At 74.9% G+C, this 55,264-nt stretch carries 59 protein-coding genes, 1 tRNA gene and 1 pseudogene (2 of these 61 cut by a window edge); 15 read left to right on the top strand and 46 right to left on the bottom strand.

All coding sequences use genetic code 11. The features are described 5' to 3' along the window. The 7 genes from ccsB to HL663_RS06965 form a co-directional block, all read right to left on the bottom strand. Window positions 1-552 carry the 5' portion of a c-type cytochrome biogenesis protein CcsB gene (gene ccsB, locus HL663_RS06995; RefSeq protein ID WP_173027680.1) on the bottom strand. Its footprint begins 432 nt before the window's first position, so only the first 552 of its 984 coding nucleotides appear in the window; the start codon lies at window positions 550-552; its stop codon lies off the left edge, out of view. Beyond that, on the bottom strand, window positions 549-2,153 hold the full coding sequence (gene resB, locus HL663_RS06990; protein WP_286175992.1) for a cytochrome c biogenesis protein ResB: 1,605 nt from the start codon (window positions 2,151-2,153) through the stop codon (window positions 549-551). Before resB ends, ccsB begins: the two co-directional genes overlap by 4 nt. Then, entirely contained in the window at window positions 2,150-2,911 is a 762-nt protein-coding gene (locus HL663_RS06985) for a cytochrome c biogenesis CcdA family protein (protein ID WP_173027679.1), read from the bottom strand. The genes resB and HL663_RS06985 overlap by 4 nt, the downstream gene beginning before the upstream one ends. Beyond that, window positions 2,908-3,507, bottom strand: coding sequence for a TlpA family protein disulfide reductase (locus HL663_RS06980; protein WP_173027678.1), 600 nt, complete (start codon window positions 3,505-3,507; stop codon window positions 2,908-2,910). Before HL663_RS06980 ends, HL663_RS06985 begins: the two co-directional genes overlap by 4 nt. After that, a complete protein-coding gene (locus HL663_RS06975; RefSeq protein ID WP_173027677.1) occupies window positions 3,504-4,178 on the bottom strand; it encodes a histidine phosphatase family protein in 675 nt (224 codons plus the stop codon). The genes HL663_RS06980 and HL663_RS06975 overlap by 4 nt, the downstream gene beginning before the upstream one ends. Window positions 4,179-4,251: 73 nt before the next feature. After that, a complete protein-coding gene (gene hemL / locus HL663_RS06970; RefSeq protein ID WP_173027676.1) occupies window positions 4,252-5,580 on the bottom strand; it encodes a glutamate-1-semialdehyde 2,1-aminomutase in 1,329 nt (442 codons plus the stop codon). A 15-nt stretch (window positions 5,581-5,595) separates the two neighbouring features. Next, window positions 5,596-6,084 carry a MarR family winged helix-turn-helix transcriptional regulator gene (locus HL663_RS06965; RefSeq protein WP_173027675.1) on the bottom strand — a complete coding sequence of 163 codons (489 nt, stop codon included), beginning with the start codon at window positions 6,082-6,084 and terminating at the stop codon, window positions 5,596-5,598. Window positions 6,085-6,185: 101 nt separating this feature from the next. Between HL663_RS06965 and HL663_RS06960 the strand changes: the two genes are divergently transcribed. Both HL663_RS06960 and HL663_RS06955 read left to right on the top strand, forming a co-directional pair. Continuing rightward, a complete protein-coding gene (locus HL663_RS06960) occupies window positions 6,186-6,722 on the top strand; it encodes a YceI family protein (RefSeq protein ID WP_173027674.1) in 537 nt (178 codons plus the stop codon). 513 nt (window positions 6,723-7,235) lie between these two features. After that, window positions 7,236-8,516, top strand: a complete 1,281-nt coding sequence (locus tag HL663_RS06955) for a hypothetical protein (RefSeq protein WP_286175991.1) — start codon at window positions 7,236-7,238, stop codon at window positions 8,514-8,516. Window positions 8,517-8,601: 85 nt separating this feature from the next. Here the strand turns inward: HL663_RS06955 and hemB are convergent, their stop codons facing one another. The 11 genes from hemB to HL663_RS06900 all read right to left on the bottom strand — a co-directional run bounded on the left by hemB (window position 8,602) and on the right by HL663_RS06900 (window position 19,301). Further along, on the bottom strand, window positions 8,602-9,600 hold the full coding sequence (gene hemB, locus HL663_RS06950) for a porphobilinogen synthase (protein ID WP_173027673.1): 999 nt from the start codon (window positions 9,598-9,600) through the stop codon (window positions 8,602-8,604). Then, window positions 9,597-11,216, bottom strand: coding sequence for a bifunctional uroporphyrinogen-III C-methyltransferase/uroporphyrinogen-III synthase (locus HL663_RS06945; RefSeq protein ID WP_173027672.1), 1,620 nt, complete (start codon window positions 11,214-11,216; stop codon window positions 9,597-9,599). Before HL663_RS06945 ends, hemB begins: the two co-directional genes overlap by 4 nt. Next, window positions 11,213-12,163 (bottom strand): hydroxymethylbilane synthase, encoded by a 951-nt coding sequence (hemC, locus tag HL663_RS06940; RefSeq protein ID WP_173027671.1) that lies wholly within the window; start codon window positions 12,161-12,163, stop codon window positions 11,213-11,215. The genes HL663_RS06945 and hemC overlap by 4 nt, the downstream gene beginning before the upstream one ends. Beyond that, window positions 12,160-13,470, bottom strand: a complete 1,311-nt coding sequence (locus HL663_RS06935; protein WP_173027670.1) for a glutamyl-tRNA reductase — start codon at window positions 13,468-13,470, stop codon at window positions 12,160-12,162. Before HL663_RS06935 ends, hemC begins: the two co-directional genes overlap by 4 nt. Then, the gene (locus HL663_RS06930; RefSeq protein WP_173027669.1) at window positions 13,467-14,132 is read right to left on the bottom strand and encodes a redox-sensing transcriptional repressor Rex; all 666 of its coding nucleotides are present in this window, start codon (window positions 14,130-14,132) and stop codon (window positions 13,467-13,469) included. The genes HL663_RS06935 and HL663_RS06930 overlap by 4 nt, the downstream gene beginning before the upstream one ends. A gap of 166 nt (window positions 14,133-14,298) precedes the next feature. Next, window positions 14,299-14,583 carry a glutaredoxin family protein gene (locus tag HL663_RS06925; protein ID WP_173027668.1) on the bottom strand — a complete coding sequence of 95 codons (285 nt, stop codon included), beginning with the start codon at window positions 14,581-14,583 and terminating at the stop codon, window positions 14,299-14,301. A 5-nt stretch (window positions 14,584-14,588) separates the two neighbouring features. Then, window positions 14,589-16,187 (bottom strand): lysophospholipid acyltransferase family protein, encoded by a 1,599-nt coding sequence (locus tag HL663_RS06920; RefSeq protein ID WP_173027667.1) that lies wholly within the window; start codon window positions 16,185-16,187, stop codon window positions 14,589-14,591. Then, a complete protein-coding gene (locus tag HL663_RS06915; RefSeq protein ID WP_286175990.1) occupies window positions 16,187-17,218 on the bottom strand; it encodes an NAD-dependent epimerase/dehydratase family protein in 1,032 nt (343 codons plus the stop codon). The genes HL663_RS06920 and HL663_RS06915 overlap by 1 nt, the downstream gene beginning before the upstream one ends. Before the next feature lie 186 nt (window positions 17,219-17,404). Then, the gene (locus HL663_RS06910) at window positions 17,405-17,503 is read right to left on the bottom strand and encodes a 30S ribosomal protein bS22 (RefSeq protein WP_003792170.1); all 99 of its coding nucleotides are present in this window, start codon (window positions 17,501-17,503) and stop codon (window positions 17,405-17,407) included. Window positions 17,504-17,658: 155 nt separating this feature from the next. Next, window positions 17,659-17,859 carry a helix-turn-helix domain-containing protein gene (locus tag HL663_RS06905; protein ID WP_030526670.1) on the bottom strand — a complete coding sequence of 67 codons (201 nt, stop codon included), beginning with the start codon at window positions 17,857-17,859 and terminating at the stop codon, window positions 17,659-17,661. A 251-nt stretch (window positions 17,860-18,110) separates the two neighbouring features. After that, window positions 18,111-19,301 (bottom strand): acetoin utilization protein AcuC, encoded by a 1,191-nt coding sequence (locus tag HL663_RS06900; RefSeq protein ID WP_173027665.1) that lies wholly within the window; start codon window positions 19,299-19,301, stop codon window positions 18,111-18,113. Between the two features lie 74 nt (window positions 19,302-19,375). Between HL663_RS06900 and HL663_RS06895 the strand changes: the two genes are divergently transcribed. Further along, entirely contained in the window at window positions 19,376-20,041 is a 666-nt protein-coding gene (locus HL663_RS06895) for a potassium channel family protein (protein WP_173027664.1), read from the top strand. Window positions 20,042-20,054: 13 nt separating this feature from the next. On the opposite strand, the gene HL663_RS06890 is transcribed toward HL663_RS06895, so the two are convergent. From HL663_RS06890 to HL663_RS06865, 6 genes are all read right to left on the bottom strand, one after another. Continuing rightward, window positions 20,055-20,585 carry a GNAT family N-acetyltransferase gene (locus tag HL663_RS06890; RefSeq protein ID WP_173027663.1) on the bottom strand — a complete coding sequence of 177 codons (531 nt, stop codon included), beginning with the start codon at window positions 20,583-20,585 and terminating at the stop codon, window positions 20,055-20,057. 85 nt (window positions 20,586-20,670) lie between these two features. Further along, window positions 20,671-21,195 carry a GNAT family N-acetyltransferase gene (locus HL663_RS06885; protein ID WP_173027662.1) on the bottom strand — a complete coding sequence of 175 codons (525 nt, stop codon included), beginning with the start codon at window positions 21,193-21,195 and terminating at the stop codon, window positions 20,671-20,673. After that, window positions 21,188-21,988: a pyrroline-5-carboxylate reductase gene (proC, locus tag HL663_RS06880; protein ID WP_173027661.1), complete on the bottom strand. Its 801-nt coding sequence runs from the start codon at window positions 21,986-21,988 to the stop codon at window positions 21,188-21,190. Before proC ends, HL663_RS06885 begins: the two co-directional genes overlap by 8 nt. A gap of 43 nt (window positions 21,989-22,031) precedes the next feature. After that, window positions 22,032-22,982, bottom strand: a complete 951-nt coding sequence (locus tag HL663_RS06875; protein WP_286175989.1) for a proline dehydrogenase family protein — start codon at window positions 22,980-22,982, stop codon at window positions 22,032-22,034. Between the two features lie 253 nt (window positions 22,983-23,235). After that, the gene (locus tag HL663_RS06870; RefSeq protein WP_173027659.1) at window positions 23,236-23,976 is read right to left on the bottom strand and encodes an ABC transporter permease; all 741 of its coding nucleotides are present in this window, start codon (window positions 23,974-23,976) and stop codon (window positions 23,236-23,238) included. Continuing rightward, complete coding sequence (locus HL663_RS06865) at window positions 23,973-24,755, bottom strand: ABC transporter ATP-binding protein (protein ID WP_173027658.1); 783 nt, start codon at window positions 24,753-24,755, stop codon at window positions 23,973-23,975. Before HL663_RS06865 ends, HL663_RS06870 begins: the two co-directional genes overlap by 4 nt. Window positions 24,756-24,836: 81 nt before the next feature. Between HL663_RS06865 and HL663_RS06860 the strand changes: the two genes are divergently transcribed. The 3 genes from HL663_RS06860 to HL663_RS06850 are packed head-to-tail and all read left to right on the top strand — an operon-like array spanning window position 24,837 to window position 27,641. Next, window positions 24,837-25,571: a response regulator gene (locus tag HL663_RS06860; protein WP_173027657.1), complete on the top strand. Its 735-nt coding sequence runs from the start codon at window positions 24,837-24,839 to the stop codon at window positions 25,569-25,571. Continuing rightward, window positions 25,568-26,869, top strand: a complete 1,302-nt coding sequence (locus tag HL663_RS06855; RefSeq protein WP_173027656.1) for a sensor histidine kinase — start codon at window positions 25,568-25,570, stop codon at window positions 26,867-26,869. The genes HL663_RS06860 and HL663_RS06855 overlap by 4 nt, the downstream gene beginning before the upstream one ends. Before the next feature lie 52 nt (window positions 26,870-26,921). Beyond that, window positions 26,922-27,641 (top strand): DUF4232 domain-containing protein, encoded by a 720-nt coding sequence (locus tag HL663_RS06850; protein WP_173027655.1) that lies wholly within the window; start codon window positions 26,922-26,924, stop codon window positions 27,639-27,641. Between the two features lie 40 nt (window positions 27,642-27,681). Here the strand turns inward: HL663_RS06850 and HL663_RS06845 are convergent, their stop codons facing one another. Further along, a complete protein-coding gene (locus tag HL663_RS06845; RefSeq protein ID WP_173030042.1) occupies window positions 27,682-28,509 on the bottom strand; it encodes a sugar phosphate isomerase/epimerase family protein in 828 nt (275 codons plus the stop codon). A gap of 2 nt (window positions 28,510-28,511) precedes the next feature. Continuing rightward, window positions 28,512-29,438, bottom strand: coding sequence for a Ppx/GppA family phosphatase (locus HL663_RS06840; RefSeq protein ID WP_173027654.1), 927 nt, complete (start codon window positions 29,436-29,438; stop codon window positions 28,512-28,514). Window positions 29,439-29,515: 77 nt separating this feature from the next. Here HL663_RS06840 and HL663_RS06835 point away from each other — a divergent pair. Further along, window positions 29,516-30,319 (top strand): annotated as a pseudogene (locus tag HL663_RS06835) (DUF3109 family protein); the annotation flags it as partial. Between the two features lie 155 nt (window positions 30,320-30,474). Beyond that, window positions 30,475-31,173 carry a class I SAM-dependent methyltransferase gene (locus tag HL663_RS06830; protein WP_173027653.1) on the top strand — a complete coding sequence of 233 codons (699 nt, stop codon included), beginning with the start codon at window positions 30,475-30,477 and terminating at the stop codon, window positions 31,171-31,173. Window positions 31,174-31,254: 81 nt separating this feature from the next. On the opposite strand, the gene HL663_RS06825 is transcribed toward HL663_RS06830, so the two are convergent. Together HL663_RS06825 and HL663_RS06820 are read right to left on the bottom strand one after the other, a co-directional pair. Then, a complete protein-coding gene (locus HL663_RS06825) occupies window positions 31,255-31,719 on the bottom strand; it encodes an NUDIX hydrolase (RefSeq protein ID WP_173027652.1) in 465 nt (154 codons plus the stop codon). Continuing rightward, window positions 31,719-32,348, bottom strand: coding sequence for a flavin reductase family protein (locus HL663_RS06820; protein WP_173027651.1), 630 nt, complete (start codon window positions 32,346-32,348; stop codon window positions 31,719-31,721). Before HL663_RS06820 ends, HL663_RS06825 begins: the two co-directional genes overlap by 1 nt. Before the next feature lie 50 nt (window positions 32,349-32,398). Here HL663_RS06820 and HL663_RS06815 point away from each other — a divergent pair, with 50 nt between their 5' ends. Next, complete coding sequence (locus HL663_RS06815; RefSeq protein WP_173027650.1) at window positions 32,399-32,761, top strand: VOC family protein; 363 nt, start codon at window positions 32,399-32,401, stop codon at window positions 32,759-32,761. A gap of 22 nt (window positions 32,762-32,783) precedes the next feature. Here the strand turns inward: HL663_RS06815 and nadC are convergent, their stop codons facing one another. From nadC to HL663_RS06790, 5 genes are all read right to left on the bottom strand, one after another. Further along, a complete protein-coding gene (gene nadC / locus HL663_RS06810) occupies window positions 32,784-33,671 on the bottom strand; it encodes a carboxylating nicotinate-nucleotide diphosphorylase (protein WP_173027649.1) in 888 nt (295 codons plus the stop codon). Then, a complete protein-coding gene (locus tag HL663_RS06805) occupies window positions 33,668-35,398 on the bottom strand; it encodes an L-aspartate oxidase (RefSeq protein ID WP_173027648.1) in 1,731 nt (576 codons plus the stop codon). The genes nadC and HL663_RS06805 overlap by 4 nt, the downstream gene beginning before the upstream one ends. Further along, window positions 35,391-36,320, bottom strand: a complete 930-nt coding sequence (gene panC, locus HL663_RS06800) for a pantoate--beta-alanine ligase (protein ID WP_173027647.1) — start codon at window positions 36,318-36,320, stop codon at window positions 35,391-35,393. Before panC ends, HL663_RS06805 begins: the two co-directional genes overlap by 8 nt. Window positions 36,321-36,387: 67 nt before the next feature. Then, window positions 36,388-37,080, bottom strand: coding sequence for a hypothetical protein (locus tag HL663_RS06795; RefSeq protein ID WP_173027646.1), 693 nt, complete (start codon window positions 37,078-37,080; stop codon window positions 36,388-36,390). A gap of 148 nt (window positions 37,081-37,228) precedes the next feature. Continuing rightward, window positions 37,229-38,113: a Rossmann-like and DUF2520 domain-containing protein gene (locus tag HL663_RS06790; protein WP_173027645.1), complete on the bottom strand. Its 885-nt coding sequence runs from the start codon at window positions 38,111-38,113 to the stop codon at window positions 37,229-37,231. Between the two features lie 65 nt (window positions 38,114-38,178). Between HL663_RS06790 and HL663_RS06785 the strand changes: the two genes are divergently transcribed. After that, window positions 38,179-39,138 (top strand): SAM-dependent methyltransferase, encoded by a 960-nt coding sequence (locus HL663_RS06785; protein WP_173027644.1) that lies wholly within the window; start codon window positions 38,179-38,181, stop codon window positions 39,136-39,138. A gap of 113 nt (window positions 39,139-39,251) precedes the next feature. Continuing rightward, window positions 39,252-40,355 carry an NADH-quinone oxidoreductase subunit D gene (locus tag HL663_RS06780; RefSeq protein WP_173030041.1) on the top strand — a complete coding sequence of 368 codons (1,104 nt, stop codon included), beginning with the start codon at window positions 39,252-39,254 and terminating at the stop codon, window positions 40,353-40,355. 270 nt (window positions 40,356-40,625) lie between these two features. On the opposite strand, the gene HL663_RS06775 is transcribed toward HL663_RS06780, so the two are convergent. The 9 genes from HL663_RS06775 to HL663_RS06735 all read right to left on the bottom strand — a co-directional run bounded on the left by HL663_RS06775 (window position 40,626) and on the right by HL663_RS06735 (window position 49,883). Beyond that, window positions 40,626-41,120 (bottom strand): DUF3180 domain-containing protein, encoded by a 495-nt coding sequence (locus HL663_RS06775; RefSeq protein WP_173027643.1) that lies wholly within the window; start codon window positions 41,118-41,120, stop codon window positions 40,626-40,628. Then, window positions 41,117-42,025: a 2-amino-4-hydroxy-6-hydroxymethyldihydropteridine diphosphokinase gene (gene folK / locus HL663_RS06770; RefSeq protein ID WP_173027642.1), complete on the bottom strand. Its 909-nt coding sequence runs from the start codon at window positions 42,023-42,025 to the stop codon at window positions 41,117-41,119. Before folK ends, HL663_RS06775 begins: the two co-directional genes overlap by 4 nt. Continuing rightward, window positions 42,022-42,873 carry a dihydropteroate synthase gene (folP, locus tag HL663_RS06765; protein WP_173027641.1) on the bottom strand — a complete coding sequence of 284 codons (852 nt, stop codon included), beginning with the start codon at window positions 42,871-42,873 and terminating at the stop codon, window positions 42,022-42,024. The genes folK and folP overlap by 4 nt, the downstream gene beginning before the upstream one ends. Continuing rightward, on the bottom strand, window positions 42,870-43,469 hold the full coding sequence (folE, locus tag HL663_RS06760; protein WP_173027640.1) for a GTP cyclohydrolase I FolE: 600 nt from the start codon (window positions 43,467-43,469) through the stop codon (window positions 42,870-42,872). Before folE ends, folP begins: the two co-directional genes overlap by 4 nt. A gap of 13 nt (window positions 43,470-43,482) precedes the next feature. Beyond that, entirely contained in the window at window positions 43,483-45,582 is a 2,100-nt protein-coding gene (gene ftsH, locus HL663_RS06755) for an ATP-dependent zinc metalloprotease FtsH (protein WP_173027639.1), read from the bottom strand. A 158-nt stretch (window positions 45,583-45,740) separates the two neighbouring features. Continuing rightward, the gene (gene hpt, locus HL663_RS06750; RefSeq protein WP_030526640.1) at window positions 45,741-46,292 is read right to left on the bottom strand and encodes a hypoxanthine phosphoribosyltransferase; all 552 of its coding nucleotides are present in this window, start codon (window positions 46,290-46,292) and stop codon (window positions 45,741-45,743) included. A gap of 36 nt (window positions 46,293-46,328) precedes the next feature. Continuing rightward, window positions 46,329-47,327, bottom strand: a complete 999-nt coding sequence (gene tilS, locus HL663_RS06745; protein WP_173027638.1) for a tRNA lysidine(34) synthetase TilS — start codon at window positions 47,325-47,327, stop codon at window positions 46,329-46,331. Between the two features lie 42 nt (window positions 47,328-47,369). Then, window positions 47,370-48,410 (bottom strand): Rv3626c family coenzyme F420 biosynthesis-associated protein, encoded by a 1,041-nt coding sequence (locus tag HL663_RS06740; RefSeq protein WP_173027637.1) that lies wholly within the window; start codon window positions 48,408-48,410, stop codon window positions 47,370-47,372. A gap of 21 nt (window positions 48,411-48,431) precedes the next feature. Next, window positions 48,432-49,883: a D-alanyl-D-alanine carboxypeptidase/D-alanyl-D-alanine-endopeptidase gene (locus tag HL663_RS06735; RefSeq protein ID WP_173027636.1), complete on the bottom strand. Its 1,452-nt coding sequence runs from the start codon at window positions 49,881-49,883 to the stop codon at window positions 48,432-48,434. A gap of 84 nt (window positions 49,884-49,967) precedes the next feature. Here HL663_RS06735 and HL663_RS06730 point away from each other — a divergent pair, with 84 nt between their 5' ends. After that, window positions 49,968-50,600, top strand: coding sequence for an inorganic diphosphatase (locus HL663_RS06730; RefSeq protein WP_173027635.1), 633 nt, complete (start codon window positions 49,968-49,970; stop codon window positions 50,598-50,600). Between the two features lie 105 nt (window positions 50,601-50,705). Here HL663_RS06730 and HL663_RS06725 read toward each other — a convergent pair whose 3' ends face one another. From HL663_RS06725 to HL663_RS06715, 3 genes are all read right to left on the bottom strand, one after another. Then, window positions 50,706-51,203, bottom strand: coding sequence for a DUF427 domain-containing protein (locus tag HL663_RS06725; RefSeq protein WP_173027634.1), 498 nt, complete (start codon window positions 51,201-51,203; stop codon window positions 50,706-50,708). Window positions 51,204-51,401: 198 nt separating this feature from the next. Further along, window positions 51,402-51,478: transfer RNA gene (locus HL663_RS06720), tRNA-Thr, on the bottom strand. A gap of 77 nt (window positions 51,479-51,555) precedes the next feature. Beyond that, on the bottom strand, window positions 51,556-53,103 hold the full coding sequence (locus tag HL663_RS06715) for an alpha/beta hydrolase (RefSeq protein WP_173027633.1): 1,548 nt from the start codon (window positions 53,101-53,103) through the stop codon (window positions 51,556-51,558). Between the two features lie 135 nt (window positions 53,104-53,238). On the opposite strand from HL663_RS06715, the gene HL663_RS06710 reads away from it, so the two are divergent. The 3 genes from HL663_RS06710 to HL663_RS06700 are packed head-to-tail and all read left to right on the top strand — an operon-like array spanning window position 53,239 to window position 54,751. Beyond that, window positions 53,239-53,589 carry a type VII secretion target gene (locus HL663_RS06710; RefSeq protein WP_173027632.1) on the top strand — a complete coding sequence of 117 codons (351 nt, stop codon included), beginning with the start codon at window positions 53,239-53,241 and terminating at the stop codon, window positions 53,587-53,589. Then, on the top strand, window positions 53,589-54,350 hold the full coding sequence (locus HL663_RS06705; protein ID WP_173027631.1) for a hypothetical protein: 762 nt from the start codon (window positions 53,589-53,591) through the stop codon (window positions 54,348-54,350). Before HL663_RS06710 ends, HL663_RS06705 begins: the two co-directional genes overlap by 1 nt. Beyond that, window positions 54,347-54,751 (top strand): hypothetical protein, encoded by a 405-nt coding sequence (locus tag HL663_RS06700; RefSeq protein WP_173027630.1) that lies wholly within the window; start codon window positions 54,347-54,349, stop codon window positions 54,749-54,751. Before HL663_RS06705 ends, HL663_RS06700 begins: the two co-directional genes overlap by 4 nt. A gap of 16 nt (window positions 54,752-54,767) precedes the next feature. Here HL663_RS06700 and HL663_RS06695 read toward each other — a convergent pair whose 3' ends face one another. Next, window positions 54,768-55,264, bottom strand: partial view of a DNA polymerase III subunit delta' gene (locus tag HL663_RS06695; protein ID WP_173027629.1) — the final stretch only. Its footprint extends 652 nt past the window's final position; the window shows 497 of its 1,149 coding nt (coding positions 653-1,149); its start codon lies off the right edge, out of view; its stop codon occupies window positions 54,768-54,770.

The raw sequence follows: 55,264 nt of genomic DNA, 5'->3' as shown, positions 1-55,264 counted from the left end.
CGTCGCGACGGTGACGTGGATGGCCAGCCACACCGAGCGCAGCGACGGCATGAGCTCGGAGGCGTCGGTGTACCAGACGGTGATGGCGGCGCCGAGGACGAGCAGCACCGGGCCGGTGACGAAGACCCCGAGCCAGCGCAGGTCGCGGCGGGTCGACCACGCGACATAGGCGAGCAGCGTGAACATCGCCCCGACGATGGCGAACTCGTACATGTTGCCGAGCGGCCAGCGGTGCACCTCGAGGGCGCGCAGCACGACGCCGGCGACGACGAGCAGCGTGCCGAGGACGGTCAGCGAGTGCCCGATGCCGGCGGCCTTGCGCGCGCCGGCCGGCTCGTCGGCCTTCTCGCTGGGGACGGCGGGCGCGCCACCGGCCGGTGCGGACCCGCCGCCGGCCGCGACGAGCTCGCGCTCGGGCGCCTCGACCGCGGCCTCGCGGGCCGGCACGACGCGGGCCAGGTACAGACCGTGCGCGAGCATCGCGAGGGTCAGGACGGCCATCGCCGAGTAGACGGACAGGTTCGACAGCTGCGCGAGCGTCAGGTCGGTCATCGGGTTCCTCCGGGTGCGGTGAGGACGGCGGCGACCTCGTCGGCCATCCCCTCGTCGTCGTCCTTGGCCAGGCCGCCGACGGAGACCACGGTACGACCCGTGCCCTCCTCGGGGCGAACCCGGACGAAGACCCGGCGGCGCCGGACGACGAGGCTGAGGACGAGCCCGGCGAGCGCGAGCAGCGCCGAGACGAGGGTGAGGGTCTTGCCGGGGTCGGTGCGGATCGAGAGGCCGGCGAAGCGCTCGACCCCGTCGAAGGTGATGGAGCCGCGCCCCTCGGGCAGCTCGTAGGTCTGGCCGGGCCGCAGGAGGATGCGCAGCTGGTCGGCGCCGTCCTTGCCGGGCAGCGGCTTCATCTTGGACACGTCGAGCGTGTAGACCGACTGCGGGCCACCGCCGGGGAACAGCGTCCCGGAGAACCCGCTGAGTGCCAGCTGCGGGTCGAGGGTGTCGGGGAAGGTGGAGTGCGGCCCGCGCTCGGAGTCGATGACACCGGTCGGCAGGAACAGCCCCGTGAAGCCGAGCTCGTCGGGCTGCGCCCCGGGCACCTTGATGGCGCCGACCGACGTGTAGTTGTTGTCCTGCGGGAGGAACGGCGTCGCCGAGGTGTAGATGGCCTTGCCGGCGGCGTTGCGCACGGTCACCTTCGGGGCGTAGCCGTTGCCGAGGAGGAAGACGCTGCCGCCGCCGGTCTCGAGCGGGTGGTTGACCGCGATCTCGCGCGCCTCGGTGCGACCCTCCGGCGTCGTGAAGGTCGTGTACGCCCGGAAGTCGCGCGGCATCCCGAACTGCCCGCGCCCGGTGTCCTCGGTCTCGAACTTCACGTCGAGCCGGTCCAGGCGGATCGAGTACGGCGAGAGGTCGTTGACGTCGACCCACGGGCCGGGGCTGAAGGTGTCGTACGACGAGAGGCTGTTGGCGAAGGTGTCGCCGACCGGGACGATGACGTCGCCCTTCCACCCGAGCAGGTGGCCCCACGCGACGCCGACGAGGACGCCGATGAGCGCGAGGTGGAAGACGAGGTTGCCGGTCTCCTTGAGGTAGCCCTTCTCGGCCGACAGCGAGGTGTCGTCGTGGGCGTGCACCCGGTAGCGCTTCGAGCGCAGGACGCCGCGCAGCCGCTCGCGCACCTCGTCGGGCGTCCCGTCGACGACCTCCTCGGTGTGCGCGGCGAGGCGCTCGAGCCGGCGCGGTGCCCGCGGCGGCCGCGAGCGCAGCTGGTGCCAGTGGATGCGGCTGCGGGGCGCGACGCACCCGATGAGCGAGACGAACAGGAGCAGGTAGATGGCCGCGAACCACGGCGACGCGTAGACCGCGAAGAACCCCAGCTTGTCGAGGATCGGACCGGCGGTCGGGTGGTCGGTGATGAACTGCGTCGTGCGCGCGGCGTCGATGGAGCGCTGCGGGAAGGTCGAGCCGGGGATGGCCGCGACCGAGAGCAGGAGCAGCAGGAACAGCGCGGTGCGCATGCTCGTCAGCTGCCGCCAGAGGAAGCGCAGCCAGCCGACGGCGCCGAGGCGCGGCTGCGCGACCGGCGTCCTCGGGGGCGTGCCGGACCCGGCGGCGGCCTCGGTCGTCGGGCGGTCGTCGGTCGTGCTCACAGGGACACCTCGAAGCCGGAGACGAGCTCGGTCTGCACCCAGGTGTTCATCGTCTCCCAGACGCCGGTGAGCATGAGCAGCCCGACGACGACGAGCAGGACGCCGCCGAGGAGCTGGATGGTGCGCATGTGCCGGCGCAGCCAGGCGGACGCGCGGCCGGCGCGGTCGAGCCCGGCCGCGACGAGCAGGAACGGCAGGCCCAGCCCGAGCCCGTAGGCGAGCGCGAGCGTGACCCCGCGGGTGACCTGGGCGTCGCCGGACGCGGTGGCCATCACGAGGACGGCGGCGAGGGTCGGGCCGGTGCACGGCGCCCAGCCGAGCGCGAACACGGCGCCGAGCACGGGCGCCCCGAGCAGACCGGCCCGCGGCCGCCAGTGGATGCGCACCTCGCGCTGGCTGCCGAGGCCGACGAACACCAGCCCCATGAGCACGACGACCGCCCCACCCACCCGCAGCAGCACCTCGCGGTGCTCGACGAGGACGCTGCCGACACCGGTGACGAAGATCGACCCGAGGACGAAGACGACGGTGAAGCCGACGACGAACAGCAGCGCCCCGGCGAGGGTGCGCCCGCGCGAGCGGTCGGCGGCCGACTCACCGGTCAGCCCGGTGACGTAGCCGAGGAAGCCGGGGACGAGCGGCAGCACGCAGGGGCTCGCGAACGAGACGAGCCCGGCGAGCGCGGCGACACCGACCGCGAGCGGGAGCGCCCCGCTCGTCACGGTGTCGCCGGTGGCGGCGACGAGGCCGGCGGTCACTTCTCCGCGACCACGTCGTCGACGAGGCCGGTGAGGGTCGTGGCGTCGACGGGGCCGTTGACCCGGGCGGCGATGCGTCCCTCGCGGTCGAGGACGAGGGTGCTCGGCGTCGTCGGGGCCTTGCCCTGGAGGCGCAGGATGAGCAGGCCCGGCTTGTCGCTGAGGCTCGGGTAGGTGATGCCCGCCTTGTCGACGAACGCCGCGCCGCGCTCGGCCTCCTCGCGGAAGTCGATGCCCATGAACTGCACGGGCGCCTTCTTGGCCTGCTGCTGCTCCCAGGCCTTCTGGAGGTCGGGCGCCTCGGCGACGCACGGGGCGCACCACGAGCCCCAGACGTTGAGGACGAGCACCTGCCCGCGGGTCGAGGTGATGTCCCACGGGGTGCCGTCGAGCAGGGTGCCCTGCATCGTCACCGGCTCTTGGCGGTCGGCGGCCGGGATGGTCTCGACGGCGCCGTCGCCGCTGATGTACCCCTTCTGGTCGCCGGCCTTCGCCTGCGCCGCAACCGAGTTGGGGTCGCTGCCGCAGCCGGCGAGGGCGAGCGCGACGAGGGCCGCGGCGCCGAGCGCGGCCCGGCGGGAGGGCGTCCGGCTCATGCGCCGGCCCCCTTCTGCGCGCGCGGCAGCAGCTGGGCCGCGGGCTCGGCGTACGAGAGCGAGAGCAGCTCGTCGCCGAGGAAGGTCAGCGAGGTGAGGCTCGCGAGGGAACACTCGCGGCGGGCGGGGTTGTGCACGAGGGGGCGTCCTTCGGTGGCGAGCCGGATCATCCAGATCGGCGCCTGGTGGCTGACGATGACCGCCTCGTGGCCGCGGGCGGCGGCCCGGGCGTCGACGATGGCGGCACGCATCCGGTCGACGATCTCGCCGTAGGGCTCGCCCCACGACGGACGCAGCGGGTTGAGCATCTTCGTCCACAGGCGCGGGTGGCGCAGCAGCCCCTGGCCGCCGGCGACCGGCAGGCCCTCGAACGCGTTGCCGGCCTCGAGCACCCGCTCGTCGAGCGTGACCGTGAGGTCGTGGCCGGCCGCGATCGGGGCCGCCGTCTCCTGCGCCCGCTCGAGCGGGCTGGAGACGACGTGGACGACGTCGTGGTCGGCGAGGTGCTCGGCCGCGAGCTCGGCCATGTGGCGCCCGAGCTCGGAGAGGTGGAAGCCGGGCAGCCGCCCGTAGAGGACCTGCCCGGGGTTGTGCACCTCGCCGTGCCGCAGCAGGTGCACGGTCGTGCGCTGCGGCTCGGCGGGGACGGCGCCACCGGAGGTCGGGGTCATGCTCGCGATTGTCGCAAACCCACCTGAGTGCCGCGGACGGGGTTCGACACCGCCGCGGCGACCCGGGTGGCGGTCAGCCGGCGGCCGCCGCGGCGGCGGCACCGGGCAGTGCGTCGAGGACGCGCTGGACGGCCGCGTCGTCGTGCGAGGCCGAGACGAACCAGCACTCGTAGGCGCTCGGCGGGAGGTAGACGCCGGCCGAGAGCATCGCGTGGAAGAAGCGGCCGAACGCGGCGGTGTCCTGGTCGCGGGCGTCGTCGTAGTCGCGCACCTCGCCGTCGCGGAAGAAGACGGAGAACATCGACGACGCGTACTGGACGTGGTGCGCGACACCGGCGGCCGAGAGGGCCTCCGACGCCGCCGTGCTGATGGCGCGCGACACCTCGTCGAGGCGGGCGTAGACGGCGTCGTCGCAGTGCTGGAGGGTCGCGAGGCCGGCGGCGGTCGCGACGGGGTTCCCGCTCAGGGTGCCGGCCTGGTAGACCGGCCCGTCGGGTGCGAGGAGGGCCATGACGTCGGCGCGGCCGCCGAACGCCGCGGCGGGGAAGCCTCCGCCCATCACCTTGCCGAAGGTCAGCAGGTCCGGGGCGAGGTCGAGGCCCTCGTGGCCCCACCAGCCGGCGCGGCTGCACCGGAAGCCGGTCATCACCTCGTCCGAGACGAGCAGCGCGCCGTGCGCGGCGGTGACCCGGCGCAGGGCCTCGGTGAACCCGGGCTGCGGCGCGACGACGCCCATGTTGCCGGCCGCGGCCTCGGTGATGACGCACGCGACCTCGTCGCCGCGGGCCGCGAAGAGCGCCTCGAGCGCGGCGACGTCGTTGTAGGGCAGGACGACCGTCTCGGCGGCCACCGACGCGGGGACGCCGGCGGAGTCGGGCAGCGCGAGGGTGGCGACGCCCGAGCCCGCCGCGACGAGGAGGGAGTCGACGTGGCCGTGGTAGTGCCCGGCGAACTTGACGACGAGCGCGCGGCCGGTGAAGCCGCGGGCCAGGCGGATGGCGCTCATCGTCGCCTCGGTGCCGCTGCTCACGAGGCGGACCCGCTCGACGGGGTCGACGCGGGCGACGATCTCCTCGGCGAGCGCGACCTCGTTCTCGCTCGGTGTGCCGAAGGACGTGCCGCGCGAGGCGGCGGTGTGGACGGCGTCGAGCACGGCCGGGTGCGCGTGGCCGAGGATCATCGGGCCCCAGCTGCCGACGAGGTCGACGTACTCGTGGCCGTCGGCATCGGTGAGGAGCGGTCCCTCGCCGCGGACCATGAAGCGGGGCGTGCCACCGACGGAGCGGAAGGCGCGGACCGGGCTGTTGACGCCGCCGGGGGTGACGGCGCGCGCCCGGGCGAGGAGGGCGGCGGAGGCGGGGGCCTCGTCAGCGGCGGAGGGGGCGGGGGTGGAGTCGGTCACCGTCCCATTGTCGGGTCAGCAGGGCTCGCAGGGGGATGCCGGGGTCGTCGGGTCGCTGGCGTACGCCTCGCGCACGGCCTCCATCGCCTCGCCGAGCGCCCGGAACTGGTACGGGGTGAGGACGTCGACGAGGTGGCGGCGCACGCTCGCGACGTGCGCGGCGGCCAGGTCCTCGACGGCGGCGAGCCCCTCGTCGGTCAGCTCGAGGACGACCCCGCGGCCGTCGTCCGGGGCGGGGCTGCGGCGCACCCAGCCTCGCCGTTCGAGGCGGCCGGCGGTGTGCGTGACCCGGCTGCGCGACTGCACGACGATCTCGGCGAGCGCGGACATCCGCAGGCGGCGGCCGTCGGCCTCGGAGAGCATCGAGAGCAGCTCGTAGTCGGAGATGCTCACGCCGTGCCGGGAGAGGTCGCGGTCGAGGGCGGTGTCGAGCTCACGGTTGCCGCGCAGGTACGCGCGCCACCACCGCTGCTCGTCGGCCGCCAGCCACCGCGTCGTCTCCACCTGTTCATCGTCGCACGGATGGGGAGGCGGAATAGCCGGAGATGGTGCATAGTTGAAGCGTCAACTACCGCACGACCCCCTCTCTTGAAGGAGCACCACCCATGAGCGACACCCTCACCGGCCTCTCCGCCGGCACCTGGACCATCGACCCCACCCACACCGAGGTCGGCTTCGTCGCCCGTCACCTCATGGTGAGCAAGGTCCGCGGCTCGTTCACCGACGTCTCCGGCACCGTCGTCGTCGGCGAGTCCCTCGCGGACTCCACCGCCGAGGTCGTCATCAAGACCGCCTCCGTCGCCACCGGCACCGCCGACCGTGACGGCCACCTGCGCAGCGGCGACTTCTTCGACTCCGAGACCCACCCGGACATGACGTTCCGCTCGACCTCGTTCGACGGCTCCACCCTCACCGGCGACCTGACCATCAAGGGCATCACCAAGCCGGTCTCCCTCGACGTCGACTTCGGCGGCGTCGCCACCGACCCGTGGGGCAACGAGAAGGCGGCCTTCGAGGCCTCCGGCGAGCTCGACCGCACCCAGTGGGGCCTCACCTGGAACGCCAACCTCGAGAAGGGCGGCGTCCTCGTCTCCGAGAAGATCAAGCTCGTCATCGACCTCCAGCTCGCCAAGCAGGCCTGAGCGAGGTCCCTCCGCGCGCGGCACCGCTCCCTCCGGCGAGCCGCCCCGGGCCGCCCGTCGTGCAGGGACGACGGGCAGCGCCCACCGACCGCCCGTCACGCACCGCGTGGCGGGCGGTCCGTCGTCCCGAGGCCGGCGGCCCGCGAGGGGAGGCAACACGCAGACGAGCGAGGCCATCCCTCGGCGTGTCACCTCCCCTCGACCGACCCGACCGTCGGATGACCTCGCACGTGCCGGGTTATCGCTGCCCACCCAGGCGCCCGACCACGAAAAGCCCGCACGTGCCGGGTTATCGCTGTCCGCTCGAGAACCCGACCGCGATAAGCCCGCACGTGCCGGGATGTCGCCGCGCCCACCCCGCGACCCCAGGCCGACCGCGATAAGCCCGCACGTGCGGGGTTGTCGCTGCCCGCGCCGCGCCCGGACCGCGATAACCCCGCACGTGCGGGATGGCCCCATCCCTTCGTATCGCCTGTTTGAGAATGATTGTCATTCTGGTCTAGGGTCGCGGCCATGCGACCACGCCTGAGTGCCCTGCGCACCGCCGCCCTCCTCCTCGCCCCTGCCGTCGTCCTCGCGGGCTGCGCGTCCGACCCCACCTCCCCCGCCGCTGCGCCGACCTCGATCCCGTCCGCCAGCGTCGGAGGCGACGAGCGCGAGGTCCGCGGCGTCGAGCCGCGCGTCCTGCTCGCGCACGAGGCTGGGCTCACCCTCGTCGACGCGACGACCGGCGAGACCGTGCGCGAGGACGCCCGCGAGGGCTTCCTCCGCCTGAGCGACGCCGGCGACGGGCGCCGCGTCGTCGTCGCGGACGGCGACGCGTTCCGGGTGTACGACACCGGGATCGAGCGCCAGCCGCACGGTGACCACGACCACGCCTTCGAGTACACCCCGGGCCTGACCGACGTCGCGTACACCGCCGCGCACGCCGGCCACGTCGTGCCGCACGAGGGGATGACCGCGCTCTTCGGCGACGGCGACGGCTCGGTGCAGCTCGTGCCGACCGAGCAGATCGGCTCGGACGTCGCCCCGGTGCAGCGCTCGACGACGCCCGCGCCGCACCACGGGGTCGCCGTCCCCGTCGAGGACGGGCTGCTCGTGACCGACGGCACCGAGGAGGCGCGCTCGAGCATCCGGCTGGTCCGCGACGGGACGGAGGTCACCCGGACCGACGACTGTGCCGGTGTGCACGGCGAGGCCGCGGCCGCCCCCGACGCGGACGGCGACGTCGTGCTCTTCGGCTGCGAGGACGGCCCGGTCGTGTACCGCGGCGGCGAGTTCCACAAGGTCCCCGTCCGCGACGACTACGCGCGCACCGGCAACGCCGCGGGCAGCCCTGCCTCCCCCGTCGTCCTCACCGACTACAAGGTCGACCCGGACGCCGACCCGGTCGAGCGCACGACGCGCGTCGCGCTCGTCGACACCCGCACCGACCGCCTGCGCCTGGTCGACCTCGGCTCGTCGTACTGGTTCCGCTCGCTCGCCCGCGGCGCCGACGGCGAGGGCGTCGTCCTGACCTACGACGGCTCCCTGGCCGTCCTCGACGTCGACGACTCGACCGTCGAGCGCCGCATCCCCGTCATCGCGCCGTGGCAGGAGAAGGACGACTGGCAGCAGCCGGGTCCGGTGCTGCGGGTCGTCGGCGACACCGCGTTCGTCACCGACGCGGAGAAGAAGGAGCTCGTCGTGGCCGACCTCGGCACCGGCAAGATCCTCGCCCGGCATGCGCTCGAGCACACCCCGGTCGAGATGGTCGCGGTCACCGGCGAGGCGCCGCACGCCCACGCGCACTGACCCGGACGCGGGCTACACCGCAGTAAGCGTCGCCAGAGCAGCACGCACTGCGGTGTAGCCGGCACCCGTGGACTGGGGAAAGCGCTCAGAGGCGCCGGGCGGCCTCGATCGCGTGGTAGCTGAGGATGATGCTCGCGCCGGCCCGGCGGATGCCGAGCAGCGCCTCCATCATGACCCGCTCGCGGTCGATCCAGCCCCGCTCGGCGGCGGCCTCGATCTGGGCGTACTCGCCCGAGATCTGGTAGGCCGCGACGGGCACCGGCGAGACCGCGGCGGCCGCGGCGACGACGTCGAGGTGCGGCCCGGCGGGCTTGACCATGACGATGTCGGCGCCCTCGGCGATGTCGGCCTCGAGCTCGCGCAGCGCCTCGCGACCGTTCGCCGGGTCCTGCTGGTAGGTCGAGCGGTCCCCGACGAGCGAGGACTGCACGGCCTCGCGGAAGGGCCCGTAGAGCCCCGAGGTGTACTTCGCGGCGTAGGCGAGGATCGCGGTGTCGGTGTACCCGGCGGCGTCGAGGGCCGCGCGGACGAAGCCGACCTGGCCGTCCATCATCCCGGACAGGCCGAGGACGGGGGTGCCGGTCGCGGCCTGCGCGAGGGCCATCGCGGCGTACCGCTCGAGCGTCGCGTCGTTGTCGACCGAGCCGTCGGCCGCGAGCACGCCGCAGTGGCCGTGGTCGGTGAACTCGTCGAGGCAGAGGTCGCTCATGACGACGAGGTCGTCACCGACCGCCTCGACGACCCGCGAGAGGCCGACGTTGAGGATGCCGTCGGGGTCGTCGGCGCCCGAGCCGCGCGCGTCCTTGGCCGTGGGCACGCCGAAGAGCATGATCCCGCCGAGCCCGGCGTCGACGCAGCGCCGCGCCTCCTCGACGAGCGAGTCGAGCGTGTGCTGCACGACGCCCGGCATCGCCGAGATGGAGACCGGGGCGTCGATGCCCTCGCGGACGAAGACCGGAAGGACGAGCTCGGCCGGGTGCAGACGCGTCTCGGCGACGAGCCGGCGCAGCGCCGGGGTGCGGCGCAGCCGGCGGGGCCGCCCGACCGGGAACGGCGCCCCCGGCAGTGGGAGGCCCGCCGTCACGTCGCGCGCTTCCGGCCGCCGGCGCGACGCTGGCTCGGGCGCACGACCTCCTCGCCGGCCTCGGTGGCGTCGAGGGCGAGCGAGCGGCCGTGGTCGGCGAGCGCGTCGACGAGCGCCGCGGCGCTCGGCTCCGGCGCGAGGACGTCGACCCGCAGGCCGTGCTCCTCGGCGGTCTTCGCGGTGGCCGGCCCGATGCACGCGATGACGGTGCTCGGGTGCGGCTTGCCGGCGATGCCGACGAGGTTGCGCACGGTCGAGCTCGACGTGAAGAGCACGGCGTCGAAGGCACCGGACTTGATGGCGTCGCGGACCGGCGCGGGCGGCGGGGCGGCCCGGACGGTGCGGTAGGCCGTCACGTCGTCGACCTCCCAGCCGTTGTCCTGCAGGCCGGCGACGAGGGTGTCGGTGGCGATGTCGGCGCGCGGGAGGAAGACCCGGTCGATCGGGTCGAGGTCGGCGTCGAACGGCGGCCACACGTCGAGCAGGCCCTGGGCGGACTGCTCCTCGGCGGGGACGAGGTCGGGGTTGATGCCCCACTCGCGCAGCGCGTCGGCGGTGACGCCACCGACGGCGGCGACCTTCAGCCCGGCGAACGAGCGGGCGTCGAGGCCGAACTCGTCGAACTTCTCGCGGATGGCGCGCACTGCGTTGACCGAGGTGAACCCGACCCACTCGTAGCGGCCGGTGACCATGCCCTTGACGGCGCGCTCGAGCTGCTGCGGGGTGCGCGGCGGCTCGACCGAGATGGTCGGGACGATCTCGGCGTGGGCGCCGTGGTGCTCCAGGCGCGCGGTCATCGAGCCGGACTGCTCCTTGGTGCGCGGCACGAGGACCGACCAGCCGTAGAGCGGCTTGGTCTCGAACCACGAGAGGGCGTCGCGCATCCGCACGGTGTCGCCGACGACCGCGAGGACCGGGAAGCGGCCGGCGGCCATGACGGCCGGGGCCTCGCCGAGGGTGGTGACGACGGTGCGCTGCTCGGTCGTCGTGCCGCGCTCGGTCAGGGCGACCGGGGTGGCGGCGTCGCGGCCGGCGTCCAGGAGCGCCTGGAGCGCGACCGAGGCGCGGTCCGGGGCGCCGAGGACGACGACGGTGACGGAGGCGTCGACCCCGCCCGCGACGTGCGGCGTGCCGGGGCCGGCGACGACGACGTGGACGGCGGAGGTGGACTTCGCGGTGAGCGGCACGCCGGCGTAGGCGGGCACGGCGCTCAGGCTGCTGACGCCCGGCACGACCTCGAAGGAGATGCCGGCCTTGACGAGCGCCTGCGCCTCCTCGGCGAGACCGTTGAAGACGGCCGGGTCGCCGTCCATCAGCCGGACGACGAGGCCGCCGGCGTGCGCCTTGGCGGCCTTGACGACGAGCTTGGCGCGCGAGGCCTGGGTCAGGGCCTCGCCCTGGTCACCGTGGCCGGCGTCGACGACCTCGACGCCCTCGCGGGCGTGCCGCAGGGCGATCGCCTCACGGGCGACCTGGTCGATGACGACGGCGTCGGCCGCGGCGAGCAGCTCGACGGCACGCACCGTGAGCAGGCCGGGGTCGCCCGGGCCGCCGCCGACGAAGGCGACGCGCGCGGGGACGCGGGAGGGGCGGGTGGACGAGCGCGTGGGGCTCACTGGGCACGCTCCGTGACGGATCGGTCGGTGGACGTGGGCATGAGGTCGGCGGCGCCGTCCTCGAGGAGGAGGCGAGCCGTCCTCCGGCCGAGGTCTGCGGCCTCGGCGGGGTCACCGGTCAGGGACCGGCGCAGGTCGTGGGAGCCGTCGGGGGCGGCGACGACGGCCCGCAGCGACAGCTCGGGCCCGTCCACCCCCTCGACGACCTCGGCGAGCGCTCCGACCGGTGCGGAGCAGCCGGCCTCGAGCTCGGCGAGCAGGGTGCGCTCGGCGGTGACGCAGGCGCGGGCGTCGGCGTCCTCGAGCGGGGCGACGGCGGCGCGGGTGGCGTCGTCGTCTCTGCGGACCTCGACCGCGAGCGCGCCCTGGCCGGGGGCCGGGAGCACCTGGAGCGGGTCGAGGAGCTCGGTCACCTCGTCGGCGCGGCCGAGCCGGCGCAGGCCGGCGGCCGCGAGGACGACGGCGTCGAGCCGGCCCTCGTGGACCGCCCGCAGCCGGGTGTCGACGTTGCCGCGCAGCTCGGTGAGGACCAGGCCGAGGCCGAGGGCCTCGATCTGGGCCCGCCGGCGCGGGGAGCCGGTCCCGACGGTCGCACCGGCCGGCAGCTCGCCGAGGGTCAGGCCGTCACGGGCGACGAGGGCGTCGCGGACGTCCTCGCGGACCGGGACGGCCGCGATGTCGACGCGGGGGTCCGGCGCGGTCGGCAGGTCCTTGAGCGAGTGGACCGCGAGGTCGACCCGGCCGTCGGCGAGGGCCTCGCGCAGCGCGGAGACGAACACGCCGGTGCCGCCGAGCTGGGCCAGCGGGGTGGTGCGGTCGCGGTCGCCCTCGGTCGTGATCTCGACGAGCTCGACCTCGTGCCCGAGGGCGCGCAGGCGGTCGGCGACCCAGGTGGACTGGGTCGTCGCGAGGGCCGAGCGGCGGGTGCCGAGGCGCAGGGTGCTCATACGCCCTCCCCCGGGATGGCCGGCGGCGCCGAGACGAGCGAGACGTCGCGTGGGTCGAGGTCGAACAGCTCGGACAGGGCGCGGGCGTAGCTGCCGCCCTGGCCGTCGCGGGCGAGCTCCTTGACCCGGACGGTCGGGGTGTGGAGCAGCTTGTCGACGACGCGCTCGACGGCGCGGCGGACCTCGGCCCGCTCGTGCTCGTCGAGGCCGGGCGTGCGCCGCTCGAGGCGGGTGAGCTCGGCGTCGACGACCTCGCCGGCGCGGGCGCGCAGCGCGGTGACGGTCGGGGCGACGGCCTGCGCGGAGCGCTGGACGAGGTAGGTGGCGACCTCGGCGGTCACGAGCTCGCGGGCCACGGTGACCTGCGGGGCCGACCCCGCCTCGGCGAGGTCCTCGCCGAGCTCGGCGAGCCCGACGCGGGTGGCGCCGTCGAGGAGGTCGACGTCGAGCTCGACGTCGTGGGGCAGGGCGAGGTCGATGTACACCTGCGGGCGGCCGCCGCGCGCCGCGAGGGCGGCGGAGACGTGCTCGGCGGTGACGACCTGGCCGCGCGCGCCGGTCGAGGCGATGACGACGTCGGCCTGCGCGAGCGCCTCGGTCAGCTCGGCGAGCGGCCGGGCGGTGCCCCCGACGCGCTCGGCGACGCCCACGGCGCGGTCGGGGTTGCGGTTGAGCACGACGACCTCGCGGGCGCCGTGCCGCGCGACGGTGGTCGCGGCGAGCGCGCCCATCCCGCCGGCGCCGACGACGAGCACCGACAGCGCCCCGAGACCACCGAGGGCGGCCTCGGCGCGGGTGATGCCGGCCTGGACGAGCGAGCCGCTCACGAGGTCGATCTCGGTCTCGGAGTGGACCCGCTTGGCCACGCGCAGCGCCTGCTGGAGGAGTCCGTTGACGGCGGGTCCGACGTGACCGTGCTTCTGGGCGCGCGAGAGGCTGCGCCGCACCTGGCCGAGGATCTGCGCCTCGCCGACGGCCATCGAGTCCAGGCCCGCCGCGACGGTGAAGGCGTGGGCGATGCCGCGGTCCTCGTAGTGCACGTAGAGGTGCGGCTGCAGGTCGGCGCGGTCGACCGAACAGGCCTGTGCGAGAGCGTTGGTGATGTCGACGAGCGCCCCGTGGAAGGTGAGGCTCTCGGCGATGACCTCGGTGCGGTTGCACGTCGAGAGGACGACCGCCTCGGTGATGTGCTCCGAGCGCAGGACCGCGCTCTCGAGGTCGGTCGCGGCGGGACCGTCGAGCGCCACCGACTCGAGGAGCCCGAGCGGCGCCCCGTGGTGGGAGAGGCCGAGGACGACGAGGCTCACGGCGCCACCGCCTCGGCGACGGCGAGCCGCTGGCCGTGGAACGCGAGGATCTGCAGCTCGGTCGAGAGGTCGACGGTGCGCACGGCGACGTCGTCGGGCACCGACAGCAGCACCGGCGCGAAGTTGAGCAGGGAGCGGATGCCGGCGGCGACGAGCGCGTCGCAGGCGTCCTGCGCGCCGTCGGAGGCCGTGGCGATGACGCCGACCGACAGCCCCTCGTCCCGGACGAGCACCGGCAGGTCGGTCATCGGGCGCACGACGCGGCCGGAGACCTCCTCGCCGACGAGGCGCTCGTCGCGGTCGAGCAGCGCGATGACGCGGAAGCCGCGCTCGGCGAACCCGCGGTAGGCGGCGAGCGCCCGGCCGAGGTTGCCCATCCCGACGATGGCGACCGGCCAGTCCTGGGTCAGCCCGAGGGCCGCGGCGATCTCGGAGGCGAGGCGCTCGACGTCGTAGCCGACCCCGCGCACGCCGTAGCTGCCGAGGTGCGAGAGGTCCTTGCGGAGCATCGCCGAGCTGACGCCGGCCGCGCTCGCGAGCTCTTCCGAGCTGACCGAGGCGATGCCGGCGTCGGCGAGGGCGGTGAGGGCTCGCAGGTACCCCGGCAGACGGGCCACCGACGCGTCCGGGATGCCCCGGCGGGTGGCTGCTGCGGTGGACACAGGCGGTCACCGACTCCTTTCGCGGGTCACGGGCTGCGGCGAGGGGCGCGGCAGAACGCCGCACCATCGCCCGTGGAACCCGGTCAGCCTACGACTTTGTGAAGGGAGGCACAAAGTTGCGCGGGACCCCGGTGACGTGCCTCACGACGACGATGTGCTAGTGCGCTCAACGTCCGGTCGGGCCGGATGCTTCCCCGCGGGGCGGGGTCGCGAGGGCCGCGCGCAGGCGGGTCTCGTCGACCCGCCAGAAGTCGTGCTGGCGCCCGTCGACGAGGGTGACGGGCACCTCCTCGGACCAGCGTTCGAGCAGGTCGGCGTCCCCGTCGACGTCGAGCTCGCGCCAGCCGACCCCGAGGTCGGCGCACACCCGCGCCACGGTCTCGCGGGCGGTCGTGCACAGGTGGCAGTCCTCGCGCGTGACGAGGGTGACACGGGGCTCGGGGGTGCTCACGGCGCTCAGAAGAAGACCGAGCGACGCTGCATGAGCAGCGTGTAGAGGGTCTGCTGGATGGTCTCGCGCACCTGGTCGGTGAGGTCGAACACGAGCATCGGGTCGTCGGCGGCGCCCTCGTCGTGCCCCGAGGTGTCGATGGGGGCGCCGAACTCGATGATCCACTTGCTCGGCAGCGGGATCATCCCGAGCGGGCCGAGCCACGGGAAGGTCGGCGTCACCGGCGCGTACGGCAGGCCGAGCAGGCGCGCGAGGCTGCCCATGTTGCCGATGATCGGGAAGGTCTCCTCGGCGCCGACGACCGAGCACGGGACGATCGGCACGCCGGCGGCGAGCGCGGCCGACACGAAGCCGCCCCGGCCGAAGCGCTGGAGCTTGTAGCGCTCGCTGAACGGCTTGCCGGTGCCCTTGAACCCCTCGGGGAAGACGCCGACGAGCTCCCCGCGGCCGAAGAGCCGGGCGGCGTCCTCGCTCGCGGCGAGGGTCGAGCCGGAGCGGCGCGCGGTGGTCCCGACGAAGGGCGTGCGGAAGACGAGGTCCGCGCCGAGCGCGCGCATCGTGCGGTGCGCCGGGTGCTCGTCGTGGATGGCCAGCTGCACCATGAGCGAGTCGAGCGCGACCGTGCCCGAGTGGTTCGAGACGACGAGCGCGCCGCCCTCGGCCGGGATGTTCTCGATGCCGCGCACCTCGACCCGGAACCAGTGCCGGTAGAGCGGGCGGAGCATCGGGTAGAAGACGTTCTCGGTGAAGTGCTCGTCGTAGCCGAAGTCGTCGACCTCGTAGTCGCCCTCGACCCGGCGGCGCAGGTAGGCGAGGACCTGGGCGACGCGGCGCTCGACGTCCTCGGGGGCGATGCCGGCGGCCTCGGCCGCGACGCGCAGGCCGACGACGAGGGCGTCGAGGAGGTCGGCGACGTCGGGGACCGGCAGGCCGGTGCGCCCCGGCGCCGCGGCCGAGGTGGGGTCGAGCGGCGGCACGGCGGCCAGCGGCGGGGCGGCCGGGGGCGTGGTGGCCGGGGCGGCCGGCGCGGGGTCGGCGGCGCGCCGCCGGGTGCGTGCGGGGGGTGTGGCGGAGGCGGTGGGTGCGGCGGGGTCGGCGACCCGCAGGTGCGGGCGGCGGGCGGCGGCGTCGCGCCGGGCCTTCTCGCGCGGGGTCAGGCGCCGGGTGCCGGTGCGCTCCCCCGCCTGGGTCGTCGCGCGCGGGGACGGGGCGGAGGTGACCTTCGGGGCCGGGCGGTGCTTGCGGACCGCGGGCGCCGCCGGGGCGGCCTGCGCCGCAGCCTTCGTGGCCGGGGCGGCCTTGGTCACCGGCGCGGTCCTCTTCGCCGGCACCGCCTTCGCCGCCTGCTTCACCGCGGGGGCGGCCTTCTTCGCCGTCGCCCTCTTCGCGGGCGCGTTCTTGTTCGCCGCGGCCTTCGTCGCCGTCGCCCTCTTCGCGGGCGCGGCCTTCTGCGTCGCGGCCTTCTTCGTCGCCGGAGCGGCCGGCGTGGTCGCGGGCGCCGCCGTCACCGGCGCGGCCCCGATGAGGGGGGTCGAGCGGCGGCGGGCGCGCTCGCCGCCGGCGCGCGCGGCACCGGCCGCGAGGGCTCCCGGGCGCGCGGCCATCAGCGCACGCTCCCGGCGCCGAGGGCCTTGAGGACCGACTGGCTGGCGGCCCCGGCGACACCGCTCACGGCGTCGACGACGGAGCCGAGCCCGGGGCCGTTCGCCCCGAGGGTCGCGGCGAAGGCCTCGAACGCCTCACGGGTCGTGAAGCGGGGCTCGAAACCGAGCCGGGTGCGCATCCGCGTCGTGTCGAGGCCGCGGCCGTAGGCGAGGAAGGACATCTGGTCGGGCGAGAAGTCGGCGAGCCCGAGCCTGCGGGTCACGCCGCCGACGAACGCAGCGCTGTTGAGCGGCAACGGGACCGCGGGCCGGCCGGACATCGCGACCGCCTGGAGGACGGTGACGACACCGTCGCCGGCGACGTTGACGACACCCGTGGCCTGCCCGGTGCCGCCGAGGACGAGGGCGTCGATGGCGTCCTCCTCGTGGACGAACTGCATCCGGGCGTCGTAGCCGAGCGGCACCGGGACGGCGGGCATCGAGAAGTAGTCGGTGATCGAGGTGCGGATGCGCGGGCCGATGACGTTGGCGAAGCGGAGCATGAGGATGTCGACGTCGGGGCGGCGGCGGGCGAAGCCGCGCACGTACCCCTCGACCTCGATGGAGTCCTTGCCGAAGCCGCTGCTCGGGGTGCGGCGGGCGTCCATGTCCTCGGTGAAGAGGGCGGGGTCGCGCGGCGTCGAGCCGTAGACCGCCGCGGAGGACTTGACGACGAGGCGCTGCACCGTCGAGGACTTCTGGCACGCCGCGAGCAGCTGCATCGTGCCGATGACGTTGATCTCCTTCTGCGGGGTCCGGCCCCCGACGAAGGTCGGCGTCGCGATGACGTTCATGTGCACGACGGTGTCGACGCCCGAGGACTCGATGACGCGGGAGATCATCGGGTTGCGGATGTCGGCGCGCACGAACTCGACCCCGGGCACGGGGTGCGGCGGCGGGATGACGTCGACGCCGACGACGTGGTCGACCCCGGGCTCGGCGGCGACGCGGCGGGCGAGCAGCCCCCCGAGGTACCGGGACACCCCGGTCACCAGCACCACCTTCGCCACCGCTGCTCCTCCCACGTCGGTCCGACGGGTCCGACACTACCGGGGCCGGGCGGGCGCCCACAGGGGGCCGCCGGTCCGTGGTCCCCGGACGGCCGCCGACCGCCCCGGGGGACGACAAAGGTCCCCGGCATCGGCCGGGGACCCTCGACGCTCAGAGGTGACGCGTGGTCACTTCTTGTTGCGACGCTGGTGACGCGTCTTGCGCAGCAGCTTGCGGTGCTTCTTCTTCGCCATCCGCTTGCGCCGCTTCTTGATGACAGAGCCCATGGGTGTTCCTCACGGTGGTACGGGGGTACGGCGGCCCACCCTACCGGCGGGCCCCCACCGGCCCCAAACCGCGGGTGCCGGACCTGGTGGACGGGATCATGCGCGAGGGGCGCCCCGCCGTGGCGGAGCACCCCTCGTCGGTCGGTGGGACCGGGTCACGCGGTGTCGACGAACGAGCTGCGCAGGTAGGCGTGCACCTCGTCCTCCGGCACGCGGAAGGAGCGACCGACGCGGATCGCCGGCAGCTCACCGGCGTGGACCATGCGGTAGACCGTCATCTTCGAGACGCGCATGATCGTGGCGACCTCGGCGACGGTGAGGAAGCGCACCTCGCCGAGCTGACGCTCCGTGGACATCTGGACCTCGATCTTCTGCCCGTCGCAGTGCCGGACCAGCCCGGCAAGCTCCCTGCGGCGTGCTGTCGCAACCATAGGGGCAGTTGTGACCACTGTGAAGGGGAACGAGCGCACTCGTGGACGATGTCCAGTCGACACGCCGTCTGCGCCACCGGAATTTCGGCGTGTCGGGCCGATCGGCCGAACCCCTGCCTCGGGTGGTCGGCCACCGCCGGGCGGCGTCCCGGAGGAGTCCCGGGAGCTCGATCGGGTCAGTCGAACCAGGGGTCGAGGCCGTGCAGCGGGAAGACCGCCTGCCGGGTGGCGAACACCGCGCGGTCGAGCGGGTTGTCGGGGTTGTGGCCCATCCCCCACGGCTGCACCCAGATCGGGAGCCGGTCCGCCGGCAGGTCGCCCATCCGGCGCGGGCCCGGCCGGCCGAGCAGCGACTCGACGTGGTCGAGCCACTCCTGCGGCACGGCGGTCCGGACGTCGACCGGCCGGTGGGCCGCGATGGCCGTCAGGTGGGTCCACGAGCGCGGCACGACGTCGACGAGCTCGTACCCGCCGCCGCCGAGCGCGACCCACTTCCCGCCGCAGACCTCGTGGGCGAGCGTGTGCAGCTCGTCGTGGGCGCGGCGCTGGGCGTCGACGGTGATGGCGAGGTGCGCCAGCGGGTCCTCGAGGTGGGTGTCGCAGCCGTGCTGCGTCACGAGGACGTCGGGCGCGAAGGCGCGCACGAGGTGGGGCACGACCGAGTCCATCGCCCGCAGCCACGACGCGTCGCCGGTGCCGGGCGGCAGGGCGACGTTGGCGACCGTGCCGCGCGCGTCCGGCCCGCCGACGTCGGCCGGCCAGCCGGTGCCGGGGAAGAGGTGCTGGCCGCTCTCGTGGAGCGAGATCGTCAGCACGCGCGGGTCGTTCCAGAAGGCGCGCTCGACCCCGTCGCCGTGGTGCACGTCGATGTCGACGTACGCGACCCGCTCGGCGCCGTGGTCGAGCAGCCACTGGATGCCGACCGCGATGTCGTTGTAGATGCAGAAGCCGCTGGCGTGCGTGCGCATCGCGTGGTGCAGGCCGCCGCAGTAGTTGACGCCGTGCTCGGCCTCGCCCTCCCAGACGCGCCGGCAGACCTCGACCGTGCCCTGGACGATCCGTGCCGACGCCTCGTGCATCCCCCGGAAGGCGGGGTCGTCGTCGGTGCCGAGGCCGCGGTGGACGTCGGCGCGGCTCGGGTCGGCCGAGGCGACCTTGACCGCCTCGACGTACGCGGGGTCGTGCACCGTCGCGAGCAGGTCGTCGTCGGCGACACCGGGGCTCACGACGTCGACGTGGTCGAGCACGCCGAGCGAGCGGGCGAGCCGCGTCGTGAGGTCGAGCCGCACGGGACCCATCGGGTGGCCCGGACCGAAGTCGTAGGCGGTGAACACGTCATCCCAGATGACGCTCGTCCGTGGGGCCATGGCTGCACGCTACTCGGTGGCCCGTCCGTGGCAGGCTGGGACCGCACGGACCCACCACCGGGAGGACGCCACCCATGGGCAAGAACGCCCGCGACGACGAGGTCCTCGTCATCGGCCTCGGCCGCTTCGGCGCCGCCGCGGCGCTCGAGCTGCGACGCCTGGGCCACAAGGTCACCGCCATCGAGAAGGACGGCTTCCTCGCCGAGAAGTTCCTCGGCCGCATCTCGCAGGTCGTCCACGGCGACGCGAGCGACGCCGGGGTCATCCGCGACGCGAAGGCCGGGCGCTTCCAGATCGCCGTCGTCGCCATCGGCTCCTCGGTCGAGGCGTCGGTGCTGGCCGCCGCCAACCTCGTCGACGCGCAGGTGCCGGCCATCTGGGCCAAGGCGCTCTCGCCGGAGCACGCCCGCATCCTCGACCGGATCGGGGTGCACCACATCGTCCGCCCCGAGGCCGACACCGGCCGCCGGGTCGCGCACCTCGTCGGGGGCCGGATGCAGGACTACATCGAGTTCGACGACGGGTTCGCCATCGTCAAGATGCGCCCGCCGACCGAGACCATCGGCTTCACGCTCGAGCAGAGCCAGGTCCGCAGCAAGTACGGCGTGACGGTCGTCGGCGTCAAGGCGCCCGGCGAGGACTTCACCTACGCCGTGCCCACGACGAAGGTGTCGGCGCACGACACCCTCATCGTCAGCGGGCCGACGACGCTCATCGAGCGGCTCGCCGCCCGGCCGTAGCCGGCGGGAGGGCTCAGATCGCGGTGGGGATGCCGCCGCGGTCACCGGCGAGGGCGAGGGTCATCGCGACCTCCTCCTCGCCGTCGTCCTCGGAGACGACGCGCATCGGGCGGCGGTTCTCGGTGGGGCGGAAGCCGAAGCTGCTCGCGAAGGCGACCGCGCGGCCGTTGTCGGTGCCGACCCAGTAGAGGAGCTGGGTGCGCCCCTTCTCGGCGGCGACACGGGAGGCGGCGCGCACGAGGGCGGCGGCGACCCCGGTGCCGCGCGCCGCCGGCGTGACGAACAGGCCGAAGAGCTGCGCGTGGTCGGGGCGGTCCTCGTCGACCTCGCCGACGCTGGCGATGCCCAGGGCCTCGCCGTCGCGCTCGGCGAGCAGGCGGGTCGAGCGCTCCATGCGGGCGCGCCAGAAGTCCTCGGGTTCGGACTCCTCGTCGGCGTGGGAGGCGACGAACGCCTCGGGCGACTCGCGCAGGGCGGTGAGACGCATCGAGCGGTAGTGCTCCCACTCCTCGGCGCCCAGCGCGCGGACCGTGATGTCGCTCATGTCGGCCACTCTCCCACGACACCCACGGTGTGCGGCAACCGGGGAGGTGAACACGAGATGGCGTGGGCCGGCCCCGGCGAGCCCCTCAGGAGGGCTCGAGGTCGAGCACCATCCGCTCCTCGACGCACGTGGGGTCCCACGGCATCGTCCCGGTCTCGCCGGTGAGCGCGAACCCGCGGCGGAGGTAGAAGCGCAGCGCGCGGGAGTTCTCGCGGGCGACGTCGAGGACCACGCGACGCCGGCCGTCGGCGCGGGCCCGGTCGAGCGCGGCGTCGACGAGCCGTCCGGCCGCGCCGCTCCCCCGGGCCCCGCCGGTCACCCACATCCCGACGAGGTACACCTCGTCGTCGGCCTGGTCGTCACCGTGGACGAGCCCGACCGTGCCGACCGGGCGGTCGAGGTCCCACGCGAGCCAGAGGGCGGGGCCGGTGGCGACGAGGGCGCGCCAGTCGTCGTCGGTGCGCGCCGCGCTCTGCGCCCAGGTCGTCCAGAACGCGCGGGGGCTGTCGATGAGGGCCGCCTGGCGCACGTCGCGATAGGCGCGCCACGTCGCGTCGGTGACCGGCTCGACCCGGACGCCGGGGTGCAGGCCCGGGCCCGCCTCAGCCACCGGCCAGCTCGCGGCTGCGGGTGGCCGCGGCCTCCATGGCGCTGATGAACGCGGCCCGCACCTTGTGGTCGTCCATGACCCGCAGCGCGGCCGCGGTCGTGCCGCCGGGCGAGGTCACCTGCTCGCGCAGGACGGTCGGGTGCTGGCCGGTCTCCTTGATCATCGTCGCGGCGCCGTAGAGGGTCTGGACGACGAGCTCGGTGGCCGTGGAGCGCGGCATCCCGAGGACGACGCCGGCCTCGATCATCGCCTCGACGACGTAGAAGATGTACGCGGGGCCGCTGCCGGAGATGGCCGTGACGGCGTCCTGGAGCTTCTCGGGGACCTCGACCACCTTGCCGGTGGCCGCGAGCAGCGACTGCGCCTCGGTGAGGTGCTCGGGCCCGCAGTGCGCCCCGGCCGAGACGGCCGCCATCCCCTGGTCGACGAGCGCGGGCGTGTTGGGCATCACCCGGACGACCGAACGGCCCTCCGGCAGACGGGACTCCACGAACGCGGTCGTGATGCCGGCGGCGAGGCTGACGACGAGGTCACCGGCCTCGACGTGCGGCGCGATCTCCTCGAGCAGCGCCCCCATGTCCTGCGGCTTGACGACGAGGACGAGCGTGCTCGCGGCGGCGGCGGCCTCCGCGTTCTCGAGGACGCGCACCCCGTAGCGCTCGGTCAGCTCGGCGGCGCGGTCGGCGCGGCGCTCCGTGATGACGAGGGAGTCGGCCGGTCGCCCCGCGCGCAGCAGCCCCGAGAGGAGCGTCTCGCCCATGACGCCGGCACCGAAGATCGCAGTCGTGGCCATGGCGCCGAGTATGCCGTCCGCACCCGCGCGGGGCGCGGACGTTTCAGCTGCTGCCGGCGAGCGAGCGCAGGAAGAAGCGGAGGTTGGCCGGCCGCTCGGCGAGCCGGCGCACGAGGTAGCCGTACCAGTCCTCGCCGAAGGGCAGGTAGACGCGCATCTGGTGGCCGCGGTCGGCGATCCGCTTCTGCTCGGTCGAGCGGACGCCGAGGAGCATCTGGAACTCGTAGGAGTCGGGGGTGCGGCCGTGGTGCGAGGCGAGGGCCTCGGCGATCTCGACGAGGCGCGGGTCGTGGCTGGCCACCATCGGGTAGCCCTCGCCCGCCATGAGGACCTTGAGGCAGCGGACGTAGGAGAGGTCGACCTCGCCGCCGTCCTGGTAGGCCACGGAGGCGGGCTCCTTGTAGGCGCCCTTGCACAGGCGCACCCGGCTGCCCGGGCCCGCGAGGTCGCGGCAGTCGGCCTCGGTGCGGTGCAGGTAGGCCTGGAGCACGGCGCCGACCCACGGGAAGTCCGCGCGCAGCGCCCGGACGGCCTCGAGGGTGCGGTCGGTCGTCGTGTGGTCCTCCATGTCGAGGGTCACGGTCGTGCCGGCCCGCTCGGCCGCCGCGCAGATGGCGCGGGCGTTCTCGAGGGCGATCGCGTCGCCGTCGCCGGGGATGGCCTGCCCGACGGCGCTCAGCTTGACGCTCACCTCGGCGGCCCCGAAGCGCGCGAGGTCGGCCTCGGCGAGCGCGTCGAGCAGCGCGAGGTAGGTGTCGCGGGTGCGCTCGGCCTGGGCGCGGTCGGTGACGTCCTCGCCGAGGTAGTCGATGGTCGCGAGGCGGTTGGTCGCGCGCAGCTCGCCGGTGACCGCGACGGCCTCGGGGACGAGGTCGCCCGCGACGTAGCGCTGGACGACGGCCCGGCTGACCGGCGCCTTCGTCACGGCGGTGCGCACCGCGTCGGAGCCGGAGATCTGGAGCAGGGCTCCACGGAGCAGGTCGGAGGCGTCCACGACGAGCAGGCTAGCCGCGCGAGCGGCCGCACCGGACCACGGGTGCGAGCGGGTCCCGGCCGGGTCCCCGCCCCGCCCGACCGTGCACAAATCGTCGAAAGCGTCGATTGATGCACGCTCCCGACGAACCAGCACCCCCCGACCGTGCACAAATCGTCGAAAGTGTCGAATGGTGCACGTCCCCGACGAACCAGCACCCCCGGCCCGTGCACACATCGTCGAAAGCGACGATTTGTGCACGCCCGCCGGCGGGTCAGGGCGTGCGGCGGCGGAGCGTCAGGCTGCCGAGCACGAGCGCGACGGCGATCCACGCGAGCATGACGCCGAGGCTCGGGAGCACCTCGCCGAGCGGGTCGGCGCGCGTCGTGACGTCCTTCATCGCGTCGACGGCGTACGACAGGGGCAGGACGTCCGAGATCGCCTCGAGCACCCCGGGCATCCGGTCGCGCGGCACGATGAGCCCGCAGAGCAGGAACTGCGGCAGCACGAACGCCGGCATGAACTGCACGGCCTGGAACTCGGTGCGCGCGAACCCACTCGCGAGCAGGCCGAGCGCGGTCCCGAGCACGGCGTCGACGACCGCGACGACGACGAGCAGCCACACCGGCCCGGCGACGTCGAGCCCGCACACCCAGATGGCGAACGCGCTGGCGACGAGGGCCTGCACGAGCGCCATCACGCCGAAGGCCAGCGCGTAGCCGAGCATGAGGTCACCCTTGCCGAGGGGCGTCGTCAGCAGCCGTTCGAGGGTGCCGGTCGTCCGCTCGCGCAGCGTGGCGATGCTCGTGACGATGAACATGACGACGAGCGGGAAGACGCCGAGCAGCGCGGGCCCGATGGAGCCGAAGACGTCGACCGGGGCGTCGGCGTAGACCCACGCCAGCAGGCCGAGGAGGACGCACGGGACGACGAGCATGAGCGCGACGGTCCGGTGGTCGCCGCGCAGCTGCCGCAGGATGCGCGCCGCCGTCGCGAGCGTGATGCGCGCGTTCACGACGCCTCCCCCGTGTGCCGGCCCCGGTACGCCTCGGGCGCAGGGCCGCCCGGGTCGGCGGCGGGCCCGTCGGCGGCGTCGACGAGCGCGAGGAAGGCCGACTCCGCGTCGGTCGTGCCGGTCCGCTCGAGCAGCCCGGGCAGGGTCGAGTCGCTGAGGACGCGGCCGGCCCGCAGGAGCACGAGCCGGTCGCAGCGCACGGCCTCGTCCATCACGTGGCTCGAGACGAGGAGGGTGCGCCCGTCGGCGGCCAGCCGTCGGAAGATTGCCCACAGGTCGCGGCGCAGCACCGGGTCGAGGCCGACCGTCGGCTCGTCGAGGACGAGGACCTCGGGGTCGCCGACGAGGGTGCACGCGAGGCCGGCCCGCGACAGCTGCCCACCGGAGAGCGAGCCGGCGCGCGCGTCGGCGCGGTCGGTGAGGTCGACCGCCGCGACGGCCCGGTCGGCGGCCTCCCGGCCGACGCCGAGCACCCGGGCGAAGTAGCGGACGTTCTCGCGCACCGTGAGGTCGCCGTAGACGCTCGGGGCCTGGGTGAGGTAGCCGACCCGCCGGCGCAGGGCGGGCGAACCGGCGGGCTCGCCGAGCACCGTCACGGTGCCGCCGGCGACGACCTGGACGCCGACGACCGCGCGCATCAGGGTGGACTTGCCGCCGCCGCTCGGCCCGAGCAGCCCGACGATCTCGCCGCGCGGCACCGTCATCGAGAGCCCGGGCAGCACCTCGCGCCCGCCCCGGACCACCCGGAGGTCCTCGACCACGATCGCGGCGTCGGCCATGTCACCGACGATGGCACCGCGCGGGCCCGCTGTCGAGCACCGTGGGCACGTTCCGCCACGGGACGCGCCTACTGTGGCGGCGTGAGCGAGAGCACCACCGCGACCGGACGGCGTCGGGTCCTCCTCGTCGAGGACGACGCCGTCATCGGGGAGGCCACGGCCGCCCACCTCGAGCGCGACGGCTACGACGTCGTCTGGCACACCGACGGCCTGGAGGCCTGGGACGCATGGCGCTGCGCCGCACCGCCGTTCGACCTCGTCGTCTCGGACGTCATGCTCCCCGGCCTCGACGGCGCGAGCCTGACGAGGCGCATCCGGGAGAGCGACCAGGTGCCGGTGGTCCTCGTCTCGGCGCGCACCGACAGCCTCGATGTCGTCGGCGGGCTCGAGGCCGGCGCGGACGACTACGTGACCAAGCCGTTCGACGTGCAGGTGCTGCGCGCCCGGCTGCGCACCGCCCTGCGCCGCGCCGGCGGCGAGCGGCCGCAGGCCCCCACCGACCCCTCCCCCGAGGCCGGCACCGGCACCGGCCTCGAGACCTTCGGCGACCTCGTCCTCGACCGCCGGGCCGTGCAGCTGCGGCGGGGCGAGGAGGTGCTGCGCCTCACCCCGACCGAGATGCGCCTCTTCCTCGAGCTGGCCGACGAGCCCGGCCGCGTGCTGTCGCGCCGGGCGCTGCTCGAGCGGGTCTGGGGCTACGGCGACGCCGAGGACGACGACCACGTCGTCAACGTCCACGTCCAGCGGCTGCGCGCGAAGGTCGGCGCCGACCGGGTCGAGACCGTCCGCGGCTTCGGCTACCGGCTGGTCCGGTGAGCCGGCGGTCGCGCGGCCTGCGCGGCCGGATCGCGACGGCCGTCATCCTCGTCGCCCTCGCCGCCGTCGCCGCGCTCGGCGTCGCCGTCCACCTCCTCGTGCTGCGCGAGCAGGTCGACACCGCCCGGGCCTCCGCCGCCGACCGGATGGCCGCCGCCCTCGACGTGCGGGCGGCCACCGGGCTGCTGGCCTTCGACGCGCGCGTCGACGACCCCTCGGTCCCGGCCGCGCTCCGCGACGCCGTGCGCACCGACGGGGCGCGCGCCACGCTCGTCACCGGCGGCTCGGTGCGCACCGTCTGGGCGGCGGGCCGCGCCGGCGACGTCGTCCTCTCGACGCGGACCCGGTTCGTCCCCGCCGACGGCACCGTCGCGCAGGTCGACCGCGCGTTGCTGCTCGCCGGGGTGGTCGTCGTGCTTGTCGCGGGGCTCGTCGGGTGGGTGACCGCGGGGCGCCTGGCCCGGCGCCTGCGCCGCGCCGCCGACACCGCGCGGGGCGTGGCCTCGGGCGGCGACCCCGCGTCGCTGCGCCGCGTCGTCGGGGAGCGCCACGACGAGGTCGGGGCGCTGGCCGACGCCGTCGACGCGATGGCCGCACGGCTGGCCGACCGGGTGCGCGCCGAGCAGCGCTTCACCGCCGACGTCGCCCACGACCTGCGGACCCCGGTCACCGGGCTGCTCACCGCCGCCGAGCTGCTCGAGCCCTCGCGCGCGGCCGACCTCGTCCGCGACCGCGCCCGCGCGCTCGCCGCGCTCGTCGAGGAGCTGCTCGAGGTCGCCCGGCTCGACGGGGGCCGGGAGGAGGCCCTGGCCGAGCAGGTCGACCTCGGCGAGGTCGTGCACCGGGTCGTCCGCCGCGGCGTCGCGTCCGGCGAGCTGCCGGAAGGCGCCGTCAGCGTCCGGACGGACGGCACGGCCCGGGTGGTCACCGACCCCCGCCGGGTCGACCGGGTCGTGAGCAACCTCGTGCGCAACGCCCTGCGGCACGGGGCCGCCCCGGTGGAGGTCGTCCAGGACGGGCGGGTCGTCGAGGTGCGTGACCACGGACCGGGCTTCGAGCCCTCGATGCTGCGCGACGGGCCGCAACGGCTGCGGCACGGCCGGACCGACCACGACGGGCACGGGCTCGGGCTCGTCATCGCGACCGGCCAGGCCCGCGTGCTCGGTGGCCGCCTCGAGCTCGACAACCCGCCCGGTGGTGGGGCGCGGGCGCGCCTCGTGCTCCCGGAGCAGCCGGCGGCCGCACCTCACGACGAGGTCACGGCCGGGTCACCGGACCGTGAGCGGACCGGTGCGTGACGGTGACCGGGGCGGGGCGCCGCGGAGACCTCGCCGTCCTAGCGTCGTCGGCATGAACACACGACGCCTCCGTCCCGTCCTCGCGGCGACCGCCCTGGTCGCCGCTCTCGGCCTCACCGCCTGCGGCAACGGCCTCGAGTCCTCCGGCAGCGCCACGGCCGGCCTGTCGGGCGGGTCGAGCACCACGAGCAACCCCGACCCGTCGGCCTCGCCCGCCCCCTCGTCGACAGGGTCCGACGCGTCCCCCTCCCCGTCGACGGGTGGCGGCTCCTCCCCGAGCACGCCGTCGACGACCGGCTCCTCGGCCGCGTCGACCTCCTCGACCTCGGCCGCCGGACGGGTGGGGCGCTGCACCGTCGCGAACCTCGACGTCGGCGTCCGTGAGCCGTCCGGCGGCGCGGCCGCCGGCAGCACCTACCTGCTGGTCGCGTTCCGCAACACCGGCTCCCGCAGCTGCGTCCTCGACGGCTTCCCCGGTGTCTCGTTCGTCGGCAAGGGCGACGGGACGCAGCTGGGCGCGGCCGCCGAGCGCACCGGCTCGGCCCGCACGGTCACGCTCGCCCCCGGCCGCTCGACGACCTCCCTCCTCCAGGTGGCGAACGCGGGCAGCTACCCGCAGCGCAGCTGCGCCCCGACGACCGCCGACGGCTTCCGGGTCTACCCGCCCGGCTCGACCGAGGCCGCCTTCGTCCGGCAGTCCGTGCAGGCCTGCCAGGGCTCGACCGGCAGCAGCCCGCAGCTCGTCGTCTCGTCGGTCGGCACCTCCGGCTGACCCGACCCTCACGCGCACGGCGCCGCCCCGGACCCTCCGCTCAGGAGGGGACCGGGGCGAGGTGCAGCCGGGCGAAGGCCAGCGACTCGGCGAGGTCGAGGTCGCGCTGCTCCTCGGACGCCCGCCGGGTCGACACCTCGACGACGACGTGGCCCGTGAAGCCGTCCGTCGCGAGCGCCTCGAGGACCGGGCCGCACGGCTGGGTCCCGCGGCCGGGCACGAGGTGCTCGTCCCGCGGCGCGCCGGAGCCGTCGGCGAGGTGCAGGTGGGTGAGGCGCGGGCCGAGGTCGCGCACCATCGCCAGGGCGTCCGAGCCGGCGGTCGCGGTGTGCGACAGGTCGAGCGTCACGTGCTCGTACGGCTGGCCCACCGGGTCCCAGTCCGGCAGGTAGGCCTCCACCTCGCGGGAGCGGACGCCGGCCTTCCACGGGTACATGTTCTCCACCGCGAGCCGGGGGCCCGAGCCGTCGTCGCGCGCCGCCACCCCGTCGGCGAAGCCCCGGGCGTACTCGCGCTGCCACCGGAAGGGCGGATGGAGCACGACCGTGTCGGCGCCGAGCTCGGCCGCCATCGCGAGGGAGCGGTCGACCTTCTCCCAGGGGTCGGTCCCCCACACCCGCTGCGTGACGAGCAGCGTCGGCGCGTGCACCGAGACGACCGGCACGCCGAAGTGCTCCGCGAGCCGCCGCAGGGCGCCGGGCTCGCGGGTCAGCGGGTCGGTCCAGACCATGACCTCGACCCCGTCGTACCCGAGCCGGGCCGCCGTGGCGAACGCCGCGGCGCACCCGAGCGGGTAGACCGACGACGTCGAGAGCGCGACCCGGGGCGTCGCCGGTCGGCGCCGGGCGCGGGTGCGCGGGCCGGCCACGCTCACGGCATCCGGTCGAGGTGGCGCAGGAGGATGCCCTCGCGCAGCGCCCAGGGGCAGATCTCGAGGGCCTCGAGGCCGAGCAGGTCCATCGTCGCGTCGGCGACGATCGCGGCCGCGAGCACCTGCCGCGAGCGCGACGCCGAGACACCCGGCAGCTCGGCCCGCTCGCGCGCCGTCATCGACGCGATCCGCGGGAGCACCTCGAGCAGCGTCTCGCGCGGGAGCATCCGGCGGGCGTACATCCCCTCGGAGCTCGGGGCGGCGCCGCAGATGCGGGCGAGGGAGCGCATCGACTTGCTCGTGCCGACGGCGAGGTCGGGGGTCCCGGCCTTGGCCAGCGGCCGCAGCTCGGCGGCGATGGTGGCGCGCACCCGGCGGCGGGCCTCGCGCAGGTCGTCGGGCGAGGGCGGGTCGCCGGGCAGGAGGTCGCGGGTGACCCGGCCGGCGCCGAGGGGCACCGAGATCGCGACGTCGGGCTCCTCGTCCATCCCCATGGCGAGCTCGAGCGACCCTCCGCCGATGTCGGCGACGAGCAGCGTGCCCGCCGACCAGCCGAACCAGCGGCGCACCGCGAGGAAGGTCAGCCGGGCCTCCTCCTCGCCGGTGAGCACGTCGAGCCGCACGCCCGTGCGCTCGGCGACGTGGGCCAGCACCTCGGTGCCGTTGGGGGCCTCGCGGACCGCGCTCGTGACGAAGCCGCGCAGGTCCTCGACGCCCTGGTCCTCGGCGACGGCGAGGCACTCCGCGACGAAGTCGGCGAGCGCGTCACGGCCGTCGTCGGCGATGAGGCCCTCGTCGGTGACGTGCTCGGACAGGCGCAGGTCGATCTTGTGCTTGCTCGCCGGCAGGGGCTGGGCCCCGGGGTGCGCGTCGACGACGAGGAGGTGGACGGTGTTCGAACCGACGTCGACGACCCCGAGGCGCATGGGCACAAGGTATCCGCTGCGGGGTGGCGCGGCCCCACCGCGCCCCGGCGACCACCGCCCGTGCATAGGGTGGGCGCGTGCCCGAAGCGACCCTCGACATCCCGCGCACGTGGGCCGAGTTCACCGACCCCGCCGACCCCGGTCAGCGCTTCCGGGTCGACCTCACGTGGCTGACCTCGAGCTGGAGCTGCATCTTCGGCTCCGGCTGCCGGGGCATCTACGCCGACCGGCCGGACGACGGGTGCTGCACCCTCGGGGCCCACTTCACCGACGACGACGACCTCGAGCGCGTGCGCGCCGTCGTCGCCGAGCTCGGCGAGGACGAGTGGCAGCACCACCCCGGCCACGGCAAGCGCGGCGACAAGAGCCCGGCCCGGCGCTCGGCGTGGACCGAGGTCGACGACGAGGGCGACCGGAAGACCAGGGTCGTCGACGGCGCGTGCATCTTCCTCAACCGGCCGGGCTTCCCCGCCGGCGCCGGCTGCGCCCTGCACCAGCACGCCGTGCTCACCGGCAAGCCGCCGCACGAGGTCAAGCCCGACGTCTGCTGGCAGCTGCCCATCCGCCGCTCGTACCGGACCGTCGAGGAGCCCGACGACACCTCGTACCTCGAGGTGACCATCGCCGAGTACACCCGGCGCGGCTGGGGCCCCGGCGGACACGACCTCGACTGGTACTGCTCCTCCAACCCCGAGGCGCACGTCGGCCGGGAGCCCGTCTACCGCAGCAACCACGCCGAGCTCGTCGCCCTCATGGGGCAGGCCGGCTACGACGAGCTCGTCGTGCGCTGCGAGGCCCATCTCGCCGTCGTCCGCCACGCGCAGTCCGCCGGCGCCCGCAAGCTCATCCCGCTGCTCGTCCACCCCGCGACGGCCGAGGCCGGGACGATCGGCGGGCGGCGCGAGCGGGTCAAGCGGCGGCGCGGCACGAACGCGCTGCCGGGCGACGACGTGGACGGCCCGGACGGCGCGAACGAGCCGGCGCACCCCGTCGCCGCGCGCCCGGCCCGGCGCGCGCCCCGGGGACGCAGCCGGGGGTGAGCGGGTCCTCGGGGGCCCTCCGCAGCCCGAACATCTGGGACACCCCGGAGGTCTACGAGCTCGAGAACCTCGCCTCCGACCGGGCCGGCGTCATCGACGGTGCCCTCGACGGGCTGCACCCGCTGCGCGGGGCGACCCTCGTCGACGTCGGCTGCGGCACCGGGTTCCACCTGCCCCGGTTCGCCGAGCGCGGCGCGACCGTGCTCGGGGTCGAGCCGCACCTGCCGCTGGTCCGGCGCGCCGCGAACCGCCTGCGCGCCAGGGGGTCCCGGGCGCGGGTCGTGGCCGCGAGCGCGGAGGCGCTGCCGCTGCCCGACGCGTCCGTCGACGTCGTCCACGCCCGCTGGGCGTACTTCTTCGGCGCCGGGTGCGAGCCGGGCCTGGCCGAGGTCGAGCGCGTGCTGCGGCCGGGTGGCGTCGCCTGCCTCGTCGACAACGACGCGACGCGCTCGACCTTCGGCGGATGGTTCTCGCGCGCCTACCCGGCCTACGACCCCGTCGCCGTCCAGCGCTTCTGGGACCGGCAGGGTTTCACGACCGAGCGGCTGACCATCGACTGGCGCTTCGAGCGGCGCGAGGACCTCGAGGCCGTCGTGCGCATCGAGCTGCCGCCGGGGCCGGCCGACGCCGTCCTCGCCGAGCACGAGGGGCTGACTGTCGACTACGCCGTCGCCCTCCGCTGGCGCCACGCCTGACTCTCCCCTCTTTCCCGCGAACGTGTGTGAACACGCCGGTGTTCTCCGGCGAGTTCACACACGTTCGCGGAAGAGGGAGGGTCAGGTGAGGCGGGTGGGGCCCTCGTGGGAGACGGCGGTGCGGATGCGCTCGCGGTGGTCGGCGGCCATCGGCGGCAGCGCGTCCAGCGGGAACCACGCGACCTGCGACGACTCGTCGTCCGCGACGTGCGCCTCGCCGCCGAGGTAGCGGCAGCGGAAGGTGTGGTCGACGTACTGCGAGCGGTCGCCGTTGGGGTACTCGATGACCGGCGTGACGTCGACCCACGCGAGGAGCTCGACCTCGCAGTCGACCCCGGTCTCCTCCAGGCACTCCCGGACGGCGGTGACCGCGGGATGCTCCCCCGGGTCGCAGATGCCGGTGACCGGCGTCCACTCCCCCGTGTCCGCGCGGCGGACGAGCAGCACGCGGCCCTCGTCGAGCACCACGGCCGTGATCCCGGGCAGCCACAGCAGCTCGTGGCCGACCGAGCGCCGCAGCGACAGGATGAAGTCCGGCGTCGCCATCAGCCGTCGTACCTCGGCCGCTCGATCTCGCGGATCTCGCCGAGCAGCCCCCACTCGTCGGCGCCGAGGCGCGACCACGGCTGCAGCGCACCGATGTCGACGTGCGGGCGGCGCACCATGTCCTCGCTCGCAGCGACCGAGGCATCCACCGCGGCGTGCAGGACGAGCCCGACGACGACGAAGCAGTTGCCGGTCGGGCGCACCTCGTGCAGCCGGCACTCGAAGACGACCGGCGACCCCGCGACGCGCGGCGGGTCGACGGTCAGCGAGGGCTCGCGCGCGACCCCCTCGGCGTCGAACTCGCCGACCTCCGGCGGGTAGTCGGCGCTCGTCGCGTTGACGACCTCGAACAGCGGCCCGGGCGCGACGTTGACGACGAACTCGCCGGTGGCCTCGATGTTGCGCAGCGTGTCCTTGCGGCCGACCGACGTGAAGGCGAGCATCGCGGGGTCGGTGCTCACGACGGTGAAGAACGAGTGCGGCGCGAGGTTGTCGACCCCGTCGGCCGACCGGCTGCTCACCCAGGCGATGGGGCGGGGGACGACGGCGGAGGTCATCAGCCGGTACGCGGCGCCGGCCCGCATCCGGTCGTCCTCGGGGCCGTGCTGGACGGCGAGCTCGTGGCGCATCCCCCGAGCCTAGGCTTCCGCCCCGCGGCGCCCGGCAGCAGACTGGGTGGATGCTGACCCGCGTCGTCACCACCGTCTTCTACGAGGACGTCTCGGTCGGGCTCGACCTCTTCGTCGACGGCCTCGGGATGGAGGTCGTGCACCGCGACGGCGGCTTCGTCGTGCTGGAGCGCGACGGCGCGAAGATCCAGCTGGCCGAGAACGCCGAGGCGGCGGCGCACTCCGAGCGCCCCGAGCTCGGCCTCGAGACCGACGACCTGGACGCCGTGTTCGCCGACGTGTCGTCCCGCCGCCCGGACCTGCTGCACCCCAACCTGCCCTCTCCGCGCGAACGCCCGTGGGGCGCGCGCGAGTTCGCGCTGCTGGATGCCACGACGGTCTGCGTCGTGGTCCGCGAGTGGCCGAGCGCCTGAGCGCCTGACCTCGCCTGAGCCGTCAGGCGTCGTCGAGGTCGAGCGCGATGTCGACGATCGGTGACGAGTGCGTCAGGCCCCCGACCGACAGGAAGTCGACCCCCGTCTCGGCGTACTCGCGGACGACCTCGAGCGTGAGGCCTCCCGTCGCCTCGAGCTCGACGTGCTCGCCGGTGGCTCGCACGGCCTCGACGGTGCGACGCAGCAGCGCGGGAGTCATGTTGTCGCACAGCAGGAACCGCGCCCCCACGGCGACCGACTCCAGCGCCTCCTCCGTCGTCGTCACCTCGACCTGCACGTCGACGTCGGGGTAGGCCCGCCGCACCGCCTCGTACGCCTGGGTCAGGCCGCCGGCGGCGAGCTTGTGGTTGTCCTTGATCATCGCGACGTCGTACAGGCCCATCCGCTTGTTGGTGCCGCCGCCGCAGCGCACCGCGTACTTCTCGAGCGCGCGCATCCCCGGCGTCGTCTTGCGGGTGTCGAGGACGGTGGCGCCCGTCCCCTCGAGGGCGTCGGCCCACCGTCGCGTGTGCGTCGCGATCCCGGAGGTGCGCGAGAGGACGTTGAGCACGGTCCGCTCGGCGACGAGCGTCGTGCGGGTCGAGCCGCGCAGCGTCGCGAGGTGGTGGCCGCGGGTGATCCGCGCGCCGTCCGCGACGTGCACCTCGACGTCGACCGCGCCGGTGCCGAGCCGTCGGGACACCGCCGACACCACGAGGGCGACGACCGGCCCGCCGGCCAGGACGCCGTGGGCGCGCGCCACGACGTGCGCGACGGACCGCTGCGCCTCGGGGATGGTCGCCAGCGTGGTGACGTCCCGCCCACCGGTGCCCGACGTGCCGAGGTCCTCGTCGAGGGCGCGCTCGACGACGAGCCGGGCGTCGTCGAGGGGGAAGCCGAGGTCGCTCACAGGGGTCCTCCGAGGGGGTCGAGGGCGGGCCGCTCGGCGACGTCGAGCCGACCGTCGCCGGCCCGGACGACGGACTGGTGGACGAGCCAGCGCTCGTCGTCGCGGCGCGGGAAGTCGGTGCGCACGTGGCCGCCGCGCGTCTCCTCGCGGCGGTGCGCGAGGAGCGCGAGCGCCTGGCCCAGGTGCAGGAGGTTGGTCGTCTCCCAGGTGCGCGGCCCCGGCTCGGCGTCGCCGGCCGGCGCGGTGGCCAGCTCCTCGAGCGCCCGCAGCGTCGAGGCCGTGGACTCCTCGCTGCGGAGCGGGCCGCATCCACGGGTCATGCTGCGCTGCACCGTGATCCGCTGCGACGAGTCGAGCAGGTCGGCGGCCGCGCCGTCGTCGGCCAGCACCTCGCGCCACGGCAGGTCGCCGGACCCCAGGCGCTGCGTGACGTCGTCGGCGATGCGGTGCGCGAAGACGAGGCCCTCGAGCAGCGAGTTCGACGCCAGCCGGTTCGCCCCGTGCACACCGGTGCACGACGCCTCCCCGCACGCGTAGAGCCCCTCGAGGGAGGTGCGCCCGTGCAGGTCGGTCTCGACCCCACCGGAGGCGTAGTGCTGCGCGGGCGCGACCGGCAGGAGGTCGGTGGCGGGGTCGAACCCCAGCTCGCGGCAGCGCGCGACGATGGACGGGAAGCGCCGCTCGAGGAACTCGCCCCCCAGGTGGCGGGCGTCGAGCCAGACGTGCGCCAGCCCGCGCTCGCCCATGACGTCGAGGATGCCGCGCGCCACGACGTCGCGCGGGGCGAGGTCGGCCTGCTCGTGCCGCCCGAGCATGAAGCGCTCGCCGCGGTCGTCGACGAGGAAGGCGCCCTCGCCGCGCACGGCCTCCGAGATGAGCGGCTGCTGCCCGGTCGAGCCCTCCCCGAGGAAGAGGACCGTCGGGTGGAACTGGACGAACTCGAGGTCGGTGACGCGGGCGCCGGCGCGCAGGGCGGCCGCCATCCCGTCGCCGGTCGCGACCGGCGGGTTGGTCGTCGAGGTGTAGATCTGGCCGAGGCCACCGGTGGCGAGCACGACGGCCCGGGCGCGCGCGGCGCCGACGCCGTCGACCTGGCCCTCGCCGATGACGTGGAGCGTGACGCCGCCCACCGCGCCGTCGGCGTCGGTCAGCAGGTCGACGACGAGCGCGTGCTCGACGACCTCGATGCCGGGGTCGGCCACGACCGCCCGCAGCGCGGCGATGAGCGCCCGCGAGATCTCGGCCCCGGTGGCGTCGCCGCCGGCGTGCGCGATCCGGTCGCGGTGGTGCCCGCCCTCACGGGTCAGCTTGATGTCTCCGCCGGCGTCGCGGTCGAACTCGGCGCCGAGCGCGACGAGCTCGCGGACGCGGTCCGGCCCCTCGGTGACCAGCGCCCGGACGGCCTCGACGTCGCAGAGCCCGACACCCGCGACGAGGGTGTCGTCGAGGTGCTCGTCGGGGGTGTCCTCGGGGTGCAGGGCCGCGGCGATGCCGCCCTGGGCCCAGGCGGTCGAGCCCGCCGACAGGACGGTCTTGGTCACGAGCAGCACCCGCTCGACCCGCTCGCGCAGGCGCAGGGCGCAGGTCAGCCCGGCGATGCCCGAGCCGACCACGACGACGTCGGCCTCGACCGTCCACCCCGGCGCGGGCGCGGCGAGGCGGCGCGGCAGCAGGGGCGACCCCGGCAGGACGGCGCCCTCCGGCGCCTCGGGCCCGCCCTCAGACATCGGCGCGGGCGTGGGAGACGTCCGAGAAGACGTCGAGGGCGCCGCCCCCCGGCCCGACGAGGAGCGGGGTGTTGTCGATGAGGCGGGTCGTGCCGATGCGCGCGGCGACCGCGAGCAGCGCCTCGCCGCGGTACCACTCGGGGACGTCGGCGAGCGTCTGCGGGTGGACGAGCACGAGGTAGTCGACGAGGGCGAGCGGCTCCTCGACGAGCACCTCGCGGGCGGCGCGGCGCACCGCCGAGGGCCCGAACGGCGCGGCGGCCCCGCCGGCCCGCAGCGCACGGCTGAGGCAGAGCGCGACCTCGCGGTCGGAGTCGGTGAGGTAGGTGTTGCGGCTGCTCATCGCGAGCCCGTCGGCCTCGCGCACGGTCGGGACCGACACGACGTCGACCGGCACGTCGAGGTCGCGGACCATCCGCCGGATGAGGAGCAGCTGCTGGGCGTCCTTCTGGCCGAAGTACGCGCTGCGGGCGGCCGTCAGGTGCAGCAGCTTGCCGACGACCGTGAGGACGCCGTCGAAGTGCCCCGCGCGGGAGGCCCCCTCGAGCAGCTCGCCGAGCGGACCGGCCGAGATGCGCACGCCCGGGTCGCCGTCGGGGTAGACGACGTCCGGCGTCGGGGCGAAGACGACGTCGACGCCGGCCGCGGTGCAGATGGCCATGTCGTCGTCGAAGGTGCGCGGGTAGCGCGAGAGGTCCTCCTTGGGCCCGAACTGGAGCGGGTTGAGGAAGATCGTCACGACGACGTGGTCGTGACGCTGCCGGGCGGCGCGGATGAGCTGGGCGTGCCCCTCGTGGAGGGCCCCCATCGTCATGACGACGGCCACGTCCCGGCTGGGGAGGGCCTCGCGGGCGGCCTTGAGCTCCTCGCGGGTCATCGCCACCGTCGGGACGGCACGGGGGTCGGTCGACTGCGACGTCATGCCCGCATCCTTGCGCACCCGAGCCGCGACGGGCCCGCCGGGAGGTCCCGGCGGGCCCGTCGCCGCGTCAGCGGACGAACTTGAGGTAGGTCCAGGCGGAGTTCGCGGCCGCGTTCTTCGTGTCGCCGCCCCAGAGGACCCGCATGCGCACCTTCGCGCCGGCGGGCCAGCTCGACCCGAAGTAGACCGACGTGGCGCTCTTGGAGTTGAGGCGGAAGCAGTCGGTGGTCTGCGTGTAGCCCCAGCCGCTGCCCTTCGGCTCCTGCCCCTGGAACTTCACGCACTGGCCGGCGTGCGACGGCGCGACCGTGCCGACGACGTAGGGCTTCGACCCGGTCCTGACGAGCTGGTAGGACCCCGAGTGCCCGATGACGCGGGTCGTCCGCGTCGTCACCTTCGCGCGGACGTCGACGTGGGTCCCGGCGATCGCGGGCTCGTGCTCCACGTCACCGGCGTACTCGACGGTGAACGCCGTGCGCACGGTGACGGGCGTCGTCACCGTGAGGTCGCCGTTCGCGTCGACCACGGTCGTCGTGAGCAGCTTCTTCGTGCCGTGGTACGGCGTGGCGTAGACCGAGACCGTCGCGTCGGGGACCGACAGGTGGACGGCGAGCTTCGCCGACGCGCCGTAGACGTAGGTCGACGCCCCCTTGGTCACGGACAGGGTCGTCGCCTGGACGGGGAACGCCGCGACGGACGACGCGGTGGCCGCGCCCGACGGGGCCGCCGGCGCGACGAGGAGGCCGGCGGCGAGCGCCATCGTGCCCAGGGTGGATGAAACGGTACGACGCATGCTGTCTTTCCCCTCGGTTCGGGCGGTCCCCTGACCGCCGCGCGACCGTATCGCCGACCGCCCTGCGGCCGTGGTCGATTCGCGGAAAGTGGGTCCGGACGGCCGGGATGCGTCGTCAGTCGGTGCCGAGGACGCCGAGCAGCGGCTCGGCCGCCGTCGGCGACAGCCGCCCGCTGTCGAGCGCGCGCAGCGCCGTGGCGCGCGCGAGGGCGACGTAGGTGCGCCGCACCTCGGGCGCCACGAGGTCGAGCTCGCGCAGGTGGGCCGCGAGGGTGCCGACGTCGCCGCGCGCGACCGGCCCGGTGAGCGCCGCGTCACCCATCCGCAGGGCGTTGTCGAGGGCGGCGTGCATGAGCGGGCCGAGCACGGCGCGGGGGTCCGCCACCCCGGCGCGCGCCAGCACCTCCATCGCCTCGGCGGTGAGGGTGACGAGGTGGTTGGCGCCGTGGGCGAGCGCCGCGTGGTAGGCCAGCCGGTCCTCCTCGGGGACCCACACCGGCGTGCCGCCCATCTCGAGGACGAGGGCCTCGGCGACCGGCCGCAGCACCTCGTCGGCGGTGACCCCGAAGGCGCAGTCGACCAGCCGCTGGAGGTCCATCGCGGTGCCGGTGAACGTCATCGCCGGGTGGAGGGCGAGCGGCATCGCGTGGTGCTCGCGCACCGGCTCGAGCACCGTCGTGCCGTGGCGGCCGCTCGTGTGGACGACGAGCTGGCCGGCCTGCCAGGCCCCGGTCGCCGACAGCCCGCGGACGAGGTGGCCGAGGGCGTCGTCCGGCACGGCGAGGAGCACGAGCTCGGCGCCCTCGACGACGGTGCGGACGTCGGCCACGGGCACCCCGGGCAGCAGCGTGGCCGCCCGCTCCCGGCTGGCGTCCGAGACGGCGTAGGCCCCGGTGACGCGGTGACCGGCCCGCACGAGCGCGGCGCCCAGGACCGACCCCACCTTGCCGGCGCCGACGACGCCGACGCTGAGCCGGGCTGGGTGCTCGAGGCCGTCCACGAGCCAGCACGCTACCCCGCGCCGCCACGGCTCGGACCGGTCGGCCCACCGGCTAGCCTGCCCGCGTGAGCGACCCGCTGCCCTGGCGCGAGGCGTGGCAGCACGCCCTCTACGGCCCCGACGGGTTCTACCGCCGCCCCGAGGGACCGGCCGGGCACTTCACCACCTCCTCCCACGGTGGCCTCGGGGCACACCTCGCCCGCGCCCTCGCGCGCCTCGCCGACGAGGAAGGTGCCACCCACGTCGTCGACGTCGGCGCCGGCCGCGGCGAGCTCCTCACGGCGCTGCGGGCCGAGCGTCCCGCCCTGCGGCTCACCGGGGTCGACGTCGTGGAGCGACCGCAAGGCCTGCCGGACGACGTCCGCTGGATGCCCTCCCCCGGCGGCCCGGGCCTCCCCGACGCGCTCACCGACCTCGACGACGTGCTCGTCGTGGCCCACGAGTGGCTCGACGTCGTGCCCTGCACCGTGGCCGAGGTCGACACGGACGGGCGCCTGCGCACCGTCCTCGTCGACCCCGCCACCGGCGAGGAGTCGCTCGGGGGGCCGCTCGGCCCCGACGACGCCGCCTGGTGCGCCGCGCACCGGCCCGCGGACGGCCTGCCGGCCGGCTCCCGCGTCGAGGTCGGCCTCGCGCGCGACCGCGCCTGGGAGTCCCTCCTCGGGCGCGTGCGCCGGGGCACCGTGCTCGCCGTCGACTACGGCCACACCCGGGAGGAGCACCCGGTCGGCGGGACGCTCGTGGCCTACCGCGAGGGCGTCGTCGTCGACCCGCTGCCCGACGGCTCCCGCGACCTCACCGCCCACGTCGCCGTCGACTCGCTGCGGCACGACGAGCTGACGACGCAGCGCGAGGCCCTGCACCGGCTGCTCGGCCGCACCGGCCTGCCCGACCACGCCCTCGCCCGTACCGACCCCGCGGGCTACCTCGCGGCGCTGGCGGACACCTCGGCGCTCACCGCGCTCACCGACCCGGCCGGCCTCGGCGGGTTCCGCTGGGTCCTCGCCCGCGTGCGCCCCGGGTGACCTCGCGGGCCGTGCGGCAGACTGGCCGCGTGAGCCACGACGCCCCCACCGAGCCGCACGCGCCCCGTGCCCTCGACGTCGCCGTCGGGGCCGGCGGGCTCGCCACGGCCGACATGGTCCTCAACATCGGCCCGCAGCACCCGGCGACGCACGGCGTGCTCCGGCTCAAGGTCGTCCTCGACGGCGAGCGCATCGTCGCCGCCGAACCGGTCGTCGGCTACATGCACCGGGGCGCCGAGAAGCTCTTCGAGGTGCGCGACTACCGGCAGATCACCGTCCTCGCCAACCGCCACGACTGGCTCTCGGCCTTCTCCAACGAGCTCGGAGTCGTGCTCGGCGTCGAGGCGATGCTCGGGATGGAGGTGCCCGAGCGCGCCGTCTGGCTCCGCACGCTCCTCGCCGAGCTCAACCGGGTGCTCAACCACCTGATGTTCCTCGGCTCCTACCCCCTGGAGCTCGGCGCCATCACGCCGGTGTTCTACGCGTTCCGCGAGCGCGAGGAGCTGCAGGCCGTCATGGAGGAGGCCTCCGGCGGCCGGATGCACTACATGTTCAACCGCGTCGGCGGCCTCAAGGAGGACGTGCCCGCGGGGTGGCTCGGGCGGGTCGGCGACGCCGTGGATGCCGTGCGCCGCCGCCTGCCCGAGCTCGAGTCGCTGCTCGTCGGCAACGAGATCCTCCTCGCCCGCACCCGCGGCGTCGGGGTGCTCGACCCCGCGACGGTCCTCGCGTACGGCGTCTCCGGCCCGATCGCCCGCGCCAGCGGTGTCGACCTCGACCTGCGGCGCGACGACCCGTACCTCGCGTACGCCGAGCTCTTCGGCCCCGGCGGCCCCGGCCGCGTCGTCACCCGCACCGAGGGCGACTGCCTCGCCCGGCTAGAGGTTCTGCTCGAGCAGGTGCACGTCAGCCTCGACCTCGCCGACGCCTGCCTGGACCGCCTGCGGACGCTGCCCCCCGGGCCGGTCAACCAGCGGCTGCCGAAGGTGCTCAAGGTGCCCGAGGGCGAGCGCTACACCGCGACCGAGAACCCGTTGGGGCTCAACGGGTACCACCTCGTCTCGCGCGGCGAGAAGACGCCGTGGCGACTCAAGCTGCGCTCGGCGTCGTTCAACAACGTCCAGGTGTTGACCGAGGTGCTGCCCGGCTGCCTCGTCGCCGACATGGTCGCCGTGCTCGGCTCGATGTTCTTCGTCGTCGGCGACGTCGACAAGTAGCCGCCGGCACGCTCCGGACCGGTCACCCGGGCGTGCATCAATCGTCGCTTTCGACGATTCGTGCACGCACCTCTCCAGCACCCGGAGCACCCGGGCGTGCATCAGTCGACGCTTTCGACGATTCGTGCACGCACCCCTCCAGCACCCGGAGCACCCGGGCGTGCATCAATCGTCGCTTTCGACGATTGATGCACGGTCAGCCGTCAGGGGGTGTGCAGGAATCGACACATCCGTCAGTTCGTGCACGCTCCGGCGCCCTATCCGGGCGGGTCAGGGGCGGGGTGCGGCCTCGTCCGCGCGCCCGGGCCGGTCCTCGTCGTCGTCGCGGTCGATGCGGCACCAGGCCTGCGCGACCATCCCGGCGACGGCGAGCAGCACCGACGCGAGGAGCATCAGCCCGAAGACGAGCAGCCGGTCGCGGTTGGCGACGAGCGAGAGGTCGCCGAGGAGGCTGGCCAGCTGCCCGAGGTACCAGCCCGAGGCCGCGGCCCCGGTGAGCGCGGCGGCCTGCGCGAGCACGACCGTGCGCGCCGCACGAAGCCCCTCGACGGAGGTGCGGCGGCCGCTGCGCAGGTGCCGGCGCACGGGGCGGGCGAGCCACAGCACGAGCCCGCCCATGACGACGAGCAGGACGCCCGCCGCCCACGGGGGGCGCTGCAGCAGCGTCCCGTCCCGGGTGACGACGAAGGCCACGAGCCAGCCGAGCACCGCCGTGACGAGCGCGACGAGGAGCAGCGCCTGGGCGCGGATGCCGTGGTGGGTCACGGGGTCTCCTCGGGCAGCGGCGTGATGTCGGTGGTGTCCACGCCCGCGAGGAGGTCGGCCACGGCGGCGACGGCGCCCTCGTGGCGCAGCACCGCGTCGGGGTCGACGTCGTGCCAGGGCGCGAGGACGAAGCCGCGCTCGTGCGCCCGCGGGTGGGGCAGCAGCAGGTGCGGCCGGTCCGAGACGACGTCGGTGCCGTCGGCCGGGTCGCCGTACTGGACGAGGTCGAGGTCGAGCGTGCGCGCGCCCCAGCGGACCTCGCGCACCCGGTCGAAGGCGGCCTCGAGCCGGTGCAGCTCGCGCAGGAGGGACGACGGCGAGAGTGAGGTGCGCAGCGTCGCGACGGCGTTGGCGTAGCGCGGCTGCTCAGGACCCCCGACGGGGTCGGTGCCGACGACGCCCGAGGCGCGCAGGCCGTGGACGGCGGGATGGTGCGCCAGCGCCTCGAGCGCCGAGCGCACCGTGTCGGCCGGCGAGCTCGACCCGTGCGGCAGGTTGGCCCCGACCGCGACGACGACGGGCACCGGCTCGCGGTGGCGGACGACCCGGACGGTGACGTCCCCGAACGGGACGCCCACCGGGGCCTGCGGCTTGTGGACCGTGACGACGACCTCGTCGACCGCGGTGTGCTGCAACGCGTCCTCGGCGATGACCTCGGCCAGGCGCTCGATGAGGTCGAAGGGCTCGCCCTCGATGCGCGCGAGCGCCGCGGCCCCGATCTCGCCGTAGTTGACGGTGTCGACGAGGTCGTCGGTGCGACCGGCCGGCGCGAGGTCGACGGCGATCTCGACGTCGACGACGAACTCCTGCCCCTCGCGCTTCTCGTGCTCGAAGACACCGTGGAAGCCGCGCCCGCGCACCCCGCTGAGGGTGACGCGGTCGCGCGAGGTCCCGGCCGGCGTCACGCGTCGGCCCCCGGGCCGCGCAGGGCCTGCGCGACGTCGAGGGCGTCGACGGCCGCGACGACGTCGTGCACCCGCACGCCCCACGCCCCGTGGGCGGCGGCGTGCGCGGTGGTCACCGCGGTCGCGACGTCGCGCTCGAGCGGCGCGCGCTCCTCGCGGCCCTCGCGCCCGACGAGGCCGAGGAACTTCTTGCGCGAGGTGCCGACGAGCACCGGCTGGCCGAGGTCCATCACCTCGTCGAGGCGGCGCAGGAGCTCCCAGTTGTGGGCGGCGAGCTTCGCGAACCCGAAGCCCGGGTCGAGGACGAGCCGCGAGGGGTCGACCCCGGCGGCCAGCGCGGCGTCCAGGCGCCCCCGCAGCTCGCGGCCGACGTCGGCGACGACGTCGTCGTAGCGGGCGCGGTCCTGCATCCCCGCGCTGTGGCCGCGCCAGTGCATCGCGACGTAGGGCACGCCGCGCTCGGCGACGAGCGGCAGCATCCCGGAGTCGGCGAGGCCGCCCGAGACGTCGTTGACGAGGGTCGCGCCGGCGTCGAGCGCGGCCGCGGCGACGGAGGCACGCATCGTGTCGACCGAGACCGGACCGTCGGCCGCCAGGGCCTCGACGACCGGCAGGACGCGGCGCAGCTCCTCGGCCTCCGAGGGCCGCTGCGCGCCGGGGCGCGTCGACTCGCCGCCGACGTCGAGGACGTCGGCGCCCTGCGCGCGCAGGAGTCGCCCGTGCGCGACGGCGTCGGCGGGCTGGAACCACTCGCCGCCGTCGCTGAAGGAGTCCGGCGTGACGTTGACGACGCCGAGGACCACCGGCCGGCCGGGCCGGCCGGTGGGCAGGGTCAGCGCCCCGGTCACCGCTTCCCGCCGAGCAGCAGCGACATCGCCTCTGCCCGGGTGGCGACGTCGCGCAGCTGCCCGCGCACCGCCGAGGTGATGGTCCGCGAGCCCGGCTTCTGCACGCCGCGCATCGACATGCACAGGTGCTCGGCCTCGACGACGACGATGACGCCCTGGGCCCCGAGGTGCTCGACGAGCGCGTCGGCGACCTGCGTCGTGATCTGCTCCTGCACCTGGGGCCGGCGGGCGTAGACGTCGACGAGGCGCCCGAGCTTGGACAGCCCGGTCACCGTGCCGTCCGGGCCCGGGATGTACCCGATGTGCGCCACCCCGTGGAAGGGCAGCAGGTGGTGCTCGCACGTCGAGTACATCGGGATGTCCCGGACGATGACGAGCTCCTCGTGCTCGATCGGGAAGGTCTTGCTGAGGATCTCGGCAGGGTCCTGCCAGAGGCCGGCGTAGAGCTCGTGCGCGGCCTTGGCCACCCGCTTCGGGGTCTCGAGGAGACCGTCACGGTCGGGGTCCTCGCCGATGGCGTAGAGGAACTCCCGGACCGCGGCCTCGGCGCGCGGGACGTCGACCGGAGGTCGCGTCGTGCCCGTGTCCTGCGTCATGACGACCTCCTGGTCAGGGTTCGACACGCCCACCCTCCGGCACCTCGACGGTCTGGGACGCGGGGTGCTCGGCCCGGCCGGCCCCGTCCTGCGCCCGCGCGTCGATGGCCGCCTCGGTCGCCGGGTCGCCGGGGGTGACGACGGCGCCGGCGGGGGCGCCGGAGCCGTTCGCGCGCCCGGCGAGGGCGGCCTCCTCGGCCGGCGTCAGCACCGGCGGGATGTCGGACAGCGTGCGGTGCTCGCTCGAGAGCCACAGCGGGCGCCGGGGGCGCCGGTGGATGTCGGCGAAGATCGCCGCGAGCTCGGCCGCGTTGAGCGTCTCCTTCTCGAGGAGCTCGAGCACGAGGCGGTCGAGGATGTCGCGGTTGTCGTTGACGACGTGCCACGCCTCGTCGTGCGCGGAGTCGATGAGCTTGCGCACCTCCTCGTCGACGACGGCGGCGACCTGCTCGGAGTAGTCGCGCTGGTGGCCCATGTCGCGGCCCAGGAACGGCTCGCCCGCGGTCTGGCCGAGCTTGATCGCGCCGACGCGCTCGCTCATCCCGAACTCGGTGACCATCTTGCGGGCCATCGCGGTGGCCTTCTCGATGTCGTTCGCGGCGCCGGTCGTCGGGTCGTGGAAGATGATCTCCTCCGCGACACGGCCACCGAGCGCGTACGCCAGCTGGTCGAGGATCTCGTTGCGGGTCGTCGAGTACTTGTCGTCGACGGGCATGACCATCGTGTAGCCGAGGGCGCGACCGCGCGGCAGGATCGTCACCTTGGTCACCGGGTCGAGGTGGTTCATCCCCGCCGCGACGAGGGCGTGGCCGCCCTCGTGGTAGGCCGTGATCTTGCGCTCCTTGGCCGACATGATGCGCGTGCGCTTCTGCGGGCCGGCGATGACGCGGTCGATCGCCTCGTCGAGCATCTCGTCGTCGATGAGCTTCTTGTCACCGCGGGCGGTGAGCAGCGCCGCCTCGTTGAGGACGTTCGCGAGGTCGGCGCCGGTCATCCCGGGGGTGCGGCGCGCGACGGCGAGCAGGTCGACGTCGGCGGCCATCGGCTTGCCCGCCGAGTGGACCTGGAGGATGCGGTGGCGCCCGATCATGTCGGGGTTCTCGACGGCGATCTGGCGGTCGAAGCGGCCCGGGCGCAGGAGCGCCGGGTCGAGGATGTCGGGGCGGTTGGTCGCCGCGATGAGGATGACGCTGGTCTTGACGTCGAAGCCGTCCATCTCGACGAGCAGCTGGTTGAGCGTCTGCTCGCGCTCGTCGTGCCCACCGCCGAGGCCGGCGCCGCGGTGGCGGCCGACGGCGTCGATCTCGTCGACGAAGACGATGGCCGGGGCGTTGGCCTTGGCCTGCTCGAAGAGGTCGCGGACGCGGCTGGCGCCGACACCGACGAACATCTCGACGAAGTCCGAGCCGGAGATCGAGTAGAACGGCACGCCCGCCTCGCCGGCGACGGCGCGCGCGAGGAGCGTCTTGCCGGTACCGGGCTGGCCGTAGAGCAGCACGCCCTTGGGGATCTTCGCCCCGACGGCGAGGAACTTGGCCGGCTCGCGGAGGAACTCGACGATCTCGTGGAGCTCCTCGACGGCCTCGTCGGCGCCGGCGACGTCGGCGAAGGTGACCTTCGGGGTGTCCTTCGTCGCGAGCTTCGCGCGGGACTTGCCGAACTGCATGACGCGCGAGCCACCGCCCTGCGCCTGGGTCATGAGGAACCAGAAGAGGCCGACGAGCAGGAGCACCGGGAAGAAGCTGATGAACAGGGTCCAGAAGGCGCTGTCGCCCTCGACCTTGTCGTCGTAGCCCTCGGGGAGGTTGGTCTTGAGCTCGGTGACGAGGCTCTCGGCGCGGGCGTCGACGTACTCGGCGCGCACCTGCGTGGCCCCCGAGATCTTCTTCGCGGGGTCGGAGAAGGTCTGGCCGCTCTTGAGGTCGAGGGTGAGCACGTTGTCGGTGCTCATCACCGCCGACTCGACCTTCTTGTCGGTGATGAGCTTCTCGGCCTGCGCCGTCGTGATCGTCGTGTAGCTGCCGTTCCCGCCCACCGTGAACACGAGGAGGAGCAGGACGAGGGCGGCCAGCACCCAGAACACCGGGGCCCGGAGAATGCGTTTGAAGTCCATCTGGTCGCGGGGCGCGGGGCCCCACCCTCCTGGTGCTCGTCGAGGCTGGCCCGGGCGGTCCGTCCGGGACTGGTACACGCTAGCAACGAGCCCGTCGGCGCTCGTGTTCCGCTGTCGAACCCGGGCCGCTCGGCCGAGGGTCCGCGGCGGAGGTCGGCTCAGCTGTAGACGTGCGGCGCGAGGGTGCCGACGACGCGCAGCCCGCGGTAGGCCTCCGCGTAGTCCAGGCCGTAGCCGACGACGAACTCGTTGGGGATGTCGAAGCCGACCCACTTGACGTCGACCTCGACCTTGGCGGCCTCCGGCTTGCGCAGGAGGGTGCAGATCTCGACCGAGGCGGGGCTGCGCGACTCGAGGTTGGACTTGATCCACGACAGGGTCAGGCCCGAGTCGACGATGTCCTCGACGATGAGGACGTGCCGGCCGCTGATGTCGGTGTCGAGGTCCTTGAGGATGCGCACGACCCCGCTGCTCTTGGTCCCCGAGCCGTACGACGAGACGGCCATCCAGTCGACCGGCGCGGTCATCGGCAGCGCGCGCATGAGGTCGGCCATCACCATGACGGCGCCCTTGAGGACCCCGACGAGGAGGAGGTCCTTGCCCGCGTACTCGTCGGCGATGAGGCCGGCCAGCTCCTCGAGCTTGGCGTGGATCTCGTCCTCGGTGATGAGGACTCGTTCGAGGTCGGCTCCCATGTGGGCAGCGTCCACGTCGGCTCCTGGTGAAGGGGGTGGGTGGGTCGGGGCCTATTCAACCCGAGCGGGGCGACCGATGGACACCCGGCCGCCGGAGCGATGCACCCGCAGGCCCCCCGGCACGTGGACCGCCCCCTGCCCGCGCCAGTGCGTGAGCAGCCGGTCGCAGGCCTCGACGTGGCGGGCCGAGACCTGCCCGGGCGGGGCGCCGGCCCGCAGCACGAGCCGGCGCCAGACCCGCGTCCGGACGGCGCGCGGCGCGGCCTCGAGGGCGTCGACGGCCCACGGCCCGGGTCCGAGCGCGGCGACGGCGGCGTCGGCGAGGGCGTCGAGGTGGTCGGCGTCCTCGCGCAGCCGGTCGGCGCTGCGGGCCAGGGCGGCGGCCAGGCCCGGCCCGAGGTCGGCCTCGAGGTCGCGCAGGGCCCGCCGGGCGCGCACCCGCGCGAAGGCCGGGTCCTCGTTCATCGGGTCCTCCCACCACGACAGGCCCTCGGCGGTGCAGGCGGCGCGGGTCTGCTCGCGGGTGACCCCGAGCAGCGGCCGTCGGTAGGGCCCGCGGGCGGACGGCATCCCGGCGAGGCTGCGGGCCCCGGAGCCCCGGGCGAGCCCGAGGAGCACCTGCTCGGCCTGGTCGTCACGGGTGTGGCCGAGCAGGACCAGGCGTGCGCCGCGGTGGGCGACGGCGTCGTCGAGGACGCGGTAGCGGGCGGCGCGGGCCATCGCCTCGAGCCCGTCCGGGCGCTCGGCCGTCACCCACGTGGACGCGACGTCGACGGGGTCGAGCCCCCGGGCGCGCAGCCGCGCGGCGACCTCCTCGGCGAGCGCGCGCGAACCGTCCTGCAGGCCGTGGTCGACGACGACCGCCCCGACCCGCACCCCGGCCCTCGCACCCTCGAACCGCGCCGCGTCCGCGAGCGCGGTCGAGTCGGCCCCGCCGCTGCACGCGACGAGGACGAGGTCACCGGGGTCGCACTCCCCGAGCACGGCCCGCACGGCGGAGCGCACCGCGGCCACGGCCGGGTGCGGCCGTCCCCACGCGCGCTCCGTCATCCGGGCAGTGTGCCGCAGCCCGGGCGGGGAGCGGCGGTGGCGTCAGGCGTGGACGCGCCGGACCCACGCGGCGGGGTCGGCGATCTCCTGGGGCAGCGGCAGCGTCTCGGCCGAGGTCCAGACGGCGTTGAAGCCGTCGACGCCGACCTGCTCCTGCACGCCACGGACGAACGCGGCGCCGTCGCGGTACTGGCGCATCTTGGCCTCGAGGCCGAGGAGGCGGCGCAGCAGGCGGTCGGGCGCGCCGGAGCCGCGGCGTCGGGCCGAGAAGCGCGAGCGGATGTGGGCGACGGTCGGGATGTGCGCGGGGCCCACGTCGTCCATGACGACGTCGGCGTGCCCCTCGAGGAGCGACATGACGGCGGTGACGCGGGCCAGCTGCTCGCGCTGCTCGGGCGTGGCGAAGAGCTCGGTGATGCCGGTGCCGCCCTCGGAGAAGACCTCCGGCAGGCGCTCGGTGACCCGCGAGACGATCTCCTGGACACGCTCGGTGTCGGGGGCGAGGTCGACCGCGAGGTGGCGGGCCTGGGCGATGAGGTGCTCGCGCAGCCACGGGTTGGCGGTGAACTGCACGCGGTGGGTCTCCTCGTGCATGCAGACCCAGGAGCGGAAGTCGGCCGCGTCGACGTCGAGCTCGCGCGCGGTGGCGACGAGGTTGGGCGCGACCAGCAGGAGGGCCGGGGTGCCCGCCGGGGCGATGTCGTACTGCCCGAGGACCTTGCTCGCCATGAACGCGAGGAGGGCGCCGGCCTCGGCGCCGGTGACCTTGCCGCCGATGGCCTGCGCGGTCGCGCCCGGCGTCACGCCGCGCTTGCCGACGATCGCCTCGACGGCGGGGTCGAGCAGGGCCGACATCGAGTCGGCGTTGACGGCGATCCACGTCGCGCGGTCGACGACGAGGGCGTCGGGCGCGTCGTCGGGGGTCTGCATCCGCGCGGTCTCGGCGACCGGCTGCCGGGCCGCCCGGGCCGCGGCGCGGATGGCCTCGACCTCGGCCCTCGCCTCGGCCGGCGACACCACGGGACCGGCGGGCACGAGCGTGCGGCCGGTGGTCTTCGCGAACTCCCAGTCGACGTATCCCACGGGTTCACCCTCTCATCCGCGTCAGCCTGCGGCGTCGTCGCAGCCGCACCGGGTCACGGCGGCGACGACGCGGTCCATCGCCGCGCGGGCGCGCAGCGTGCCGTCGTAGGTGCGGGGGAACCCGTCGACCTGGACGACGAAGGTGAGCGGCCGGCCGTCGGCGTCGACGGTCGTGCCGGCCAGCGACGAGCCGGCGCGCAGGGTGCCGGTCTTGGCCCGCGGCAGGCCCCGCACGTCGCGCGTCGCGTCGGACGAGAAGCGGTGCAGGAGCGTGCCGGACAGCCCCGAGACCGGCAGCCCGGCGACGACGCCCCGCAGCTGGGCCGGCTCGCCGCGCACGGCGAGCCCGAGCACCGCCGAGAGCGTCGCGGGGGCGACGGCCTGGCCCGGGCTCAGCCCGCTCGCGTCCTTCAGGCGCAGGCCGGAGGTCGGCACGTCGGCCGCCTCGAGGCGCGCGCGGACGAGGTCGGCGTTGGCGTCGGCGCCCGTCGTCGGCCGGCCGAGGCTCGCGGCGGCCTGGCGGACGAGGCTCTCCGCGAGGGAGTTGTCGCTCTCGGCGAGCGCCAGCCCGAGGAGCTCGCCGTAGGTGGCGGACTCGACGGTGCCGAGCGCGACGGCGTCGTCGGGCGCCGGGCGCGACCACGTGGAGGTCGGGCGCAGGCGGGCCGTGACGCCCTCGGCGCGCAGCCGCTGCACGAGGGCGCGGGCGACGACGTCCTCGGGCCGGGTCGGGGCCGGGCGGACCGGGGTGGCCCGCGTCGTCGTCAGGCCGGTCATGACCACCGGCCCGGCGAACCCGTCGCGGACGTCGTTCGGGTTCCACGTCGGGGGCACGCGGGGCCCGGGGGCGAACGAGGTGTCGAGGCGCAGCGTGACGTCGGTGCGGCCGTCGGCCACGAGCGTGCGGGCCACCCGGCGCGCCAGGTCGGCGAGCCCGGCCCGGCCGGCGACGGCGTCGGCGTCCCCACGGCCCGGGGCGAGCAGCATGTCGCCGCGCACGACGAGCACGAGGTCGCGCGAGCCCGGGGCGGCGACGACGCTCGTCGGCACGCGCTCGGCGAGGTCGAGGGTGTCGGCGACGGCGAAGGCCGCGAGCAGCTTGGCCGTCGAGGCCGGCGCGCGCGGGACGTCGGCGGCGCGCGACCACAGCTCCTCGCCGGTCACGCCGTCGCGGATGCTCACCCCGAGGCCCCGGCGCAGCGCCGGGTCGTCGGAGGCGCCGGCGACCGCGGCGGCCAGCTCGTCGCGCGAGGGCACCGGCGCGTCGGACGCCTCGCGCGGGGCGCCCGGGGCGGACGGGGTCGGCAGCAGCGAGGGGGCCGCGTCGTCGCTCGTGTCCGGGCCGGTGGCGGGCAGCGCCTCGCGGTCGCGGGTCAGCACGCCGGGGACGACGTCGTACACGTCGGCGGTCACGTAGCCGGCGCCCCCGAGGAGGACCAGGGCGCTCGCGCCGGCGAGCATGACACGTCTCACCCGGCCTCCCTTCGTCCCCTGGGCCCTCCATGCGCCAGACTGTCGGACGAGCCTAGGTCACGCAGCAGAGGGAGTCTTTCCACCGTGGAGTTCGACGTCACCATCGAGATCCCCAAGGGTCACCGCAACAAGTACGAGGTCGACCACGAGTCGGGCCGCATCCGGCTGGACCGGATGCTCTTCACGGCGATGTCGTACCCGTCGGACTACGGGTACATCGAGGACTCGCTCGGCGAGGACGGCGACCCGCTCGACGCGCTCGTGCTCCTCGACGAGCCGACCTTCCCCGGCTGCGTCGTGCGCGCCCGTCCCATCGGGATGTTCCACATGCGCGACGAGGCCGGCGGCGACGACAAGATCCTCTGCATCCCGGCGGGCGACCCGCGCAAGGCGCACATCAGCGAGCTCGAGCACATCACCGAGTTCGACCGCCTCGAGATCCAGCACTTCTTCGAGACCTACAAGGACCTCGAGCCGGGCAAGTCGGTCGAGGGCGCGCACTGGGCGGGGCGCGAGGAGGCCGAGGCGTGCATCACCGACGCCATCGAGCGGGCCCGCGCGGCCGGCCTGACCACGGCCCGCTGGCGGATGCCCCCGCACGCCGAGGTCCCCGCGACCTCGCCGAGCTCGGCCCACACGACCCAGGAGCTGGCCGAGGCCTCCGAGCGCGCCCGCGCCGAGCTGGCCACCAAGGACAAGCCGCTCAGCGACGACTGACCCCGTCGGGCCCGCCGCGCGCGGGCCCACCGGCACGAGACCCCCGGCGCACCGACCTGGTGCGACCGGGGGTCTCGTCGTCCCCCGTGGTCGGTGGCGCCGGGGTCACCAGCCCCAGGTGCCGGGGCCGCCCTTGAACGGCCCGACGACCCGGCTGGTCACCCAGCCGCCGTAGAACCCGCCCTCCTGCGGCGTGACGACCTCGCCCGCGACGACGCAGCGGTCCATCGCGCCCGGCATGACGGAGATGTGCTCGACCAGCGCCTCGAAGCCGGGGCTCGGGTGCGGGTAGGTCCAGGCCGCCGACTCGGCGACCTCGCGCCGCCCGACCACGTCGAAGTAGACGGCCTCGCCCTTCCACTCGCAGTACGACGAGCCGTGCGCCCGGCGCAGGGCGCCCTCGGTGAAGTCCGCGCGGGGCAGGTAGTAGGTCGGCGGGTGGCTCGTCTCGAGGACGCGCAACGTGCGGGTGGAGCGGGCGACGAGCACGCCGCCGAACCACACCTCGACCTCCTCGTCGCTCGCGTCGACGGCGGGCGGGCGGGGGTAGTCCCACACCGACTCCTGGCCGGGGGCGGTGGGCAGGGGCGCGGGTCTGGTCATCTCGCCACGCTACGTGCGACCGCGGACCCGTGACCCGCCGTCCACCGACCTTCGACAGTCCCGTCCCTTTCCCCACTTGGTGCGAGTTCCGCCGCTCGACACGCCGCCGGACGGGGTGTCGATCGGCGGACGTCGCAACCAGTCGGGACGAGGGATGCACGACGGCCCCCTCGACGCGGGGTCGAGGGGGCCGTGCGGTGGAGCCGCCTATCGGAATCGAACCGATGACCTATTCATTACGAGTGAATCGCTCTGGCCGACTGAGCTAAGGCGGCGTGCGCACGCGGCGGACCGAGCGCGCCGGACGAGTATATGGACATCCGCGCGACGATCGCGAATCGGTCCACGCAGGTCAGCAGCGCAGGCCGTCCTTCGGCAGCTTCCCGTCGACGTACCAGCCGTCGACCGCGTCGTCGACGCAGGAGTTCGAGCGGGTGTACGCGGTGTGCCCGTCACCGTCGAAGGAGATGAGCGAGGCCTTCGCGAGCTGGTCGCGCAGGCGCACCGACCACTCGTAGGGCGTCGCGGGGTCGCGCGTCGTGCCGATGACGACGATCGGCTCGGCGCCCTCGGCCCGCACCTCGTGCGGCTCGTTCGTCGGCTCGAACGGCCACGACCCGCACGGCAGCGAGCTCCACGCGAGGTAGCGCCCCCACGTCGGCGCCTTCTCCGCGGCGGCGTCGGCGAGCGCCTGGTGCTCGGGGACGCTGTCGGACTCGGGCTTGTCGAGGCAGTTGACCGCGTAGATGACCTCCATGATGTTGCCCGCGTAGCCGCCACCGGGGTTGCGGTCGGCGTACTGGTCCGCGAGCTGCATCAGGGCGGTGCCGTCGCCGTCGACGGCGTCGGTCATCGCGTCGACGAGGGTGCGCCAGGCCCCCTGGTCGTACATCGCGGCGGCGATGCCGAGGGAGGCCCAGCCCTCGGTCAGCCGCGGCACGGAGCCGTCACCGGTCTTCGGCAGCGGGGTGGCGTCGACGTCGGCGAGGAAGCCCTGGAGGCCGGTCATCACGGCGTCGACGGAGTCGCCGAGCGGGCAGTCGCCCTCGGAGACGCAGTACTGCGCCCACGCCCGGGTCGCGCGCTCGAAGCCCTCGGCCTGGCCGAGGTTGATCTCGGCGGAGGTGAGGTCGGGGGCGACGACGCCGTCGAGGACGAAGCGGCCGACCTGCTGCGGGAAGAGCTCGGCGTAGGTGGCGCCGAGGTAGGTGCCGTAGGACTTGCCGAGGTAGGTGAGCTTCTCCTCGCCGAGGGCGGCCCGCAGGACGTCCATGTCGCGGGCGGCGTCCTGCGTCGAGACGTGCGCGAGGAGCGGGCCGGCGTTCTGGGCGCACGAGGCGGCGAAGGAGGCGGCGCCGGCGGCGAACTGCTGCTCCTCGGTCGCGTCGTCCGGGGTCGGGTCGGACCCGAGGAAGGCGTCGAGCTGCGCGTCCGACAGGCAGTCGACCGGCGACGAGCGCCCGACCCCGCGCGGGTCGAACCCGACGACGTCGTAGCGGTCGCGGACGTCGCCACCGACGATGAAGTCCGCGGCGCGCGCGTAGTCGACGCCCGAACCGCCGGGTCCGCCCGGGTTGACGACGAGCGAGCCGATCCGCTTCCCCGACTTCTTCGCCGGGGCCCGCAGCACGGCGACCTCGAGGGTCGCGCCCGACGGCTTCGCGTAGTCGACCGGCACGGTCAGCTGGGCGCACTCCGCCCCGGAGCACTCGGTCCAGTCCAGCTGCTGGGCGTAGAAGCGGTCCAGCCCCTGGCTCCCCGGCGGCGGGGTCTGCGGGCTGACCGACACCGACGGCCGCGAGCTGCTCCCGCCGCTCAGGCCGTCGACGACCGAGCAGCCGGCGAGGGCGGTGGAGACGACGACGGCGCCCGCGACGAGGGCGAGGCGGCGCAGGGTCATGGGCGCACCCTAGGCGAGCCGGATGGGAGCCCCCGCCCCGGGGAGGTCACGAATCGGCCGCAACCGGGGAGTGCTGCCCATTGCCGACCCCGTACCCTCCCGGGAGGCTGGGGGACGACACGAGGAGGGGGCCACATGAGCCGACGGGACGAGAGCAGCCCGAGCAGCGACCGGGACGAGAGGTTCCGCGTCCACCCGGCGCGGCTGCGCGAGGCCGCGACGGAGTTCGCCGGTCTCGGCGACGACGCCACCGAGGCGATGTCCTACGCCTCGAGGTGGGTGGACTTCGACCCCTCGGGGGGTGCGGTCTTCGAGCGCTTCGTCGACGTGACGACGGGGATGGACACCGGCGTCCGGGACCTCATGGCCGACATCCAGCAGGTCATGAGCGGCACGGCAGCGGCGCTGCGGGCGTCGGCCGACCGCTACGAGGCGCTCGACGCCGCCGCCGCCCAGCGGCTCGACACCACGTACTGGGGGCACTGATGGTCACCGCCAGCACCGGCGGGGGTGGGTACAACCCGGCGAGCTGGCTGTTCGAACCCGTTCCCGCCCAGGCGATCCCGTCGACCTTCGACGCCGCGCTGGGGATGGCGGACTGGCTCTCGCTCGGGCACTGGGCGCTCGTCGTCCTCGACAAGGCCGACGGCGGGTTCGACCTGCAGGAGAAGGCCGAGACGTGGCTGGCCGGCGACTGGCAGCGGGTGGCCACCTCCGCCGCGGCGATGCGCAACCTCAAGGGCTTCTGCGAGAGCACGGCCGGCGCCGTCGACTCCGCCTCCGCGGTGCTCGACCAGCACTGGGACGGCAACGCCTGGCGGGACGCGCAGGCCACGATGGTCAGCCAGAGCGTGGCCCTCGAGAGGGCCGCCGGGATGCTCGAGATCGCCGCCTCGGGCTACGACGACGTCGCGAACGGCCTCTACGGCGTGGCCAAGGACGTCGGCAACGTCGTCCAGACGCTCATCGACCTGCTCATCGCCGCGGGCATCAGCGCGGCCGCGACGGCCGGCGGCTCGTGGACGCTGGTCGGCGGGGCGATCGGAGCGGCGGCCACCTACTGGGGCGTCACCGAGATCATCGCGAACATCCAGAAGATCATCGGCCTCATCGAGGGCGCCATGACCATCGTCGACGTCCTCGTCGACACGGTCTCGGCGACGATGGGGTCGGCCGGCGACTGGCACCTCATCGACATCCCGGACGCCTTCGACAACAACGTCGCCCCCGCGGGGAGCCGGTCGTGAGCACCGACGGACGCACCGACGGCCCGCCGCTGCTGCCCGGGGCCCCGCTGTCGGGCGCCCTGCAGACGCACCTGCGCCGCTCGCTCGAGGTCCTGCGGGACCGCGCCGAGGACGCGGGCGTCCGGCGCCGCATCGAGGACGTCCTCGCCGGGCGGGCCACGCTGCGCGACCTCGCCGGGGACGACCGGTTCAGCGCCTTCGCGGCGCCGCTCGTCGAGCAGGGCCTGCGCCGGATGGACGAGCTCGGCCCCGAGGAGCGGCGACTGGTGGCCGAGGACGCGGCCGCCCTCGGCCGCGGCGAGGTGCCGGCCCACCTGCGCGAGGACGACGACCGGGGTGCCGCGGCGCCGGCTCGGGAGCCCCGACCCGCGGCCCCGCCGAGGACCACCGGCACCTGGTGACCCGCCGGCCCTCGCCTCAGCGCGGCAGGCGGAGGGAGAGCGCCATCGCCTCCAGCGCCAGGAGCGGCGCGACGTTGGCGCCGATGCGCTCGCGCGCGGTGCCCACGGCGTCCATCGCCTCCAGCAGCTGGTCGGCGGTGAACGCCTCGGCCACCCGGGTGACGACGGCCCGGCTGTCCTCGTTGACGAGGGCGGCCCCGGCGCGCGTGCGCTGGACGAGCGCGTCGCGGTAGACCGAGAGCAGGTCGACGAGCGCGCGGTCGACGACGTCGCGGGTGAAGCGGGTCGCGCGGGTCTTCTGCTCCTTCTCCAGCGCCGAGACCTGCGAGCGGACGTGCGGCGGCTGGGTGCGGGCGGTCGGGTCGGCGCCGAGGACCTCGAGCAGCCGGGCGCGCTCGGCGGCGTCGCGCTCCCCCGAGGCCGCGGCCGCCTCCTCCTGGGCGATCGTCACGATGTCCTGGGCGGCGCCGACGGCCTCGCCGACCGAGACGATCTTCCCGGCCATCGACACGA

The organism is Arthrobacter sp. NEB 688, assembly GCF_013201035.1.
GTDB lineage: Bacteria > Actinomycetota > Actinomycetes > Actinomycetales > Dermatophilaceae > Phycicoccus.
This window is presented reverse-complemented; position numbering and strand designations above follow the sequence as displayed.

Bases quoted from the DNA above. Each gene is read 5' to 3' on its own strand.
- HL663_RS06980 (WP_173027678.1), bottom strand. From the start codon at position 3,507: ATGAGCCGGACGCCCTCCCGCCGGGCCGCGCTCGGCGCCGCGGCCCTC.
- HL663_RS06975 (WP_173027677.1), bottom strand. From the start codon at position 4,178: ATGACCCCGACCTCCGGTGGCGCCGTCCCCGCCGAGCCGCAGCGCACG.
- HL663_RS06960 (WP_173027674.1), top strand. From the start codon at position 6,186: ATGAGCGACACCCTCACCGGCCTCTCCGCCGGCACCTGGACCATCGAC.
- HL663_RS06955 (WP_286175991.1), top strand. From the start codon at position 7,236: ATGCGACCACGCCTGAGTGCCCTGCGCACCGCCGCCCTCCTCCTCGCC.
- hemC (WP_173027671.1), bottom strand. From the start codon at position 12,163: ATGAGCACCCTGCGCCTCGGCACCCGCCGCTCGGCCCTCGCGACGACC.
- HL663_RS06920 (WP_173027667.1), bottom strand. From the start codon at position 16,187: ATGGCCGCGCGCCCGGGAGCCCTCGCGGCCGGTGCCGCGCGCGCCGGC.
- HL663_RS06910 (WP_003792170.1), bottom strand. From the start codon at position 17,503: ATGGGCTCTGTCATCAAGAAGCGGCGCAAGCGGATGGCGAAGAAGAAG.
- HL663_RS06905 (WP_030526670.1), bottom strand. From the start codon at position 17,859: ATGTCCACGGAGCGTCAGCTCGGCGAGGTGCGCTTCCTCACCGTCGCC.
- HL663_RS06900 (WP_173027665.1), bottom strand. From the start codon at position 19,301: ATGGCCCCACGGACGAGCGTCATCTGGGATGACGTGTTCACCGCCTAC.
- HL663_RS06895 (WP_173027664.1), top strand. From the start codon at position 19,376: ATGGGCAAGAACGCCCGCGACGACGAGGTCCTCGTCATCGGCCTCGGC.
- HL663_RS06890 (WP_173027663.1), bottom strand. From the start codon at position 20,585: ATGAGCGACATCACGGTCCGCGCGCTGGGCGCCGAGGAGTGGGAGCAC.
- proC (WP_173027661.1), bottom strand. From the start codon at position 21,988: ATGGCCACGACTGCGATCTTCGGTGCCGGCGTCATGGGCGAGACGCTC.
- HL663_RS06865 (WP_173027658.1), bottom strand. From the start codon at position 24,755: ATGGCCGACGCCGCGATCGTGGTCGAGGACCTCCGGGTGGTCCGGGGC.
- HL663_RS06850 (WP_173027655.1), top strand. From the start codon at position 26,922: ATGAACACACGACGCCTCCGTCCCGTCCTCGCGGCGACCGCCCTGGTC.
- HL663_RS06840 (WP_173027654.1), bottom strand. From the start codon at position 29,438: ATGCGCCTCGGGGTCGTCGACGTCGGTTCGAACACCGTCCACCTCCTC.
- HL663_RS06825 (WP_173027652.1), bottom strand. From the start codon at position 31,719: ATGGCGACGCCGGACTTCATCCTGTCGCTGCGGCGCTCGGTCGGCCAC.
- HL663_RS06820 (WP_173027651.1), bottom strand. From the start codon at position 32,348: ATGCGCCACGAGCTCGCCGTCCAGCACGGCCCCGAGGACGACCGGATG.
- HL663_RS06815 (WP_173027650.1), top strand. From the start codon at position 32,399: ATGCTGACCCGCGTCGTCACCACCGTCTTCTACGAGGACGTCTCGGTC.
- HL663_RS06805 (WP_173027648.1), bottom strand. From the start codon at position 35,398: ATGTCTGAGGGCGGGCCCGAGGCGCCGGAGGGCGCCGTCCTGCCGGGG.
- panC (WP_173027647.1), bottom strand. From the start codon at position 36,320: ATGACGTCGCAGTCGACCGACCCCCGTGCCGTCCCGACGGTGGCGATG.
- HL663_RS06795 (WP_173027646.1), bottom strand. From the start codon at position 37,080: ATGGCGCTCGCCGCCGGCCTCCTCGTCGCGCCGGCGGCCCCGTCGGGC.
- HL663_RS06780 (WP_173030041.1), top strand. From the start codon at position 39,252: ATGGTCCTCAACATCGGCCCGCAGCACCCGGCGACGCACGGCGTGCTC.
- folE (WP_173027640.1), bottom strand. From the start codon at position 43,469: ATGACGCAGGACACGGGCACGACGCGACCTCCGGTCGACGTCCCGCGC.
- ftsH (WP_173027639.1), bottom strand. From the start codon at position 45,582: ATGGACTTCAAACGCATTCTCCGGGCCCCGGTGTTCTGGGTGCTGGCC.
- tilS (WP_173027638.1), bottom strand. From the start codon at position 47,327: ATGACGGAGCGCGCGTGGGGACGGCCGCACCCGGCCGTGGCCGCGGTG.
- HL663_RS06725 (WP_173027634.1), bottom strand. From the start codon at position 51,203: ATGACCAGACCCGCGCCCCTGCCCACCGCCCCCGGCCAGGAGTCGGTG.
- HL663_RS06715 (WP_173027633.1), bottom strand. From the start codon at position 53,103: ATGACCCTGCGCCGCCTCGCCCTCGTCGCGGGCGCCGTCGTCGTCTCC.
- HL663_RS06710 (WP_173027632.1), top strand. From the start codon at position 53,239: ATGAGCCGACGGGACGAGAGCAGCCCGAGCAGCGACCGGGACGAGAGG.
- HL663_RS06705 (WP_173027631.1), top strand. From the start codon at position 53,589: ATGGTCACCGCCAGCACCGGCGGGGGTGGGTACAACCCGGCGAGCTGG.